The sequence below is a fragment of the Clostridium sp. genome (genome assembly GCF_050717535.1).
Lineage (GTDB): Bacteria > Bacillota > Clostridia > Clostridiales > Clostridiaceae > Clostridium_AD.
Window position 1 is genome coordinate 1 of record NZ_JBOITM010000041.1, and the last position, 57,671, is coordinate 57,671.

The 57,671-nt window shown below is 31.1% G+C and carries 49 protein-coding genes, 3 pseudogenes and 1 other annotated feature (1 of these 53 running past the window's edge); of the genes and pseudogenes, 44 read left to right on the forward strand and 8 right to left on the reverse strand.

All coding sequences use genetic code 11. The features are described from left to right. The 6 genes and pseudogenes from ACREVU_RS06875 to ACREVU_RS06900 form a co-directional block, all read left to right on the forward strand. A pseudogene (locus ACREVU_RS06875) lies at positions 1-169 on the forward strand (IS30 family transposase); the annotation flags it as partial. A 138-nt stretch (positions 170-307) separates the two neighbouring features. Further along, positions 308-526, forward strand: a binding site (T-box leader). A gap of 163 nt (positions 527-689) precedes the next feature. Next, on the forward strand, positions 690-3,791 hold the full coding sequence (gene ileS, locus ACREVU_RS06880; protein ID WP_431550878.1) for an isoleucine--tRNA ligase: 3,102 nt from the start codon (positions 690-692) through the stop codon (positions 3,789-3,791). Positions 3,792-4,045: 254 nt separating this feature from the next. Continuing rightward, positions 4,046-5,044 carry a LacI family DNA-binding transcriptional regulator gene (locus ACREVU_RS06885; RefSeq protein WP_431550879.1) on the forward strand — a complete coding sequence of 333 codons (999 nt, stop codon included), beginning with the start codon at positions 4,046-4,048 and terminating at the stop codon, positions 5,042-5,044. Positions 5,045-5,180: 136 nt separating this feature from the next. Next, positions 5,181-9,254: a PDDEXK-like endonuclease domain-containing protein gene (locus ACREVU_RS06890; protein WP_431550880.1), complete on the forward strand. Its 4,074-nt coding sequence runs from the start codon at positions 5,181-5,183 to the stop codon at positions 9,252-9,254. A gap of 76 nt (positions 9,255-9,330) precedes the next feature. Beyond that, positions 9,331-9,723: a HipA N-terminal domain-containing protein gene (locus tag ACREVU_RS06895; protein ID WP_431550881.1), complete on the forward strand. Its 393-nt coding sequence runs from the start codon at positions 9,331-9,333 to the stop codon at positions 9,721-9,723. A gap of 163 nt (positions 9,724-9,886) precedes the next feature. Next, positions 9,887-10,954, forward strand: a complete 1,068-nt coding sequence (locus tag ACREVU_RS06900) for a mannose-1-phosphate guanylyltransferase (RefSeq protein WP_431550882.1) — start codon at positions 9,887-9,889, stop codon at positions 10,952-10,954. Between the two features lie 62 nt (positions 10,955-11,016). Here the strand turns inward: ACREVU_RS06900 and ACREVU_RS06905 are convergent, their stop codons facing one another. Continuing rightward, entirely contained in the window at positions 11,017-11,991 is a 975-nt protein-coding gene (locus ACREVU_RS06905; protein WP_431550883.1) for a TIM barrel protein, read from the reverse strand. Positions 11,992-12,363: 372 nt separating this feature from the next. Between ACREVU_RS06905 and ACREVU_RS06910 the strand changes: the two genes are divergently transcribed. The 11 genes from ACREVU_RS06910 to ACREVU_RS06960 all read left to right on the forward strand — a co-directional run bounded on the left by ACREVU_RS06910 (position 12,364) and on the right by ACREVU_RS06960 (position 26,202). Beyond that, a complete protein-coding gene (locus ACREVU_RS06910) occupies positions 12,364-13,206 on the forward strand; it encodes a CPBP family intramembrane glutamic endopeptidase (protein ID WP_431550884.1) in 843 nt (280 codons plus the stop codon). Between the two features lie 386 nt (positions 13,207-13,592). Further along, a complete protein-coding gene (locus ACREVU_RS06915; RefSeq protein ID WP_431551048.1) occupies positions 13,593-14,954 on the forward strand; it encodes a hydroxymethylglutaryl-CoA lyase-like TIM-barrel protein in 1,362 nt (453 codons plus the stop codon). A gap of 34 nt (positions 14,955-14,988) precedes the next feature. Next, positions 14,989-16,923, forward strand: coding sequence for an aconitate hydratase (locus ACREVU_RS06920; RefSeq protein ID WP_431550885.1), 1,935 nt, complete (start codon positions 14,989-14,991; stop codon positions 16,921-16,923). Between the two features lie 4 nt (positions 16,924-16,927). Next, positions 16,928-17,935 carry an isocitrate/isopropylmalate dehydrogenase family protein gene (locus ACREVU_RS06925; RefSeq protein ID WP_431550886.1) on the forward strand — a complete coding sequence of 336 codons (1,008 nt, stop codon included), beginning with the start codon at positions 16,928-16,930 and terminating at the stop codon, positions 17,933-17,935. Positions 17,936-18,102: 167 nt separating this feature from the next. Further along, positions 18,103-18,783, forward strand: coding sequence for a pseudouridine synthase (locus ACREVU_RS06930; protein ID WP_431550887.1), 681 nt, complete (start codon positions 18,103-18,105; stop codon positions 18,781-18,783). A gap of 829 nt (positions 18,784-19,612) precedes the next feature. Next, on the forward strand, positions 19,613-19,741 hold the full coding sequence (locus tag ACREVU_RS06935) for a hypothetical protein (protein WP_431550888.1): 129 nt from the start codon (positions 19,613-19,615) through the stop codon (positions 19,739-19,741). A 498-nt stretch (positions 19,742-20,239) separates the two neighbouring features. Continuing rightward, positions 20,240-21,016 carry an ABC transporter permease subunit gene (locus ACREVU_RS06940; RefSeq protein WP_431550889.1) on the forward strand — a complete coding sequence of 259 codons (777 nt, stop codon included), beginning with the start codon at positions 20,240-20,242 and terminating at the stop codon, positions 21,014-21,016. Between the two features lie 25 nt (positions 21,017-21,041). Beyond that, on the forward strand, positions 21,042-22,082 hold the full coding sequence (locus tag ACREVU_RS06945; protein ID WP_431550890.1) for a taurine ABC transporter substrate-binding protein: 1,041 nt from the start codon (positions 21,042-21,044) through the stop codon (positions 22,080-22,082). Between the two features lie 32 nt (positions 22,083-22,114). Next, a complete protein-coding gene (locus tag ACREVU_RS06950) occupies positions 22,115-22,930 on the forward strand; it encodes an ABC transporter ATP-binding protein (protein ID WP_431550891.1) in 816 nt (271 codons plus the stop codon). Between the two features lie 139 nt (positions 22,931-23,069). Then, positions 23,070-24,770, forward strand: a complete 1,701-nt coding sequence (locus ACREVU_RS06955) for an FAD-dependent oxidoreductase (protein WP_431550892.1) — start codon at positions 23,070-23,072, stop codon at positions 24,768-24,770. A 175-nt stretch (positions 24,771-24,945) separates the two neighbouring features. Further along, complete coding sequence (locus tag ACREVU_RS06960) at positions 24,946-26,202, forward strand: YeeE/YedE family protein (RefSeq protein WP_431551049.1); 1,257 nt, start codon at positions 24,946-24,948, stop codon at positions 26,200-26,202. A 75-nt stretch (positions 26,203-26,277) separates the two neighbouring features. Here ACREVU_RS06960 and ACREVU_RS06965 read toward each other — a convergent pair whose 3' ends face one another. Further along, a complete protein-coding gene (locus tag ACREVU_RS06965; protein WP_431550893.1) occupies positions 26,278-26,811 on the reverse strand; it encodes a YeeE/YedE thiosulfate transporter family protein in 534 nt (177 codons plus the stop codon). Positions 26,812-26,863: 52 nt separating this feature from the next. Beyond that, entirely contained in the window at positions 26,864-27,565 is a 702-nt protein-coding gene (locus ACREVU_RS06970; RefSeq protein WP_431550894.1) for a YeeE/YedE thiosulfate transporter family protein, read from the reverse strand. A 206-nt stretch (positions 27,566-27,771) separates the two neighbouring features. Here ACREVU_RS06970 and ACREVU_RS06975 point away from each other — a divergent pair, with 206 nt between their 5' ends. Continuing rightward, positions 27,772-28,668: a LysR family transcriptional regulator gene (locus tag ACREVU_RS06975; protein ID WP_431550895.1), complete on the forward strand. Its 897-nt coding sequence runs from the start codon at positions 27,772-27,774 to the stop codon at positions 28,666-28,668. Here the strand turns inward: ACREVU_RS06975 and ACREVU_RS06980 are convergent. Next, positions 28,665-28,883, reverse strand: a complete 219-nt coding sequence (locus tag ACREVU_RS06980) for a sulfurtransferase TusA family protein (protein WP_431550896.1) — start codon at positions 28,881-28,883, stop codon at positions 28,665-28,667. The two genes, ACREVU_RS06975 and ACREVU_RS06980, sit on opposite strands and share 4 nt — an antisense overlap. Before the next feature lie 124 nt (positions 28,884-29,007). On the opposite strand from ACREVU_RS06980, the gene rffA reads away from it, so the two are divergent. The 6 genes from rffA to ACREVU_RS07010 are packed head-to-tail and all read left to right on the forward strand — an operon-like array spanning position 29,008 to position 34,676. Beyond that, the gene (rffA, locus tag ACREVU_RS06985) at positions 29,008-30,153 is read left to right on the forward strand and encodes a dTDP-4-amino-4,6-dideoxygalactose transaminase (RefSeq protein ID WP_431550897.1); all 1,146 of its coding nucleotides are present in this window, start codon (positions 29,008-29,010) and stop codon (positions 30,151-30,153) included. 2 nt (positions 30,154-30,155) lie between these two features. Next, the gene (locus ACREVU_RS06990; protein WP_431550898.1) at positions 30,156-30,893 is read left to right on the forward strand and encodes a glycosyltransferase family 2 protein; all 738 of its coding nucleotides are present in this window, start codon (positions 30,156-30,158) and stop codon (positions 30,891-30,893) included. Positions 30,894-30,906: 13 nt separating this feature from the next. Next, complete coding sequence (locus ACREVU_RS06995) at positions 30,907-32,136, forward strand: ATP-grasp domain-containing protein (protein ID WP_431550899.1); 1,230 nt, start codon at positions 30,907-30,909, stop codon at positions 32,134-32,136. A gap of 32 nt (positions 32,137-32,168) precedes the next feature. After that, on the forward strand, positions 32,169-33,155 hold the full coding sequence (locus ACREVU_RS07000) for an ABC transporter substrate-binding protein (RefSeq protein WP_431550900.1): 987 nt from the start codon (positions 32,169-32,171) through the stop codon (positions 33,153-33,155). Next, complete coding sequence (locus ACREVU_RS07005) at positions 33,145-33,930, forward strand: ABC transporter permease (protein ID WP_431550901.1); 786 nt, start codon at positions 33,145-33,147, stop codon at positions 33,928-33,930. The genes ACREVU_RS07000 and ACREVU_RS07005 overlap by 11 nt, the downstream gene beginning before the upstream one ends. Beyond that, complete coding sequence (locus ACREVU_RS07010) at positions 33,927-34,676, forward strand: ABC transporter ATP-binding protein (RefSeq protein ID WP_431550902.1); 750 nt, start codon at positions 33,927-33,929, stop codon at positions 34,674-34,676. Before ACREVU_RS07005 ends, ACREVU_RS07010 begins: the two co-directional genes overlap by 4 nt. 53 nt (positions 34,677-34,729) lie before the next feature. Here the strand turns inward: ACREVU_RS07010 and ACREVU_RS07015 are convergent, their stop codons facing one another. Together ACREVU_RS07015 and ACREVU_RS07020 are read right to left on the reverse strand one after the other, a co-directional pair. Then, positions 34,730-35,167 (reverse strand): hypothetical protein, encoded by a 438-nt coding sequence (locus ACREVU_RS07015; protein ID WP_431551053.1) that lies wholly within the window; start codon positions 35,165-35,167, stop codon positions 34,730-34,732. Positions 35,168-35,617: 450 nt separating this feature from the next. Beyond that, positions 35,618-36,220: pseudogene (locus ACREVU_RS07020) on the reverse strand (ArnT family glycosyltransferase); the annotation flags it as partial. Between the two features lie 344 nt (positions 36,221-36,564). Here ACREVU_RS07020 and ACREVU_RS07025 point away from each other — a divergent pair. Together ACREVU_RS07025 and ACREVU_RS07030 are read left to right on the forward strand one after the other, a co-directional pair. Further along, positions 36,565-37,497: a sulfurtransferase gene (locus ACREVU_RS07025; RefSeq protein WP_431550903.1), complete on the forward strand. Its 933-nt coding sequence runs from the start codon at positions 36,565-36,567 to the stop codon at positions 37,495-37,497. 167 nt (positions 37,498-37,664) lie between these two features. Continuing rightward, the gene (locus ACREVU_RS07030; RefSeq protein ID WP_431550904.1) at positions 37,665-38,627 is read left to right on the forward strand and encodes a rhodanese-like domain-containing protein; all 963 of its coding nucleotides are present in this window, start codon (positions 37,665-37,667) and stop codon (positions 38,625-38,627) included. 60 nt (positions 38,628-38,687) lie between these two features. Here the strand turns inward: ACREVU_RS07030 and ACREVU_RS07035 are convergent, their stop codons facing one another. After that, on the reverse strand, positions 38,688-39,464 hold the full coding sequence (locus ACREVU_RS07035; RefSeq protein WP_431550905.1) for a 3'-5' exonuclease: 777 nt from the start codon (positions 39,462-39,464) through the stop codon (positions 38,688-38,690). A 288-nt stretch (positions 39,465-39,752) separates the two neighbouring features. On the opposite strand from ACREVU_RS07035, the gene ACREVU_RS07040 reads away from it, so the two are divergent. From ACREVU_RS07040 to ACREVU_RS07120, 17 genes and pseudogenes are all read left to right on the forward strand, one after another. Continuing rightward, positions 39,753-40,316, forward strand: a complete 564-nt coding sequence (locus ACREVU_RS07040) for a class I SAM-dependent methyltransferase (RefSeq protein ID WP_431550906.1) — start codon at positions 39,753-39,755, stop codon at positions 40,314-40,316. A 16-nt stretch (positions 40,317-40,332) separates the two neighbouring features. Next, entirely contained in the window at positions 40,333-42,501 is a 2,169-nt protein-coding gene (locus ACREVU_RS07045) for a DNA topoisomerase III (protein ID WP_431550907.1), read from the forward strand. Between the two features lie 412 nt (positions 42,502-42,913). Beyond that, a complete protein-coding gene (locus ACREVU_RS07050; RefSeq protein ID WP_431550908.1) occupies positions 42,914-43,687 on the forward strand; it encodes a CAP domain-containing protein in 774 nt (257 codons plus the stop codon). Positions 43,688-43,915: 228 nt separating this feature from the next. Then, on the forward strand, positions 43,916-44,377 hold the full coding sequence (locus tag ACREVU_RS07055; RefSeq protein ID WP_431550909.1) for a pyridoxamine 5'-phosphate oxidase family protein: 462 nt from the start codon (positions 43,916-43,918) through the stop codon (positions 44,375-44,377). A gap of 82 nt (positions 44,378-44,459) precedes the next feature. After that, positions 44,460-45,302 (forward strand): CPBP family intramembrane glutamic endopeptidase, encoded by an 843-nt coding sequence (locus ACREVU_RS07060; RefSeq protein WP_431550910.1) that lies wholly within the window; start codon positions 44,460-44,462, stop codon positions 45,300-45,302. A gap of 287 nt (positions 45,303-45,589) precedes the next feature. After that, positions 45,590-46,621: a glycosyltransferase family 4 protein gene (locus ACREVU_RS07065; RefSeq protein WP_431550911.1), complete on the forward strand. Its 1,032-nt coding sequence runs from the start codon at positions 45,590-45,592 to the stop codon at positions 46,619-46,621. 4 nt (positions 46,622-46,625) lie between these two features. Next, on the forward strand, positions 46,626-47,615 hold the full coding sequence (locus tag ACREVU_RS07070) for a lysylphosphatidylglycerol synthase transmembrane domain-containing protein (RefSeq protein WP_431550912.1): 990 nt from the start codon (positions 46,626-46,628) through the stop codon (positions 47,613-47,615). 70 nt (positions 47,616-47,685) lie between these two features. Beyond that, entirely contained in the window at positions 47,686-48,870 is a 1,185-nt protein-coding gene (locus tag ACREVU_RS07075; RefSeq protein ID WP_431550913.1) for a glycosyltransferase family 4 protein, read from the forward strand. A 305-nt stretch (positions 48,871-49,175) separates the two neighbouring features. Further along, complete coding sequence (locus ACREVU_RS07080) at positions 49,176-49,994, forward strand: sorbitol-6-phosphate dehydrogenase subunit (protein ID WP_431550914.1); 819 nt, start codon at positions 49,176-49,178, stop codon at positions 49,992-49,994. 17 nt (positions 49,995-50,011) lie between these two features. Continuing rightward, on the forward strand, positions 50,012-50,884 hold the full coding sequence (locus ACREVU_RS07085; RefSeq protein ID WP_431550915.1) for a helix-turn-helix domain-containing protein: 873 nt from the start codon (positions 50,012-50,014) through the stop codon (positions 50,882-50,884). A 23-nt stretch (positions 50,885-50,907) separates the two neighbouring features. Further along, entirely contained in the window at positions 50,908-51,708 is an 801-nt protein-coding gene (locus ACREVU_RS07090) for a BglG family transcription antiterminator (RefSeq protein WP_431550916.1), read from the forward strand. 72 nt (positions 51,709-51,780) lie between these two features. Continuing rightward, positions 51,781-52,187 (forward strand): annotated as a pseudogene (locus ACREVU_RS07095) (transcriptional regulator GutM). A 49-nt stretch (positions 52,188-52,236) separates the two neighbouring features. After that, positions 52,237-53,283, forward strand: coding sequence for a glycerol-3-phosphate dehydrogenase (locus ACREVU_RS07100; RefSeq protein WP_431550917.1), 1,047 nt, complete (start codon positions 52,237-52,239; stop codon positions 53,281-53,283). Between the two features lie 69 nt (positions 53,284-53,352). Continuing rightward, positions 53,353-53,907, forward strand: a complete 555-nt coding sequence (gene srlA, locus ACREVU_RS07105; protein WP_431550918.1) for a PTS glucitol/sorbitol transporter subunit IIC — start codon at positions 53,353-53,355, stop codon at positions 53,905-53,907. 13 nt (positions 53,908-53,920) lie between these two features. Further along, positions 53,921-54,925: a PTS glucitol/sorbitol transporter subunit IIB gene (srlE, locus tag ACREVU_RS07110; protein WP_431550919.1), complete on the forward strand. Its 1,005-nt coding sequence runs from the start codon at positions 53,921-53,923 to the stop codon at positions 54,923-54,925. Positions 54,926-54,947: 22 nt separating this feature from the next. Then, complete coding sequence (locus ACREVU_RS07115) at positions 54,948-55,316, forward strand: PTS glucitol/sorbitol transporter subunit IIA (RefSeq protein ID WP_431550920.1); 369 nt, start codon at positions 54,948-54,950, stop codon at positions 55,314-55,316. 14 nt (positions 55,317-55,330) lie between these two features. Beyond that, positions 55,331-55,990, forward strand: a complete 660-nt coding sequence (locus ACREVU_RS07120) for a transaldolase family protein (RefSeq protein ID WP_431550921.1) — start codon at positions 55,331-55,333, stop codon at positions 55,988-55,990. A 228-nt stretch (positions 55,991-56,218) separates the two neighbouring features. Here ACREVU_RS07120 and ACREVU_RS07125 read toward each other — a convergent pair whose 3' ends face one another. After that, a complete protein-coding gene (locus ACREVU_RS07125) occupies positions 56,219-57,349 on the reverse strand; it encodes a glycosyltransferase family 4 protein (protein ID WP_431550922.1) in 1,131 nt (376 codons plus the stop codon). Positions 57,350-57,533: 184 nt separating this feature from the next. Between ACREVU_RS07125 and ACREVU_RS07130 the strand changes: the two genes are divergently transcribed. Continuing rightward, positions 57,534-57,671, forward strand: partial view of a CotS family spore coat protein gene (locus tag ACREVU_RS07130; RefSeq protein ID WP_431550923.1) — the 5' end (the start) only. The gene runs 873 nt beyond the window's last position; only the first 138 of its 1,011 coding nucleotides appear in the window; its start codon is at positions 57,534-57,536; the stop codon falls past the right edge of the window.

The following is a 57,671-nucleotide window of genomic DNA, read 5'->3' on the forward strand; positions in this document are numbered from 1 at the left end:
CGAGAATATAAATAAAATGATACGACGATTTATCCCCAAAGGTGTGGATATTTCAGCATTTTCTAAAAAACAAATTATGCAAATACAGCATTGGATCAACAATTATCCAAGAAGGATTTTTGGCGGTATTTCTGCCAATATGATGGAACAGAAAACATTTACATCTTAACATTATATTTTTTTAAAATTTTGGACATTTTATATTGCAATCTACAAAAATTTAGGTAAATATAAAAAGAAATTGACAATAAAAATTCATTATTATATAATTAAAGGAAGTTAAAATTAATTTATTAATTTATGACTAAAAAAAGCATTGATTAGGAAAAGTACTTAAGCAAGTAACTTAAAGAGAGTGGGGGATGGTGTGAACCCATAGTGAAGGTTTAAAGAAAATCACCTAGGAGCTGAGAGCTGAAAATTTAGTAAGCTTATCCGTATTTCTGCGTTAAAGGATAAAGTATGATTGTACTTTAATTTATATTTATTGTATAGGTGGCATAACGAATTTAACTTCGTCCTATTTAGGGTGGAGTTTTTTTATATTTTAAAATATTGCAGTGCTGAAGGTTATAAACAGTTGCTAAAATAATAAATAACTGCAAGGATGATGATTTAATTAACCGTTCCATAAATTCAATTAGATTTAAATATCTATTATTAAATGCAACAGGGAAAGGAGTTTTATTATGTACAAGAAAAATGATCCTTCAAAAAACTTTATGGATATAGAGAAAGATATACTGAAGCTTTGGAAGGAAAAACACATTATTCAAAAGAATTTTGATTTAAATCAGGGGAAAGAGTCCTTTACTTTTTATGATGGTCCACCAACAGCAAATGGTAAACCACATATAGGACACGTTTTAACAAGAGTTATGAAAGACATAATTCCAAGATATAAGGTAATGAAGGGATATAATGTTCCTAGAAAAGCAGGTTGGGATACTCATGGACTTCCAGTAGAGCTTGAAGTAGAAAAAAAGCTTGGCATTAATGGTAAACCGGGTATAGAAGCTTATGGAGTAGAAAAATTTGTAACAGAATGTAAGGACAGTGTATTTAGCTATGTAAATATGTGGGAAGAAATGTCGGAGAGAGTTGGTTACTGGATAGATATGGAAAATCCATATGTAACTTATCATAACGATTATATTGAATCGGTGTGGTGGGCATTAAAGCAAATGTGGGATAAAGACCTAGTGTACAAAGGTCATAAAATAATGCCTTATTGTCCAAGATGTGGGACTTCATTATCGTCTCACGAAGTAGCTCAAGGATATAAGGATGTAAAAGAAACTTCAGTTTATGTAAAATTCAAGGTAAAGGGTGAAGAAAAATCTATACTTGTTTGGACTACAACTCCTTGGACACTTCCAAGTAATGTAGCACTTGCAGTTAATAAAAAATATGATTATGTTGAAGTGGTTCAAGAGGGTGAGAATTTAATACTCTCAAAGGAACTACTAGGAAAATTAGAGGGAGACTATGAAGTAATACGCGAATTTAAAGGCGAAGCGCTACTCGGCCTTGAATATGAGCAAATGTTTAAATTCGAAACACCTAAAGAGAAAGCCTTTTATATAGTTCATGGAGACTTTGTAACTCTAACAGATGGTACAGGTATAGTTCATATTGCACCTGCTTATGGTGAGGATGATAATATGCTTGGCAAACAAAATAATTTACCACTTATTAACTTAGTTGATGTAGAGGGTAAGTTTATAGATTGTGTTACTCCATGGAAGGGCATATTTGTTAAAGATGCTGATGCTAAGATAATAGAATATCTAGAAGAAAATAATATCTTATATAAAGCAGAAAAATTCACACATTCTTATCCACACTGTTGGAGATGTGATACACCACTTTTATATTACCCAAGAGAAAGTTGGTTTGTAAGAATGTCTTCAGTTAGAGATAAACTTATAGAAAATAATAATAAGGTTAATTGGATGCCAGATAACGTAAGAACGGGAAGAATGGGTAAATTTCTTGAAGGAGTTATAGATTGGAGTATAAGTAGAACAAGGTATTGGGGAACTCCACTTCCAATTTGGGAATGCAGTTGTGGCCATCGTGAAATGATAGGAAGCATAGCAGAACTTAATGAAAAAGGAATTGATGTACCAGAAGGGATAGAACTTCATAAACCATATATAGATAATGTACATTTAAAATGCCCAAAATGTGGTAAATCTATGACGAGAGTAGAAGAAGTTCTAGATTGTTGGTTTGACTCTGGATCAATGCCATTTGCACAACATCATTATCCTTTTGAAAATAAAGAATTATTTGAGGCAAACTTTCCAGCTCAATTTATATCAGAAGCAGTGGATCAAACAAGAGGATGGTTCTATACATTACTTGCAATATCAACTACAGTATTTGATACAAATCCATTTGAGAACTGCATAGTTCTAGGCCATGTCTTAGATAAAAACGGACTTAAAATGTCTAAGCATACAGGAAATGTGCTAAGTCCATTTACAGTGCTAGATAATCAAGGAGCAGATGCTCTAAGATGGTATTTTTATACTGCTAGTGCTCCATGGCTACCATCAAGATTTTATGAAGATGCAGTTATCGAGGCACAAAGAAAGTTCATAGGAACACTTTGGAATGTGTATTCATTCTACATTTTATATGCAGATATAGACAATTTTGATCCAACTAAGTATGAGAATTTTGTGTCCACAAATATTATGGATAAATGGATGATGTCCAAATTAAATTCATTAGTTAAGAATACAGATGAACATTTAACAAACTATAGAATAACTCAAGGAGCTCTTGAACTTGAAGCTTTTGTTGATGAACTTTCTAATTGGTATGTAAGACGTAATAGATCAAGATACTGGGTACAAGATCTTACAGATGATAAAATAGGCGCTTATATGACACTATACAGAGTTATAATAACTTTTGCTAAAATAGCGGCTCCTTTTATACCATTTGTAACAGAAGAGTTATATCAAAACCTTGTGGTACCTTTTGACAAGAATGCACCAGAAAGTATTCACTTATGTTCTTGGCCTGAATATAGAGAAGACCTTGTAGATACTCTTTTAGAAGAAGAAATGGATAAGGCTTATAAGACTGTTAAACTAGGAAGAAGTGCTAGAAACGCTGCTAATATAAAAAATAGACAGCCACTAGCTAAAATGAGAGTTAGCCTTAGGTCTCTTCCAGAATATTATGGGGACATAGTAAAAGAAGAGCTAAACATTAAGGAAGTAGAGCTAGGAGCTGATCTTTCTAAATATGTTAAATTTGAAATAAAACCTAATTTACCAGTGCTTGGTAAGCCATATGGTAAATTAATACCTGGTATTAAAAAAGCTATAGGTGCTATGAACCAAATGGAGCTTGCTCAAAATATAAATAAGGGAAGCTCTGTTACCATAAATGTAAATGGAACAGAAATAGAATTAAATAGTGAAAACTTGCTTGTTACCATGCAAGGACTTGAAGGCCATGCATTTGCTGGAGAAGGTGAAATGGGAGTAGTTTTAGATACTGATATCACAGAAGAACTTAAAGAAGAAGGAAACCTGCGAGAAATCTTAAGTAAGATTCAAAACATGAGAAAAGAAAGCGGTTTTGAAGTTTCTGATAAGATTAGGCTCTACGTTTCTGGAAATGAAATGCTTCAAAATGTAATTGCAAAATTTGAGGAGCAAATCAAACGAGATACACTTTCTGTAGAAGTTGTGTACAATGATAAAAAAGAATATAATACAGTTAAAATAAATGGCGAAGATTTAGAATTGACTGTAGAAAAAGTATAATTAATAATATTTGGAAAGTATGTGATATTAGTCGCATACTTTCTTTTTTTAAAATAATGTTTGGATACTATAAAATTAATTTAATAGGGAATACCATAATTGTATGAAAAGGTTACAAATAGGTTTAAATAGGTTAAAATAGGTTGAAATTCATATTATAGCTTGAAATAAGCAGTTTTTATAAGTATAATGATATAATAGATACTTTTTTATAATAAAAAAATAATCGGATAAAAAAATAGGAGTTGAGAGATATGGCTGCTTCAATAAAAGATGTTGCAAGAGAAGCGGGAGTTTCCATTGCTACAGTATCAAGAGTTTTGAATGATATAGATGTGGTAAATGAAGACACTAAGAAAAAGGTAAAAGATGCAATAAAAAAATTATCATATAGACCCAATATAGTTGCTAGAAGCTTAAAAACACAAAAATCTAGTACAATAGGAATAATTATTCCGGATATATCAAATCAATTCTATCCTGAAATCGTAAGAGGATGTGAGGATGTAGCTAATATTTACAATTATAATATTATGCTTTGTAATGCGGATTTGGACGTAGATAAAGAAATGGAATCATTAAGAATACTTAAAGAAAAAATGATAGATGGAGTTATATACATGAGTAATTCCATAGAGAATAATGTTATAAGTTTAATAAAAGAACTTGAAATGCCAATTGTGCTTGTAGAAACTACAGATGCTGATGGTATATTCCCTAGTGTTTCCATTGATAATGTAATGGCAGCTGCAGATGCAGTAAAATATTTGATAAATAAGGGAAATAAAAATATTGCGTATGTAGGTACTACCACAGATAAAGTTAATGCATTAACTAAAAGATACACAGGATATAAAAAGGGCCTGACGGAAATGGGAATAGAGCTTGTTGAAGACCTAACATATTTTGGTGGAGTTAAGGCTAGAGATGGATATAGAGGAATTAACACTATATTAGACACCGGAAATAAGGTGGATGCTATATTCTGCGTTAGTGATGAAATTGCTATGGGTGTAATAAATGCATTAAGAGATAGAGATATTAAAGTTCCTGGTGATGTAGATGTTATGGGATTTGATGATATTTATTCAGCTTCAGTATTCTATCCTAAACTTACAACAGTAGCTCAGCCAATGTATGACATGGGATCTGTAAGTATGAGAATGCTTATAAAATCCATAAATAATTTAGTTGTTGATGAAAAGCATTTTGTATTGCCTTATAAAATAGTGGAGAGAGATTCCTGTAAATAATTATAAGTCTTGTTAAAACGGATTGAGTTTTAATAAGACTTTTTACATTATTTATACTTAGGCACATTGGAGTAAATATACATAATAATCAGGTAATATTATAAATGTGAATTAAGAAGTTGGAGGTAGCAGAGTTTTGAATATTAATGATAAAGTGGAGAAAATTTTTTCGTACTTATTAAGTATTAAAAATATGAATCAAAAGACTATAAGAAATATTAATGAGTATGAAAGTGTATATTGGCAAAAGGAAATCCAAAATATTACAGGATGTACTTTTAATATTGATGAAAATAAGGATTACTGGTTAACTATAGATGAAAGAGCAGAAGAGTTATATAGTAAGTTTCAAAGAACATATTTACAATTAGAAAAAAACAGTGAGGATTTAGAGATTATTTGGTCAAATGGACTTTTAACTTGGCAAAAGGATGACAAAGAAATAGTCCATCCTATTTTTACAACTAAGATGGAAATAAAATTTGACATAGCCAAAAAAACATTTGCTTTAAAGCCATATAACAATCAGACTAACGTAGAACTTGAGTTTTTAAATGAATACTTAGAAGTAAACTTAGATAGTTTAATAAATATTCGAAATAGTGCAAAGGACATGGCTCTCGATGTGAGAAACATAGAAATGGCTTCGAAAATTTTTGAAGAGATAGTTGTGCTTTTAAACACTCATAAAGATGGCTTTTATACTGAAGAGTTAAGTGGGGATAAGGATATATCGATTCAAACTAATATTCAATTTTACAATGCACCTTGCATAATATTCCGCACGGTGGATACAAGACTTTGGAATATGGAATTAAATGATGTGCTTTCACAAATAAGAGCGGGATTCCCTATTCCTAAAACTATAGAAGCACTTGTTTCAGAGGAAGAAGTGCTGCAAGATATAGAGACTCTCAATGAGTGGAAGGAAGTAGGGGAGGATGTATTATTTCCACTTCCAGCTAATCAGGAGCAAATGGAAATAACTAAAAGACTGGCTGAAAATTATGGCATAGTTGTACAAGGACCACCAGGCACTGGGAAAAGCCATACTATAGCAAACTTAATATGTCATCTTTTAGCTCATGGAAAAAGGGTGTTAGTGACAAGTCAAACAGATAGAGCATTAAGAGTTTTGTCTAATAAAATACCACAGGATGTTAGGTCCTTGTGCATTAGTATACTAGGGAATGACACAAAATCATTAGAAGAATTGGACGAGTCTGTCAGAAAAATAACAGAGAATTTATCATTGGACACTAAAGAATTACGTAAAGAAATAAAACTTTTAAAATATAAACAAGGTAAGTGTGGGGAAACTCAAAAGAAGTTATATGCGGAGTTAAAATGCATTGAAGACAGAGAGAATGAGAAAATAGAATATGAAGGGCAGAAGTACACCTTAATGCACATGGCTAAGTGGGTTAAAGACAATGAAGAGGAGAATTCTTGGATATTAGATAAGCTTGAGTTTAATAAACAAGAGCCGCTTAGCTCCGATGAATTCAAAAGATTAGTTATCTTGCTGCGCACAATTAAAAAAGAGCAAATTCATGAAGCAAATGATATAAATAATTACATAACAGGTATGCCTAAAGAAATCGATCTATGTGATAAAATTTTAGAATTATCTAAATTAGAAGGACAGCAACATATTTATTATGAGAATATCAAAAGTTGGAACGATGTCAGTTCTATAGATTATGGCAATAGAAGATTACTAAGGCTGGTAGATGATGCCATAGAAAAGCTTGAAGGGTTTGAGGATAGTTGGATAAATAATGTTATGAAATATTACTATTCTAATAATAATTCAAGGGGTATATGGCAACAATTAGTAGAAAAATGCAGTGAATATATAAGTGACATAAATAAAATAAAGCAGGAATTAAATAATCATAATTTAGAGCTACCAAAGGGTATTGATATAACAAAATTTAAAAACGATTTTGACGTTGTAGCAAAAACAATTAGAGAAAAAGGGAAATTAGGGCGATTGTTCAATATTATCCATGGTAATCTTAAATATATAACCCAAAGATGCAAGGTGGATTATCAGTATATAAATAACAGTGACCAAGTAATTGTAGTTGATTTACATATAAAACTACAGCTATTAGAAAGGGAACTTAAAAATCTTTGGAATAATTCCATAAAAGAATATAATGGAAATCTTATAGATTATGCAGATGCCAACTATTTAATTCCTATATCTAAGGATATTTCCAGTATCCAGTCTATTATTGATTGGGATAAAGATTTTACAAATAACATAATTAATTTTATACCGGATAAGAATTTGGTTAAAAGTCTAACCTGGTATGAAAAAGAGACATATATTCATCTTAAAAGTGGATTTGAGAGCTTAAAGCAAATAAATAAATATAACAAGTTGTGTCGAGAAATGGAAGAGATAAAGAAAAAATTTCCTGGGAAAGGTTGCTTAGAAAAGCTACACAATGCTATAAATTTAAGAAGTATTGATGGGGTACGAGCTGTTTATATGGAGATGGACACTTTAATGAAAATAGCTCCTCAGATTTTAGAATTAAAAAAGTTAAGTAGTAAATTAGAAGAATGTTGTCCGTTATTATTTAAAAACATGGTAAATAATGAAGATAAAATTATGGAAAATTTGAATTGCACAGATTGGGAAAAGGCATGGAAGTGGAAAAAATGGAATGATTTTTTATGTGAATTAGAAGAAGAAGATGTAGAGGAAATAGAAAAAAATATAGCACTGGAAAAAATGAAAGAAAAACATATTATAGGAGAACTCGTTTCTAAAAGAAGTTGGTTTAATCAAATAGAACGAACTACGGAAGTTCAAAAAAGAAGCTTATTTACTTGGATGGAAGCTATAAAAAGGATAGGAAAAGGGACGGGCACACAGGCAGTAAAGTATAGAAAAATTGCACAAAAGGAAATGGAAAATTGTAAGGATGTAATTCCTGTGTGGATAATGCCAATAAACAGAGTTATGGAAAATTTAAAACTTACAGATAATTTATTTGATGTGGTAATTGTGGATGAAAGCAGTCAAAGCGACATATCTGCTATAACGGTTTTAATGAGGGCTAAAAAGGCCATTATTGTAGGAGACGAAAAGCAAATAAGCCCTGAAGCCATTGGAAAGGATCATGCTATTGTAGAAACTTTAATAGATACATATTTGGAAGGTATTCCACATTCGGAATGGTTTGATTTAAAAACTAGTTTATACAATACAGCCTTAAGAGTATTTCCAAGTAGGTTATTATTAAAGGAACACTTTAGATGTGTGCCAGAGATAATTGGATTTAGTAATGAATTTTGCTATTCTAATGAAATAATACCATTGAGAATATTAGATGCTAAGGAAAAAGTCGGTGCACCTATAATAACCTCTAAAGTTGTAGGCGGATGCAAGGATGAGACTAAGGCGTTGAATACACTGGAGGCGGAAAGCATCGTAGAGACCATATTACAGTGTTGTAGTAGTAAGAAGTATAATGACATGACTATGGGAGTTATATCTCTTCTGGGGGATGCTCAAGCCGAATTAATACAAGGTATGTTAGTAGAGAGGCTTGGCATGGAGGAAATGTTACAAAGAAGACTCATATGTGGAGATGCTTATTCTTTCCAAGGGGATGAGAGAGATATAATGTTCCTATCTATGGTTATTGCAAATAATGCTAAATTTACAGCGCTAACTAAGGGATCTGATATAAGAAGGTTTAATGTAGCTGCTAGTCGCGCAAGAAATCAAATGTGGCTATTTTACTCAGTAGACATAGAAAGCCTTAATACTAAATGTGTTAGATATTCACTATTAAAATATTGCCTTCAGCAGAATGAACCTAAAGAAGAAATTGAATCCTGTAAATATTTAATTTTAAATGATTTTGAGGAGCAGGTAGCTAAGGGTATAAAGGGTATTGGATATAAGCTTACTCCAAAAGTTAAGGTAGGAAGATATACTATAGATTTTGTTGTAGAAACAGATTTATCCTTGAAAATTCAAGAAAACAATTATAAAAAAATAGCAGTAAAATGTATTGGCATGGAAGAGGATGAAGACTATAATTGGCAAAAGCACTATGAAATGCAGATGTGTCTTGAAAGAATGGGATGGGAGTTTTATAAAATACGTGCTAGTGAATTCTACAGAAATCCTGACGTAGTTTTGGAAAGATTGACACAAAGATTAAGCAGTTTTAAAAAATAAGTGTAACATTAATGCTATACTTATAATAATAACAATATAATGACAGTACAAATCTTTTTAATAAGAGGTGAGAGGGATGACTAGCGAAGTGAAAGATATTATTTGGATTACATGGAAAAATAGCGAAGGAGAATCCTTTAAAGTAGGTGAATTGGCTAGAAGGGATGAAAAATATTATTTTAAATATGATACTTCGGGTGTGGAAAAGGCTGAAGTATATGGATTCTCTACACTACCCAATTTTCCTAGAATAGATGTAGAGTATTTCAGAGAAGAATTATTCAGTTCATTTTCAAAGCGTCTTCCTTGGCATGATAAAAGGGATGTAAGTTCTGTGTTAAAGGAATATGGACTTGAAGAATATGATGCCTTCGAATTACTAAAAAAAACCGGGGGTAAGTGTCCAGGGGACAGTTTTGAATTTACTACTCCTTTTGATGAAGAAAGTATTGTTTTGGAAGAAAAATAAATATCATTAAATATAAAGTGTGTAAAATGAAAACTATTTTTCATTTTACACACTTTATATTTTTGCAAAAAACACTAATATCTGGACAATATTCTAAATTATCTTCACAATATAGCCTTATGGTTCATAAAATGGAATGAGTAATAAGTTGGGGTGGTATTTTTTGCTATATGTACTAATCTTGGCAGGTGGAAAAGGAACAAGGCTTTATCCTCTATCTCGTGCACAAAACCCTAAGCAGTTTTTGAATATTATTAATAATAAGAGCTTTTTAAGAAGCACTGTGGATAGAATAAAATGTTTAGTTAGTAATGAAAATATTTATGTAGTTACCAATGAAGATTATTTTGAAAAGATTTGCAAGGAAATCCCAGAAATATGTAAATCCAATATATTTGTAGAGCCTAGTAATAAAGAGACTGCTACTTGTATAGGTCTATCTGCTGCTAAACTATTAAAACAGGACAAAGAAGCAACTATGATAGTTTTACCTTCTGATCATTATATAGAGAACGAAAAAGAATTTAAGGAAACTGTGCTGCAAGCAGTTGAAATTGCAAATAAAAAAAGAGGGCTAATCACCATAGGCGTTTTGCCCACAAGACCAGAAACTGGATATGGATATATAGAAATGGGAGATAGAACCAATGGCGATATACCTACGTTCAAAGTAGAACGTTTTTTAGAAAAACCTAACACCGAAGTGGCAAAGGATTTGCTACTAAAAGGAAACTTCCTTTGGAACAGTGGTATGTTTGTATGGAGAGCAGATGTGTTCTTGCGAGAGATGGAGAAATACTTACCTAAGATGCATAAAAGATTAATGACGATATACCAAGCTATAGACACTGATGAAGAATGTGAAGTAATAAAAGAGCAGTACAATGATATAGATGGAATATCAGTGGATTTTGGCATAATGCAGAAAACTAGAAAGGCATTTGTAATAAAATGTGAGTTTGTTTGGGATGATATAGGAACTTTTGCATCGCTTTCAAGGTTCTTAAGCAATTTACGAGGTAACAATGTGCTTGGAAATACATTTATGGAGGAGAGTCAAAACTGCTCAGTATTTGGTAAAGATAGACTGATAATTGGGTTTGGCATAAAAGATCTTATAATTGTAGATGCAGGGGATGTAATACTCGTAATGGACAAAAATAAGGATCAAGAGATTAAGCATTTAGTTAATGAACTTAAAGAATATGAAGAAACGGAAAAATATATATAATTCTATCATAAAAATAATTCCATCATCTAATGTGGTGGAATTATTTTTTATGATTGTAACTATTAAGGTAATAATTGTAATGCTTTATTCTGAATTGTGATATACTCCTCTAGTTCTTCAAAAGATCTTGTAATAAACTCATATATAACATATTCTGGCTTAATGAAGTCGATAAGTTTTTTCGCATCTATATTACTAAAGGGCTTATGCATGTCTATTTTCATAATATGAAAAAGTACATCTTTTTTCATATTATTAAATGGTAATTTGCATTTATGATTTGCTTCTATTTGTTCTTTTACATATTTCCCTGATAAGGAACAGTTAAGATGTATACCCTTTATGAATTTCTTTAATTCACCAAGATTATTAATTGTATCTAAAATGTACTGTATTCCATCTTTCTCATTGGTGAGGGCAAGATTTGTATTCATTAAATGAGCAGTATCTAGCATAAATCCTTTATTAAAGTACTCAACTTTTTCTAATAGTCTTAATAACATGTCTTTATTAAGCATGGTTAAACCAGGAAACCATAGATTTTCAAATAGTAGTTTTATTTTTGTATTTAAACCTTTGAAAATTTCATTTATTAGTTCTGATGTTGCATCTATAATTTCCTCATCGCTATATGTAAAATCATAGGTGTATGCATGCTCTACTTGCACATGAGCCACATGGAAGACCACATATTCAGCTCCGATTTTATCAGCCTGCTGTATTTCATTTCTGTAATAATCTATTATACATTCTCTAGTTGTTCCACCAAAATAATTTTTTACTTCTTCCATGCTTCCAAACTGTCTTAATAATTCACTTTCGTTATTATTCCAAAAATCCAGCCATGTAGGATAGTATTTTAGATGAACACCCCTTATTATATTTTTGGGGACAATATTTTTATTCCACTTTAAAGGATTTAAAAGCTCTACACCATCCATATTATGTTTTTTTAATAAACTTGTTATTTCCAAACTGTTGCAATGAAACCGGTCCATATCACATTTGTAGGTTGAAAGATTTATAAGTTTTAGCAATTAGAAAACCACCTTTTTAAATTAAAATGATTATAACATAATCAAGTATACTCTTAATACCATCAGTTTAACTATTTTCTCGAAATTTACACAAAATACATGGAATACATGAAATAAACATAAAGTTGATACGATACTGACATGATAACCCAGGCAAAGGCTGATGCTCTAAAAACTATTAGGAGCTGATGTATAAATAGAAGAAGCATGCTAACTTTACACTAGCATGCTCCTTCTATTATTAATTACATACTTGCATATAGCCTAGGAATCACATTCTGTGTAATTTAACGACATTTTAACAAATATATAGTATACTTAAGATAGATTTTAAGTATGTTAAAAATACAACAAGTTAGAGAGTGTGATAGAATGAAATTTTTAAAGAATATAGAAAGTGAAGCTATAAGCATTAAAGAAATGAGTATAATAAAAGCATTTTTTGTAATGCTTTTATCGATTTTATTGGAATCCTTAGGACAAATACCTATAGTGATTTTCAATTTGTTTTCTGAACAATTTACCAATTTAGGCCCATATATAAGCTTTATCTTAGGTGTAGTAGTTAAATATTTTGTTATTATTATTTTATTAAATTTGTATAGTAAAAGGTCCTATGAACAAGCACGTAGAAAAAGTATAAATAAAAAGGATTTTATTTATGTGGCTTTAATCATTGTTGGTTTCAGATTAGCCTATGATAATAGCTTAATTTACTGGGTTAATTTAATACCTATGCCTGATTTTATAAATCAAGCCTTTGAGGAAATAGCTATTTCACCTATTGTTTTGATGCTTAGTGTTGCGGTTATAGCACCTATATATGAGGAAGTCATATTTAGAGGAATTCTACTAAAAGGTATGGCTAGCAAAATAAATCCTAAATTAGCACTTATAATATCAGCTCTATTTTTTGCCTTAGTTCATATGAATATTCCACAAGGCATAAACGCATTTTTGCTTGGACTGCTTATTGGCTCTGTATACTTAAATAGAGCTTCGATTTATTTATGTATATTTGCACACTTTGTAAATAATTCTATTGCAATCTCCATTTCAGACGATTTCCAATTGATAGATGGGAAATATGCCATATTAATTCATGGCATAGTTTTTATTGTGGGAATTATAATTTTAATTATTGCATATAGAAAGAATAAATATAACAAACTGGAAGATTTGCCAGATATATATAAAGAATTCATAGAAATATGATATTTAAAATATGATATTAACATAAAAATAAAGTTCATCACTGTAAAGATAATTTTCTTTATAGTAATGAACTTTGTTCATTTTACAATTGCTTTTTTATGGACTATTTACTCAAATGCCAAGGATATATTGTTATTGATGGATAAGTTCATTATAAGCTTAATTCTTATGACTAGTATTGCTTAAAATGAATAATAAACATATAAAAATTGCAGAATATCTTTACAAAACCACTTTTGGACTATATAATAAACATTAAATTGAAATTATAATATATTATAAAATCATAATTCATACAATTAAAAAATAACTAAAGATGAAAATAACCAAAATAAGGAGGCAAATAAATGCAAAAGGCGCAAATTACAAACTATAAAGACACTCATATGATGGGAATACTCAATTTACAAGTAAATCATGAGCAGCAGCCAGAATTATTCAAAAATATATTTCCATACTCAGAAATTCCAAAGATGTTTTTTGGAAGTGAACAAATTCCAATGTGTATACCTGAAGACATTTGGATTACGGATACTACATTTAGAGATGGACAGCAGGCTATGGACACCTACACTGAGGAGCAAATTATTAAAATATTTGATTATCTACACAAACTTGACAATAATTCTGGAGTAATTAGACAAACAGAATTTTTTTTATATACGGAAAAGGATAGAATTGCTGCTCAAAAATGTTTAGAGAGAGGGTATGAATTTCCAGAGGTAACTTCTTGGATTAGAGCTAATAAAGAAGACTTTAAGTTGGTTAAAGATATGAAATTAAAAGAGACAGGAATGCTTATGTCCTGTTCTGATTATCATATATTCAAAAAATTAAATAAAACAAGACAGCAGGCAATGGATTTATATATTTCACTTGTGGAAGAAGCATTAGAAAATGGTATAGCTCCGAGATGTCATCTTGAAGATATAACCAGAGCTGATTTTTTTGGATTTGTAATCCCTTTGGTACAAAAACTTATGGAACTTTCTAAGAAATCCGGCATTAAGGTGAAAATTAGGGCTTGTGATACATTAGGACTGGGGTTACCTTACTCGGGAACGGAGCTACCAAGAAGTGTACAACATATTATAAATGGATTAAGAGTTTACGGAGGGGTACCTTCTGAATATCTTGAATGGCATGGACATAACGATTTTTATAATGTAGTGCCAAATGCTACTACAGCATGGCTTCATGGATGCGCTGCTATAAACACATCTCTTTTTGGTATTGGTGAGAGAACGGGGAATTGCCCTTTGGAAGCTATGATTATAGAATACGGTCAATTAAAAGGAAATATAAAAAATATGGATTTAAGACTTATAAGTGAAATTGGTGAGTATTTTGAAGGTGAGTTTAAATATAGTATTCCACCTAGAACACCATTTGTAGGTAGTGAGTTTAATGTTACAAGGGCAGGTATACATGCGGATGGAATATTAAAAGATGAAGAAATATACAATATTTTTGATACTGAAAAAATATTAGGTAGGCCTATTGTTGTGGCAGTTAATGAACATTCGGGGCATGCAGGTATAACAGCTTGGATTAATACTTATTTTAGATTAAAAGAAACAGATAAGATAGATAAAAAAGACCCACGAATTCAGATTATAAAAGAATGGGTAGATGAGCAGTACATGGAAGGCAGAAACACTGTTATGAAAAGTGACGAGCTGGAATTAATTTCAAGGCAAGTTATGCCAGAGTTAAGTTTAAAATCGCAAGACACTAAAGCCTGTTAATATAGTTATATAACATAAAAGATGGAGGGATACAATGGCATATAATGCTGCGCAGAAGATAATTAAGGCTCATTTAGTAAAAGGCGAAATGATTACGGGTAGTGAAATCGCAATAAAGATAGATCAAACACTAACTCAGGATTCTACAGGTACAATGGCTTATCTTCAATTTGAAGCTATGGGGATTGATAAGGTTAAAACCAAAAGATCCGTGGCATATATAGATCATAATATTCTGCAAACGGGGCCTGAAAACGCAGATGATCATTTATATATACAGACTGTTGCGAAAAAACATGGCATATATTTTTCTAAACCTGGTAATGGAATTTGCCATCAAGTCCATTTGGAAAGATTTGGAGTTCCAGGAGAAACCTTACTTGGTTCGGATAGCCATACACCTACAGGTGGAGGAATAGGAATGATTGCTATAGGGGCAGGAGGGTTAGATGTAGCCGTTGCTATGGGTGGTGGAGAATATTATATTATAATGCCTAAAATTGTAAAGGTAGAGCTCATAGGAAAACTTAGACCTTGGGTTTCAGCTAAAGATATTATATTAGAATTATTAAGAAGATTAACAGTAAAGGGTGGAGTTAATAAAATATTTGAATATGGTGGAGACGGTCTGAAAACTTTAAGTGTACCAGAAAGAGCAACAATTACAAACATGGGTGCAGAGCTTGGAGCCACTACTTCAATCTTCCCTAGTGATGAGATAACCTACGAGTTTCTAAAGGCGCAGGCGAGAGAATGTGATTATGTAGAGCTTAAAGCGGATGATGGAGCAGTATATGATGATATAATCAAAATAGATTTGTGTTTGATTGAGCCTTTTGTGGCTTGTCCTCATAGTCCTGATAAGGTAGTTCTGGTATCATCACTAAAAGATATAAAAGTAGACCAAGTGCTAATAGGAAGCTGTACCAATTCATCTTATGTTGACATGATGAAAGTTTCAAAGATACTTAAGGGGAAAACTATACCTGAAGAAATGTCACTTTCTATTGCACCAGGTTCCAAACAGGTTTTGAGTATGATTTCTAAAAATGGTGGACTTTCTGATATGATTGATGCTGGAGCAAGAATTTTAGAAAGTGCTTGTGGGCCATGCATAGGAATGGGTCAAGCACCTTCAACGGGAGCAGTATCGCTGAGAACATTTAATAGAAACTTTAAAGGTAGATCTGGAACGGTGTCTGCTAATGTTTATATTGTAAGCCCTGAAGTAGCGGTGGCATCGGCACTTACAGGATATATAACTGATCCGAGAGAACTGGGAGAAGCTATTAAAGTGGATATGCCTGAAAAATTTACAATTAACGATAATTTAATAATAAATCCAGCAGAGGATGGTAAAGATATAGAAGTAAAAAGAGGACCGAATATAAAGCCATTTCCTAAAGCAGAGAAGTTAAAAGAAAATGTGCTTGGAAAAGTTTTAACTAAGTTAGAAGATAATATTACAACGGACGATATAATGCCATCTAATGCTAAATTGCTTCCTTTTAGGTCTAATATTCCGTATTTAGCAGAATTTTGTTTAACTCCCTGTGATGAGAAATTACCAGCTAAGGCTAAGGAATACGGTGGTGGAATTATAATTGCAGGAGCAAATTATGGGCAAGGGTCTAGCAGAGAACATGCGGCACTGGCACCTCTTTATTTAGGAATTAAAGCTGTTATAGCAAAATCTTTCGCGAGAATTCATAAGGCTAATTTAATTAATAATGCTATAATTCCATTAGTATTTGAGAATAATAATGACTATGATGATATAGATGTTATGGATGAATTAAAAATTGAAAATGTTGGGAAACAGATTAAAAGTGGACTTGTTATTGTAAAAAATATAACAAGTGGATCTGAGTATAAAACTTTACCCCAAGTAACAGAAAGAGAGCAAGACATGCTTATACATGGTGGATTAATTAATCTTATGAAGAACAATAAAAAGGATGGTGAGTAGGAGTATGGTGCATAATATTACACTTATACCTGGTGATGGAATTGGCCCAGAAGTAACTTCTGCTACTGTTAAAGTAATAGAAAATAGTGGAGCTTGCATTAATTGGGAAATAGTACGCATGGGTGCAGAGGTTATAGAAGAATTTAATACTCCTATACCTTCCTACGTTTTAGAAAGTATTAAAAAAAACAAAGTTGCACTTAAGGGACCTGTAACTACACCAGTGGGAATGGGTTTTAAAAGTGTTAATGTTACATTGAGACAGGAATTAAATCTTTATGCTAACATAAGGCCTATAAAAACATTTCAAGGAGTGCCCTCAAGATATGAAGATGTGGACTTAATAATAGTAAGAGAAAATAGTGAAGATTTGTACGCAGGAATAGAGCATATGGTTACAGAGGATATTGCGGAGAGTATAAAGATAATAAGCAAGAAAGCTAGTGATAGAATAGTTGAATATGCTTTTAAAATAGCAAAAGAGCAAAATAGAAAACAAGTTATAGCTGTTCACAAAGCAAATATTATGAAGCTATCTGATGGTTTATTCTTAAGATGTGCAAGAAAGATAGCAGAAAAACACAGTGAAATAGACTTTGGAGATGTTATAGTTGATGCTATGAGCATGAAACTTGTAATGAATCCAGAAAAATATGATGTGCTTGTAATGCCAAACTTGTATGGAGATATTTTATCAGATATGGCAGCAGGACTAATTGGAGGGCTTGGACTAGTTCCTGGTGCAAATATTGGAGAAGAAGGGGCAGTTTTCGAGCCGGCTCATGGATCTGCTCCAGATATAGCAGGTACCAATATAGCAAATCCTACTGCCTGCATTTTATCTGGTGTTATGATGCTAAGATACCTAGGTGAAATGGAAGCTGCGGATAAAATAGAGAAAGCAGTGGAGGCTGTTTTAAAAGAAGGTAAATACTTAACTTGTGATTTAGGTGGGAATACGGGAACAAGGGAGTTTGCTGAGGTTGTTATTAATGAAATGAAAAATAGATAATCAAAAGTTGTTAATTAGAGAACTGCAGGAGATTAACAGTCACCAAAAAATAATTTATGGGCAGCATGTTTATAAGTTATTTTTTTTATATCTAAGTTTAAAGTGGTTATGTATTTGGTATAATGAAGGTATTATATTGAAACAAGGGAAAGGATAAAGATATAGAAATGAGAATAAATAAACTTCTTAGTAATCATGGCATTTGTTCCAGAACTGATGCCAATAGACTTATTGCTGAGAATAGAATAATTGTAAATGGACTCCTCTGCACACCTGGGCAGTGGGTGGAAGAGGTGGATATTATTCTTGTTGACAATGAGCCTATTCCAGTTAAAGATAAAATATATATTGCACTAAATAAGCCTGTTGGAATTACCTGCACTGCAGAAAAGACAGTGAAAAGCAATATAATAGATTTTATAAATTATCCGGAATATATTTTCCCGGTTGGTAGACTGGACAAAGCCTCACAAGGACTAATATTGTTGACAAACGATGGAGACCTTGCAAATAAAATTTTAGAATCAGAAAACCTGCATGAGAAAGAATATATAGTAACTGTAAATAAAGATTTTGATGACCTTTTTATTAAAGGAATGTCTGAAGGCGTGGAAATTTGTAGTGTTATCACAAGATATTGCAAGGTTAGTAGAGTAAGTGACAATACGTTTACTATTATTATCACCCAGGGACTTAATAAGCAGATCCGAAGAATGTGCAGCACTTTTGGATACAAAGTTATAAGACTTGAGAGAATTCGAATTATTAATGTGAAGATTCAGGGTATAGATATTGGCAAGTGGCGAAACCTCACAGAGAAAGAACTAATAGAACTGAGAAATGGATAAAAGTATTTTAAAATATTTTTTAGAATTAAGTGCTTTTACAGTGAAAAATGTGGTATAATAAAAATAATGCAGTAAAAATAGACATGCGTATTTTAGACAAAAATTAATTATTAATAAAAATTAGGGAAATATTAAAGTTATACGCAATTTTAAATCCCTTATAGGAATCTGAAAGAAATAACATGTCAATGATGTAATTGACTAGTTATTTTTTTGAAGATTCCTAAATAGAAGAAAGAGGTGTCCTATTATAAATAAGGAAAATAAAACAGAAGCAACTAAAGTAGAGATTAAATCAAACAAACACCAAACACTAGAAGAAGTTACAATTTTAAAATTAGTTAAAAAAGATGGTACAACAGTTGATGGTAAAATAGATACGCAGGATTTACAAAAAGTATTAGAAAAAGGCCTTTGGTTTGCAGAGTGGAATAAAGCTCTTAATAATTACTTAGCACAAAATTTAAGTAGTTATTACATAGAAGAAAAGAAATATAGAAGAAAGCAAAGCCTTCAATCTTTTATCTTAGATGTTCATCCTAAAGCACCAGTTAGACATATTAATGGTGATTCTCTAGATAATAGAAAAGCTAACTTAGAAGTATATAATCAAAATGCAGTTAATGATTATGAAGAATTAGACGGAGAAACTGTTGCTATAATATTAAGAGACAGATATGGCATTGAAAAATCAAGGACTTTCATTGATAAAGAAGATTTAAATAGAGTAGTTAATAATGGCTATACTTGGGTTTTATTTAAAAAAGAAACAGAACCTTATGCTATAGCAAATACTCCTGAAGGGAAAATTTATTTGAATAGATTTATAATGAGTACAACTGAAGATATGGTTACTCATCCTATAAATCTTAATACATTAGATAATAGAAAAGCTAATTTAGAAAATAAAACAGCTGAGCTAGAATTTGTTAAACCAGTAGAAGAAATAGAAGAATAATAAGTAGTTTTATTTATTAATTCTAAGAAAAACACTAAGAAATTAATCAATTAATGATTAGTTTCTTAGTGTTTTTTTTTATTATATAGGAAACAGCTTGCAGAAAATAATGTGGATAACATTTCAATAGTTGACAATTGACAGAGGACAGTTAAGGTTGATTTTTTTATACTCTTTTTTTATTTTTGTATAAACTAATTTATAAACCGTGTAATTACAAAAGCATACTCCTCTGAGTTATAAAATAAGAGTTATAAAATAATAAAAGATTATGTAGCAATAGAAATAACTATTTAAAATACCATATAACAATATGTAATGCTGCATAACGTTTGCCTATTATAAAAACATCTATTATGTATTAAAATCATGATATAATTGATATAAAATTAACAAGAAAAAATTAATAAATATTATGGTTAAAAGTAATTATAATTTCCGCTTAGGACTCATAATACTTTTTATTATGTTAGAGCTTAAGAGAAAGGCGGTATAATAGTGGGGAAAAAAAATACATTTGAAAAAATATTGACTACTGGAACAGTACTTGTTATTTTAGCTCTGTGGTTTATAGTAACAATGCTAGGGTGGGTTGATCCTAAACTGATACCGTCTCCACAATTGGTGTGGACTGCTTTGGTTGATATTTTGAAAAATGGTTACAAAAATTATACATTGATGCAACATTTAGGCGCAAGTATGGAAAGGCTTATTATTGCTTTCTTCGCAGCTACTGTCATTGCAGTTCCACTAGGACTTGCAAGCGGTTATAATTCTAAGATTAGAGCAATTTTAGAACCTATTATAGAATTTTATCGTCCACTTCCACCACTTGCTTATTACACACTTTTAGTTTTATGGCTGGGAATAGAAAATGGTTCTAAGATTGTACTTTTATTATTGGCTTGTTTTGCACCAATTTATATTTCTTGTGTATCAGCAGTTATGAAAATAAAGGAAGACTATATAAACAGCGCATACACTGTGGGGGCTAGTAAATTTCAAATATTTATTTATGTGATATTTCCGGCATGTTTACCTGATATATTTATAGGTCTTAGAACAGCTTTAGGTGTTGGTTATACTACTCTGGTATCGGCTGAAATGGTTGCGGCGAGCTCTGGCATAGGTTGGATGGTATTAGATGCAAGTCGGTATATGAGAAGTGATATTATTTTTTTAGGAATTATTATTATGGGTATAACAGGTATATTGTTAGATAAAAGCATACAATTAATTGAACATAAGGTTGTTCCATGGAAAGGTAAAGAATAACAAAATATAATTAGGAGTGATAAATATGAAATTAAAAAAAATATTGGTAACTGTTATAATGACAACTGTAATATCAACATTATTTGTAGGATGTGGAACATCAAAAGATACGGCTTCAAAGAGTGCGACTTCATTGGATGCACCCAAGGTTGTAAATATAGGTACTCAACAGATGCCTAATGATGAAAAAATTGCTATAGAAAAAGGGTTTTTTGAAGAAGAACTAGGAGTGAAAGTTAATATTATTGAATTCAATGCAGGAGATATAAGAAATGCTCTTGTTTCAAAAGACATTGATTTTGCCTTGCTTGGCTCTTCTTCAGCAACACTTGGGATTGCAAGCGGTATTGATATAGAAATGATTTGGATACATGAGATTCTTGGTGATTCAGAAAGATTGGTAGCTAAAAATGGCTCGAATATTAATTCTATAAAAGATATTGTAGGTAAGAAAGTTGCTACACCATTTGCTACAACAACGCATTACAGCTTATTGAAGGCTTTAGAGTTAAATGGTATATCTGAAAAAGATATAACACTGCTTGATATGCAAATGCCTGATGTATATGCTGCTTGGCAAAGAGGCGATATTGACGCAGCTTATGCATGGGAGCCAACACTATCTAACCTTTTAAAGGATGGTAAAACTATAATTTCAAGCAAGGATATGGCGCAAAAGGGTGTTGTTACTTCTAATGTAGAGGTTGTTAGAGGAGATTTTGCTAAAAAGTATCCTAATATTGTAACTAAATATATAAAGGCTGTAAATAAATCTGTTAAACTCTACAATGAAAATCGAGTTGACGCAGTTAAAACAATTTCGGATGCTTTGCAAATTACGCAGGAAGAAGCATCAAAACAGATGAAGGGTTCTATTTGGCTTACTGCGCAGCAGCAATTAGATCCTGCTTATTTTGGAACGAGCAATAAAAAAGGTGATTTAGTGAATTCATTAAAAGATACAGCAGATTTTTTATACAAACAAAAGAGCATTATTTCTGAACCTAAATTGTCTACTTTTGAAAAAGCTGTAAATCCAGCATATATAGAAAATGCTTTAAAATGATTTGCAGAGTTAAATAGAAATGGGGGATTTTCATGGATGAAATATCAAAGCATAAAGCAGCTTACGTTGTAACATTAAAAGATATAAAATTAAAGTATTCTGGTGAAAAAGGTGAGGTTGTTGCTCTTGAAGATATAAATTTAGATATTGTGGAAGGAGAATTTATATGTGTACTTGGTCCATCAGGCTGTGGTAAAAGTACATTATTAAAAATCATTGCTGGCTTTCTTAAGCCATCATATGGAGAAGCCAAAATGGATAATGAACTTATTGATGGTCCAGATTGGCATAAAGGGGTTGTTTTTCAAAGCCCTATTTTATATCCCTGGTTAAACGTTCAGGATAATGTTGCTTTTGGTCTTAAAATGAGAAAATTGCCCAAAAGTGAGATTATGGAATTAACCACTAAATATATAGAACTTGTAGGCCTTAAGGGTGCTCAAAAGCATAAATCCTATGAACTTTCTGGTGGTATGAAACAAAGAGTTTCACTTGCAAGGGTTTTGGTAAATAAGCCCAGAATGATTTTAATGGATGAACCATTTGGAGCATTAGATGCACTAACAAGAAGGAACATGCAAACTCTAATAAGAAATATTTGGACTAAAACTGAAAATACAGTTTTTCTTATTACCCATGATGTTGATGAGGCATTGGCACTTGCTACAAGGATTATTGTAATGTCGAGTAGCCCTGGCAAAATCCTTAAGGAATATAATATAGATTTCACTAATCATAGTTTAAATGAAAATCATGAAAACGTAATATATACATCTAAATATATTGAGATAAGGGAAGAAATCTTAAACCTTATAAGTAGTCAAAATGAAGAGTTGAAGTTTTTATAATTTCCATGTATCACAATTTGTTATGCTACATAATATATTGCTATTACAGAAACCCAAAAGATTGTATTATAATTAACACATAGTTTGGTATTAACTTAATAAAAATATAGTAATAATAATATTCTATGGAGGGTTTTATATGAGTAAAAAATATTTAATAGTAGGTGGAGTTGCAGGGGGTGCATCAACAGCAGCGAGACTCAGAAGACTTAGCGAAGAGGATCAAATAATAATGTTCGAAAGAGATTCAGATGTATCTTTCTCAAACTGTTGTCTACCATATCACTTAAGTGGGATAGTAGAAGAAGCGGATAGTCTAGTGCTTATGCATCCAGATAAATTTTTAGCTCAATACAATATAGAAGCTAGAATACATAGTGAAGTTATAGATATAGACAGAGAGAAAAAGCAGGTAAGAGTCAAAAACACATTAACGGCAGCAGAGTATACAGAAAACTATGACAAGCTAATTTTATCTCCTGGTGCAAAGCCTATACTTCCTCCTATTAAAGGGATTGAAGATGTAAAAGTATTTACAGTAAGGAATGTTGTGGATATAGATAAGCTTAATAAATATGTGAAAAAAATGGGTATGACAAATATATCAGTAATAGGTGGCGGTTTCATAGGAGTTGAAGTTGCTGAAAATCTAAAAGAAGCAGGAAATAATGTAACATTAGTTGAAGCGATGGCACATATTATGAAACCGTTTGACTACGATATGGCTCAAATACTTCATAAAGAAATGCGTGATAAGGGTGTAAACCTAATTGTAGGAGATAAAGTAAGTTCTTTTGAAAAGGATACTGTTGTTTTAGAATCGGGTAAAAAGATAGAAACTGAGGCAGTGGTTATGGCTATTGGTGTACTTCCAGAAACTTCACTTGCAGTTAAGGCTGGTATTGAACTTGGACAAACAGGAGCTATTAAAGTAGATCAAAACTACATGACAAATGATAAGGATATATATGCAGTTGGGGATGCCATTGAAGTGTACCATGCCTTAGCTGGAAAAACTATTAAGTTATCACTAGCAGGTCCTGCTCAAAAAGAGGCAAGACAAGTTGCTGACCATATACATGGTAAAGTTGTAAGAAATACAGGATATATCGGATCATCAGTAGTTAAATGTTTTGATTATAATGCGGCATCAGTGGGCTTAAATGAAGAAATGATAGAAGCACTTAAATTAGACATTAATTATGAAATAGCTAAAGTAATTCCAGGAGATAAAGTTGGTATAATGCCAAACTGTGAGCCACTACACTTTAAGCTTCTTTTCGAAATTCCAACAGGAAAAGTATTAGGAGCTCAAGCAATTGGAAGAGGTAATGTGGATAAGAGAATGGATGTTATTGCTACAGCAATTAAATTTGGTGCAACTGTGGATGATTTAAGAGATTTAGAATTATGTTATGCACCACCATTTGGAACTGCTAAAGACGTAGTTAACTTTGCGGGTTATGTTGCTACTAACTTATTACATGGTGATTTTAGGCAAGTATTTGAAAAAGATGTAAGAGGTTTAGTTGAAAGTAAAGCCTGCATAATAGATGTAAGAGAAAAAGATGAGTATGAATTAAGCCACGTAATTGGAGCTGTGAATATACCTCTTAGTGAAATAAGACAAAGAACAAATGAAATACCAAAAGATGAACCAGTGTATCTACATTGCAGAAGTGCACAAAGAAGCTACAATGCAGTAATGGCACTTCAAAATTTAGGATACACAAACATTTATAATATTGCTGGTGGATTTATGGGAATATCCTTCTATGAATCATTTGATGATGAAACAACTGGAAGAGAAAAAATAGTTACTGACTACAACTTCCTATAATATATATTTTTATGTGAATCTGGCTGTTTGAAGCTCCTAAGGAGATGATTTTATACAGCTTGGTTCACATAAAAATCAAATCAGAATAAATATAGAAAGGAAATGAGATATGAAGAATTCAGGGGGAGCTACAGGTTTAAATACCAATGCTAAAGTAGTAAATGGAAAAACAATTATAAATAAAACACAGTTCATTGTTGGATTTGCAATTATAATAGCTATGATTATATTTACTATATCGATATCAGCAAATAATCCTAAGTTAGGACTATTTTTAATTACTGGACTTGCAATCGGATATGTAATGCAAAGATCAAGATTCGGATTTGCAGGCGGTATAAAAAGAATATATGTAACAGGAGATTCATCTTTAACAAAAGCATTAATGTTTATGCTTGCTATATCAATAATAATAACAGCAGCAATACATTACGGAGCTTTTGAGGGTGGAGCTGAAGTTGCATTTAGAGCGGTAGGAGGGGCCAGGATAATTCCAGGAACTCAATTTGTTAAACCAATTAACGTTTTAACTGTGCTTGGTGGTATACTATTTGGTATTGGTATGATGCTAGGTGGTGGATGTGCTTCTGGAACACTTACAGATGCTGGTGAAGGTGAAGGAAGAGCACTAGTAACACTATTCTTTTTCATAACAGGAGCCCTATGGGGAGAATATGCTATGGGCTTTCTTAAAAATACTGTACTTTTCACTTGGGGTGAAAAAATTTATTTGCCAGACTCTTTTGGTTATATGGGTGCTATCATAATTTCGTTATTAGCATGTTTAGCAGTCTATGTTTTTGCTAAATGGTATGAAAATAAGAGAAAAAGAGCAAATACTTTTATTTTGCCAGAATATGCGCAGTGGGAAAAAGCATTGCCAGAAATCGCGGAATACAAGTTTTTTAGTAAAGAAACTTATCATAAATTTTTTGTGAAAAGATGGTCTTTCTATACAGGAGGAGTATTATTAGCGGCTATGTTTGAAGCAATAATACTTACAACAGGTAGTAGTTGGGGAGTAACTACAGCTTTTGTAAATTGGGGAGCTTGGATATATCAATCCATAGGTCTAATAGATGTTTCAAAGTGGAAATCTTTCGCTTCGCAAATGGATACCATTAATGGAGGGTTCATGAATGACCCGGATTCCATGAGAAATTTAGGAATAATATTAGGGGCTTTAATATCTCCATTACTTGCAGGACATTTCTCATTTAAGAAGAAATTTAAATTAAAAGATGCTGCTTTCTACGCAATTGGTGGATTATTAATGGGATATGGTGCAAGAATTGCAATGGGATGTAACATTGGAGCATTCTATTCAGCAGTAGCTAATTTTTCATTATCTGGATGGGTGTTTATGCTAGCTTTAATTTTAGGTGGGATAATAGGAGTTAATTTAATTAAGAAATTTAATATTACAATTTAGCTTCGAGTAAATTTTGTATAAAAAAAAGAAAATGCTATGGAGCTTTAATGCCCATAGCATTTTTCACATCTTTTTTTACATAAAGAATTTTACAAGTATTTTGCTCCCAGCTATTGCACCTATAAATAAAAATATGCCAAATATCCAACCGGAAAGTGATAGAGACGAAATACCGCTGTAAAAAGCTCCTATATTGCAACCTAGACCTATTCTTGCACCATATCCCATAAGTAAACCACCTAAAGATGCGGCAACTAATTGTTTTTTAGATTTAATTTTCTTTATCTTAAATTGTGATGCAAGTAAAGTTGAGAGTAAAGCACCAAATATAATTCCTAAATTTCTAATTGAACCAGGATCATTAAAAAATCCAGCATTTAGAGTTTCCTTAGAAGCACTACTACTAAAATAGTACCATTTATCAACACTTCCACCAACTGCGCCATATAACCAAGCACCCCAATTTACAAAAGCGGTAGTTAGGCCCCAAGGTTCACCAGTGGTAGCTAGAGTAACTATTTGGAATAAGGATAAAAGCACTGCACCTACAACATACGTCCAAGCATTTTTGAACCATTTTTTATAGAATTCATTATTTTTTATATCCAAAGTTATACCCCCAAGTGCTTATTTCTATTCTTTTATAGTATTAAATAATAAATTAATATTCTTCATTTTGCTTTTTTGTTTCCCATTTTTTAGCAAGTATATATAATATGGCAATTACTAAAAGTTGAACAAATATTGCTCCAAACCAACCTAGTATATCTGGAAGGAATATAGCTTTTCCTTTTGAAATAAGATTATCGTTCCACCAACCAAAATCATGTGCACCCCATAGTGAACCAATAATGAAAAAGAATAAGGCAAGCATTTGCATTGTGAAACCTTCTCCAACTCTCATTAGTGTACCAGAAGCGCATCCGCCTGCAATTACCATACCTATACCAAATATGAATGCACCTACTGCAGTTGCTATACTTATAGGAACTACATAACTTTGACCTGAAATTGGAAGTCCACACGCAAAATCACCATACTTAATTGCTGTAAAGCCAATTGAAGTTATAGCTAGTGCAATAAGAACAGCTCTTGTTAGCATTGTGTCACCAGTTAAATAGGGGTCTCTCATGGAGGAAGTAAAACAAAATCTGGATTTTTGTAGTATAAAGCCAAAGCTAATGCCAGTTAACCAATATAAACTCAATTTATCTGATACTGTAGATAGAAAAATACCAAAAAATACTAAAACAATGAATAATCCTATACCGAAAGGGATTTGGCTTTTGCTTAGTTTTCTTTTGAAAGTTGTAGATGAAGAACTGCTTCTTATGGAAGAATCACTTGTATTTATATCACCCATTGAATCACCCTCCTTATTTAGATATAAATTTAACAATATAACAACTTTAAATTAAGTACTATTTGGAATAGTATGTATTTAAGTAATTATAGCATATAAGAATAAGTTATGGCACAATATATTGTTAAGGTAGAAATTATGCTATAATTAACTAAAATAAAATTTTGGGGAAATAAAATAAACAATAGATATCAAGGGGTGGTATTATGCATATAGAATGTTTTCAATATTTTAATGAAGTAGCAGCATTTAAAAGCATTTCAAAGGTAGCAAATAGTTCTCATATTTCACAATCAGCATTAAGCCAACAAATACAAAAGTTAGAGGATAGCTTAGGATATAAACTTTTAGAAAGAAGTAATCGAGGGGTTGAGCTTACAGAGGAAGGTAAGATTGTTCAAAAATATGGTGGAAATATGATAAGAACCTATAATAAGATGGTAGAAGATTTAAAGGATTTATATAAGTCCAATGGTACTATAAGAATAGATTCATGTTATACAATAGCAACTTATGCTTTGCCTTGTTCAATGTACAGTATTAAAGAAAAATTCCCACATCATAATTATAAACTATCCACTAATTTCTCTAATGATGTAGAACAAAATATTTTAAATAATATTTGTGATTTGGGGTTCATTTATGGTAAACCAAAGGACAGTTCTCTGGAATATTTTAAAGTGGGTATAGATAGGTTGATGCTAGTTTCATGTCCAAAGCTTAATAATCCTGCAGAAATTCAAAGTGAAGAATTAACAAAACATTCTATTATTATGTTAGCAGACAAATTGGAAATAGAAGAAAAGTTGGATAAATATCTAAAAACTATAGGTCATAGTTTTAAAGATTTAAATGTAGTGTTCAATCTTGATTCCATAGAATCTGTTAAATCATTAGTTCTTAATGGTAATTCAATGTCGTTTTTGCCTTATGTATCTATTAAAAAGGAGCTATATACAAAACAGCTTGTGGAAACTGTGGTTAACGGACTAGACATGAGATATGAAGTATACCTTGTAAATAAAAAAAGTGCTTATGATGATAATAGTGTAAAAGAATTCATAGAATATTTTAAAAAAGTAGGAAAAAATAGTTTTTGCTAAAGTTTTGTTATGATAATTTCCCATACTCCATTCATTACCTCATCACTTTCAAAGGAATGATTTTTATTGGAGTAATGGTTTTTTATGGATTCAGCAACACAACTATGGTCGGTTATAACTTTTATTGATATACCTGGTTTCGTTTTTTTTAGTTCCTTTTTTATTTTAAGAATTGGAATTGGGCACATATCACCTAAACAATCGATTGTATTCATATAATCAACCTCACTTTGCTAAAATAATTACTTGTATCTATATAATAACCTAGTAGCTACACAAATATCAATATAAACTAGTATAATAACTTTTTAAAATTTATAAACTAAGTGGTGATAAATTATGAAGATACCTTTTAACAAGATATATTACGAAGGAAGAGAATTAACATACATTAAAGATGCTATGGAAAGAGAATCTATAAGTGGAGATGGATATTATACGGAGCTTGTTACAAAATTTTTAAAGAAACACTTTTCTATAAACAATCTTTTAATGACCACATCAGCAACACATGCCTTAGAGATGGCAGCAATATTAATAGGCATAAAACCTGGGGATGAAGTTATAATGCCATCATTTACTTTTCCATCAACTGCTAATGCAATAATGTTACATGGTGGAATCCCTGTATTTGCTGAAATACAGGAGAGTACTTTAAATATAGATCCTATAGATATAAAAAATAAAATTACAAATAAAACTAAAGCCATATTACCGGTTCACTATGGCGGTGTAAGCTGTGATATGGACAAAATTATGAACATAGCAACAGAAAATAATTTATTTGTTATTGAAGATGCAGCACAAGCCGTAAACTCAAAATATAAAAATAAGTTTCTTGGAACGGTAGGACATATTGGCTGTTATAGCTTTCATGGAACTAAAAGTTATGTTAGTGGGGAAGGTGGAGCTATAGCAATAAATTGTAACAATACCGATTTAGTAAAGCGGGCAGAGATTATAAGACAAAAGGGAACTAACAGAAATGAATTTTTGCGTGGAGAGGTGGATAAATATAGTTGGGTTGATATAGGATCAAGCTATACACCAGCAGATGTTTTAATGGCTATGTTGTATGCGCAAATTCAAAATTTGGATGAAATTAAAGAAAAAAGAAAAGTAATTAGTAATTATTATAATAAAAGTATTGCTAAGTATATTAAAAGAGGAATAATTGAAAAAAGTACGTTTATACCAAGTGAATGTGAATCTAATTATCATTTGTTTTATTTGATATTTGCAAACGAAAAAATTAGAGATGGAGTTATTTGTAAGCTAAGAGAAAGTGAAATTTATGCATTAACACATTTTATGCCACTCCACTGCTCTAAAAAAGGAATTGAGCTCGGATATAATATGGGAGATTTACCGATAACTGAAAAAGTAAGTAAATGTTTGCTTAGATTACCTATGTACACGGAAATGAGCAACGATGAAATGCATTATGTTATAGTTAAATTAATACAAATTCTAGAGGAGATATAAATATGCAGGAAAGCATATCCGTAGTAGTACCTGTTTATAATAGTGAGCATTCATTAGAGCACTTTTATAATGTTCTTTCAAAGGAACTAAAGAAAATTTGTGGTGATTATGAAATAATTATGATTGATGATGGAAGCATTGATAATAGTTACGAGAAAATGGAAAAGCTACATAGTATAGATTCTAGAGTTAAGATAATTCAGTTAGATGGAAATTTTGGCCAACAAAATGCATTGATGTGTGGGTTTCATTATTCAAGTGGAGAATATGTTGTTACAATGGATGATGATTTGCAACATCCACCTGAAGAAATTTATAAATTAAAGGAAAAAATAGATGAGGGATATGATGTAGTTTATGGTATTCCTATAATAAAAAAACATTCTATTTATAGAAAATTGGGTTCTAAAATGACTGATTATATGTTTAATAATATATGTTCAAAACCTAGAAACATCAAAGTGAGTAGCTTTAGAATAATAAGAAAAAACATTATAAATGAGATATTAAAGGATAACACATCCTTTGTGTATATTTCAGCAATAACTTTTAAAAATACCAGAAGCATTTCTAATGTAGAGGTTAAACATAATATACGAAAATATGGAAAATCCAACTATGATTTTTGTAAACTTTTAAAATTATATATTAAATTATATTTGTATTATTCAAACCATAAAATTTTTAAAGTTATTACATCCTCTAAGGAACAATTCAAAATAAAATATAAAAAATTATAAAGGAGAAATATAAATGAAATTACTAATACTGGGTGGAGGTAATTGCCAATTAAATGCTATTTTAAGGGCAAAACAAAAGGGACATACTGTTATAGTTTCAGATTATTATGAGGATGCTCCTGGAAAAAAACATTGTGATTATTGTGAACTCGCTAGTACATTTAACATAGATGATAATGTAACCATTTCTAAAAAATACAACATAGATGGGATTTTAACACTGGGAACTGATCAACCGGTTTACACTGTAGCAAGTGTTGCAAAAGAGGCGAAACTTCCTAGTTTTCTTGATTTAGATACAGCAAAAGCAGTTACTAATAAGAAGATTATGAAAAATATATTTAAACGTAACTCGGTGCCTACAGCTAAGTTTGCGTTTCTAAAAAGTGATTTTAGAGATTGTGAATTAGAACATATAACTTTTCCAGTGGTAATTAAACCTTTAGATAGTCAGGGACAAAGAGGAGTATATAAATTAAATTCAATTAAGCAGATTAGAGAATGTTTTGATGATGTGCTTAGTTATTCCAGAGAAGAGGAAGCACTAGTTGAAGAATATTATGAAAATGATGAAATCACAGTTAGTGGTTGGGTAGAAAACGATAATACTCATGTGCTTACAATAACTGACAGGGTTACCTATGATAATTATCCAAGTATTGGGGTGTGCACTGCTCATGATTTTCCATCAAAGCATTTTGAAAGTTATGCAAAAGAGATTATAGAAATAACAAAAAATATAGTGAAGTGCTTTAAAATACATAATGGACCTATATATTTTCAAATGCTTATTGGGAAAGAGGGAATAAAAGTTAATGAGATTGCCTGTAGAATAGGTGGCGCTTATGAAGATGAATTTATACCTCGTTTAACGGGAATAGATATATTAGATATGGTTATTGATTATTCACTTGGGGAAAATATTGATTATACCAGGCTTAGAGAATATGATGTATTAAATAACAATAAAAAACTTTCAGTTCAATTACTATTTGCAAAACCAGGTATCATAAAGGCTATAGGAGATTTGTGTAAAGTTAAAGATTTGCCTGGAATAATTAATGCTAAACTTAATTTTAAAACAGGTGATGAGATAAAAGAAATTACGGATGCTACCCAGAGAGTGGGATATATGATAATTGAAGGTAATAGTTACAAAGATTTAAAGGACAATATAGACAGAGCATTTGATAACATAGCAATATATGATGAAAATAATAGTAATATGATTATTGTGTTTTAAATTATTATAATGACAGGGAGAATGTACGTATTATGAAAAAAAAATTTCTTATAAGAAACATATTTATAATAGGTTTAATTATAGGTATATTATCTTTAATGGGATGCTCAGCTATAAATGAAAAAAAAGATGCTAAAAATAATATTAGTATTGCAGAACAATTTGGGTTAGCATATGCGCCTATACAAATAATGAAAGAAAATAAAATATTAGAAAAAAATTACCCGGGGGTTAAAATTGACTGGAAGCAGCTAGGAAATACTGCAGCCATTCGTGAAGCAATGTTATCAAACCAAGTAGATGTGGGATTTATGGCTATTCCACCTTTTTTAATAGGCCTCGATAAGGGGATGGAGTGGAAGATAGCTTCTGGATTATCTGAAAGTCCAGTAGTTCTAGTAACAAATAAAGAAAACATAAAATCAATAAAAGATTTTTCCAGCAGTGATAGGATAGCACTTCCCCAACCTGGAAGTGTGCAACATATGCTACTTTCTATGCAATGTGAAAAAGATTTTGGAGATGCTAAAAAGCTAGACAATTTACTTGTGACATTAGCTCATCCGGATGCAATGAATGCGCTACTTTCAGCTAAAGATATTACAGCACATTTTAGTACACCACCTTATTTGTTTAAAGAGTTAGAACAAAACAATATTCATCAAATATTAAATGGAAAGGATGCTATAGGTGTAGATTTTACATTTGTTGTGGGGGTAACAACAAATAAATTTCATGACACAAAGCCAGAACTATATATAGCCTTAATAAGTTCCATAAAAGAGTCTATTCAATTTATTCAAAATAATCCTGATAAGTCTTCTGAGATATTGGCTGCAATATATAAGCTTTCTAAAGTGGAAGTTCTTAAATATATAACTAATAAAGATATGATATATACGGACGAGGTTAAAGGTGTAGATGAGTTTGCAAAATTTATGAAAGTGAATAATTATATTTCAAATGAGTTTAGTGATAGAAATAGCATGATGTGGAAAGAAGTTAATTATGAAAAGTAGACTAACAAACAGTAAAATATTTTACAAATTATTTTGGAGTATTATCTTAATTATTATATGGCAAATCATATATGCATCGAGGAGATTTTCTCCACTGATTTTTCCTTCTGTTTTCGCAATAGTAAACTCCCTATGTAAATCTATAGCTAGTGGCGAAATTATATATGGAACCATATATTCATTAGAGTTAATATTAAAGGGACTTAGCATAGGGCTGGTTTTGGCTGTTATTTTATCATCGCTTGCAATACTATTTAAACCATTTAGTGGGCTTGTAGAAACATTAGTAAGTATTGCTCACCCACTTCCAGGAATTGCATTATTGCCTTTAATTATATTATGGTTTGGAGCAGGAGAGATATCTATTATTTTTATTATTGTTCACTCGGTAGTATGGCCCTTAGTCTTAAATTTACTAACTGGATTTAAATCAATTCCAAGTATATATAAGCAAGTTGGAAATAACTATGGTCTTAACTCTTTTGAAATTATAAGACACATAATGCTTCCTGCATCCTTACCATATTTTTTAACTGGGATGAGGATATCCTGGGCAAGAGCCTGGAGAGCACTTATAAGTGCAGAAATGATTTTTGGGGCAGCTGGAGGGAAAGGAGGCCTGGGCTGGTTTATTTTTAAGAATAGGGTATTTATGGATACGACCGGCATATTTGCAGGGTTGATTGTTATAGTGTTAATTGGAATGATAGTTGAAGATTTAATTTTTGATAAATTAGAAAAAGTAACTATAAAAAAATGGGGAATGACTATATGATTCTTGAGATAAAAAATATTGCAAAGCACTTCGTTCAAAATGGGAATAAATTAGAGGTACATAGTGGCTTGAGCTTTAGTGTAAATGAAGGTGAGTTTCTATGTGTACTTGGGCCCTCTGGTTGTGGTAAATCTACACTGCTAAAAGAAATAGCAGGTTTTGAAAAAGTAGATTCGGGCTCTATTACTATGGATGGAAATGAAATCTCAGGACCTGGAATAAACAGAATTATGGTATTTCAAGATTCTGATCAACTATTCCCATGGAAAACAGTCTTACAGAATGTTATTTTTCCACTGAAGGTAAATAAAATTGGTGATTCTAATAGAGAAAGAGAAAACATCGCAAGAAAATACATAGAAATGGTTAAGTTAAATGATTTTTGTGATTACTATCCTCATCAACTCTCGGGGGGGATGAAGCAAAGAGTAGCTCTTATTCGTGCACTTGTTATAAACCCTAAAATATTACTAATGGATGAGCCTTTTGGTAGCGTAGATGCGGTGACTAGGGATGAACTTCAACAAATGCTTTTGTCCTTGAGAGAAAATATTAATGTAACTATCATTTTTGTAACTCATGATATACATGAAGCTATTTTACTTTCGAATCGTATTATAGTAATGGGCACGGGTCCTCATAATATCAAAAGAATAATTGAAAATAATATATCTTTTCCAAGGAAAGATAATCATAAAGAAATTTTTTATATGCATGAAGAATTAAACGAATTAATAAAAAGTTAAAGTAATAACATTTATGGTGGAATAAAGTCCATTATATGTTATTACTTTAATTTTTAATATTGTACCTTGTATATTTTTATAGTCCAATCTTTTTCATTTATGTATCTAGCTATTCTAGTGCCATAAGTTTTATCGACAAATTCATTAATTAAAGTACAATTATTTTCTAAGAAGTTTTTCATATCTTTATAATAGTAAAGATTACCATAAAAAGCATCCCATTTGGGGCTTTCGTTATTAATAGTGTCCATTTCTTCTGGGTAAATAATAAACTTAATTTTATATTTGTAAATATAGTCTTTAAAGGCCATATTATTTTCTTTTAAAAATGCTAGATTTCTATAGTCATGAAGTTTACCATTATTGAAATAGTATTCAGAATTTAAATTAGCTAAAACCACATCATCCTTTTGGACTGATTTTGATATGTTATTTAGATAATTATTGTAATCTTCACTACTAAAAGGATATATATTAATTATTGTATTCATTGTAATGAGTAAACATAATCCAGCGGTAACAATATATTTATAAGGTGTTAATAAATTTCCTAGTAAATAAGTAATTAAAATATAAAATAGAGGGAACTGAAAAATAATGCTAGTTTGATTGTATCTACCAATCAATATAATACCTAAATTTAAAGATATGATTGCTAAAAGTATACTAACTATTTGTTGGACTTTTATTTTATCCTTTGTAAAAAATAATTTTAATAATGTTAATAAGAAAGAAGATATGAAAATAAAAAATTGAAATTTAATATTAGGGGTATAGTAGGTACCACTTATTCCATAATAAAGTTTGTAATAAAAATACTTAAATTCACTTAGCTTTTGAAAAAGTGAATAGTGTACATTGAGTTGTTTTCCATAGTTAAAATAATCACTAAAAAAATTAGGGTCAAAAGATAAACTTAATAGTACAAATATACAACAAAAGACTAAGAGTGTAAGGCAATACACAAGAAGATTAGTGAGTTTTAATTTTTTAGTAAATAGTACATTGTAAAGATAAATAGATACAAAGGGTAGAGCTATTATGAAGCTGTTGGGATGCACACCTATACCTATACCAATAATACAACCTAGGATTAAATCCTGTTTAAAACTATGATTATTAATATTTTTAATAGTGAAATATAATCCATAAATTAGAAGAAATAAAATAACAATTTCTTGTCTTGCAAAATGAGACGCATATATAAATTGAATATCTATTGCTAAAAATATTGAAGCAATAATTGACCTGGTGGAAGAGCAAAAAATTTCATTGCATAGTTTGTAAAAAAAATACAAAGTTAGAGAACTAAAAATCAAGGAAATTAATCTAACACTAAATATATTATAACCTAGTATTTTAATAAAGATAATTTGAAGACTATGGAAGATAATTTTAATTGCGTGAGGATTTCGTGGATATAAGTCAAAAAATGTTTCTGTTGAAGAAAAATCTTTAGTTTCAAGAATATTTCTTGATAAGCCACTAAGCCAAGATTCATCAGAATGAATAGTGGGGAAATGGGTTAGAAAACTTAAATTCACAAAATAATAAACAAATAATAATATAAATAACTTCCTATTTTGGCTAAGAGTTTTTTTTAGAAATTTCAATATTTTTTCACCTCAAAGTAAGAAAAGATTTTAACAGCGATATGGATACAAATTGTGTTAATAAATTATAACATATGTTGAAGTAGGAATATAAATGAAATGCATATCTAAAAATGAAATGCAATATTAAAAACTGTTATATCCGAATCTAAAACATATAAAGTATAATGAATGTATTATGTATAATATTTAACAAACTTATTAAAATTTTATTTGGTTTAGATTTATTTATATACTAGAATTTATTTATATACAAAAAGAATGGGGGAAATGAAATGAAATATATGTCAAGACTATTTGCGGTAGCAATGATTTTATCATTAGCAATCTTAACAGTGGGATGTGGAACTAGTAATTCTGGAAACGAGATTATTGGTGCAAAACAGGCTTTAGAATTAGTTAAGAAAGATAACGTACTTTTAGTGGGTGTTCAAAACCCTGAAACAAATTTATATGCTGATAAACATGTGAAGGGTGCTGTAAAGATAGATCTTAGTGAGGTTGTTACTAACGATCCAGTTGTTAATATGTTAGCATCAAAAGAGCAAATAGAAAAATTAATGAGTGAAAGAGGAATTTCAAATAACACAACAGTAGTAATCTATGATACTAACAATAATATGGATTCTGCAAGAGTGTGGTGGACTTTAAAGGTTTATGGGCATGAAAACGTTAAAGTAGTTAGTGGCGGTATGGCGGCGCTTAAAAATGCCGGTGCAGAAATTACATCTGAAGTGCCAGAGATTAAGCCTTCAAAGTATGTAGCTAAAGTTAAAAATAATGACATGATTGCTACAATAGATGAGGTGAAAGCTCAAGTTACAAGCCCAAACAAAAACACTATATTGCTTGATACTAGATCGCAAGATGAATATGCGGCAGGAACAATTCCAGGATCAGTGCTTTTAAATTATATTAATAATGATTATAGTGATGGAACTTATAAACCAGTTCAGGTAATAAAAATACAATATATAGAAAGTAAGATAAAATCTAATAATAATGTGATAATGTATTGTAAAACATCAGTTAGAGGAGCTCAAACATATTTGGCATTATATAATGCTGGATATAGAAATCTTAAACTATATGATGGTGCTTGGGTAGAATGGTCATCAAAGGGTGCATTGCCTATTCAAAAACAAGATGCAGGTGAAAAACCATCAGCACCTAAAGCTGCGCCAGCAGGGGCACAAGATGCATCATAAAACTAATGAATAATTGTAAAATTCTAAAAAAAGTTATATGCATATAACTTTTCTTAATGCAGTATAATTAATTCAATATTCCAAGCATGTATTTTATTGATATAATAAAATTGTTAATAAAATAACATGTCTAATAAAAAAATATCAATTAAATAGGGGGAGTAAATATGAAAAAAAATAAAATTTTATCAAGTTTATTAGTTTTATCAGTTGTATTATCATTAGTGGGTTGTGCAACTAAACCTGATACCACAAAGGTTACAACTACAGAGCCTACTAAAACAGAAACTTCTACTAATGCTGTAGTGAAAAATGTGGTAGCTGATGCAGCTAATGGTTACTTTGCAAATATGCCTGAGGATAATTATAAAATTTCTGAAAAAACTTTTGTTGCAGATGTAAAAGCAGGTAAGGATATGTATATTTTAGATATAAGGCAAGCTGTTGATTATGCTAAAGGGCATATTAAAGGAGCTATAAATGATCCATGGGGAACGGCAATAAGTGATAATCTAGATAAATTACCAAAAGGAAAAACAATAATGCTATACTGCTATACAGGGCAAACAGCAGGACAAACAGTTGCACTATTAAATATGGCAGGATTTGATGTAAAGTCAGTAAACTTAGGATACAATTTAGGAATATCTAAAGTTGCTGGAGTAAAAGACATTACAGAAACTAAAGTAAATGAATTTCCTAAAGTAGATTCATTAGAAATAAAACCTGAAATTAAAACTGCTATAGAAAATTATTATAAGGGCTTAGCTGCTGTTGAAAATACACAGTTTAAACATTATAAAATTAGTGAAGATGATGCTAAAAAATTATTAGATGCAAAAGATAGTAGTGTAGTATTCCTTTCTGTAAGAAAGGCTGAAGACTTTGCAAAAGGCCATATTGCAGGAGCAACAAATATTGCTTGGGGAAAAGGAATGCAAGAAAAGTTTACTGCATTACCAAAAGACAAGAAGATTATAGTTTACTGTTATACTGGACAAACAGCAGGGCAAACAGTTGCTGGACTAAAAATGCTAGGATATGATGCAGTATCACTAAATGGTGGTATGGGCACAGCAGCAAATGCTCCAAATGGATGGGCTAATAAAGGATTTCCTGTAGTAAAATAATATTAATATTTACCTCTAATATATTTTATATGTTAGAGGCTTTTTCTATATATAAGTAGGTTATTTATCTGGGATTTCAGAGGATTTAATTTGAAATTGGTTTGTTTTACCCATAATATAAGCTAATTTAATTATAGATTCTTCTTCCTTTGTCATTTGTCTTTCAAACATCTTTTCAAATTGTTTCATTAAATTATAAAAATCAATTTTGTAATTTTCATTACTGGATCTGTTTAAACTTGTGTTTTTATAAGGATTATATATTTTAATTTTTATTTCACTGTTATAAATCTTTTTGAAAACTTCAGCAGTATAATATGCATCATTAAAAGCATTATGTAATTGATTTTCAATGGGTATATCTAGTAGTTTAGCTGCATTACTTAGCCCGATATTAATTCCTTTTTTGCAATGAAGAGCCTTAGAAGCATAGGATTGAATATTTATGTAGTCCGTGGGAATGGAGGTTTCATCTAATTCATGATATTCTATATTACGAAATAATTCTTTTATATCTGCCGCACCCCAAACACAAAGCACACAGTGGTCATGACTTATAAACTGTATAAACTCACTATACATTTCTTTGAAGGATTTGCCTTCATTCAATTCATCCATTGTTAGTCCGGTAAGTTTTTTTACAAAAGGATTAAGAGTAGTATATATTTCCGGTTTTATTAATATATCAAGAGTTGAAATCTGCTGGAAATTCTCATCTAACTTTATTGCACCTATCTGAATTATTTCGAAAGGACATTTAGGGTTTATTACATTTTCAGTCTCTACTCCGAAATTGTAACCTTGATTAAATTCTAAATCAAATACTATATAATTCATTAATTTACCTCTAAATTCATTTTGAATTTTTTGAATGTACTCTAAATATTATATCATTTATGCGAATAAAAAGCACTTTAACGATATTATAACGTCATGGAGTGGGATTTTATTGTGCTTGAGAATAGAACTTAATTGAACATAGGGTATAAACTACTTTATGTGTATGAAATAGTTTATAATATGTAGTGTAGATATTATATGTTGGTTATAATAAGTGATATTTAAATATATACAAGGAAATGTTGTAGTAACTTATAATTTAAGAAGAACTTTGGAGGAATAATTATGTTAGATGTAAATATAAAAGGTATTGATTTGAAATTTAATACATCAAACGAGGTGTTTTCACCTCAGAATGTTGATAAAGGTACTTCAGCAATGTTATCAACTGTTGAATTTAAGACTAATGATAAAGTATTAGATTTAGGTTGTGGTTATGGTATAGTTGGAATATTAGCTGCAAAAATAGTAGGTGCGTCAAATGTAGTTATGACTGATGTAGATGTTTCAGCAGTAAAACTTGCAAGTGAAAACATTACATTAAATGATATTGAAGGAATTGGGCTATACCAAAGTGATGGATTTAAAAATATCCATGACAAAGAATTTAATTTAATTCTATCTAATCCTCCATACCATGTGGATTTTTCTGTTCCAAAGGAATTTATTGAAAAAGGATTTAATAGATTAGTGGTTGGTGGAAAAATGTTTATGGTTACTAAAAGAAAAGATTGGTATAAAAATAAGTTAATTTCAATTTTTGGTGGTGTGAAAATAAGCGAAATAGATGGTTATTATGTTTTCATGGCAGAAAAGAAAACTACTACATATTCTAATAAGAAAAAATAGAGAGGAAGTTTTACATATGGGAAAAACATTAGTTTTGGCAGAAAAACCTTCTGTTGGAAAAGAACTAGCAAAAAGCTTACATTGTACTCAAGGTGGGAATGGATATTTAATGGGACAAAAGTATATTGTAACTTGGGCACTAGGACATCTTGTTACATTAGCTGGACCAGAGGATTATGACCAAAAATATAAAAGTTGGAGAATGGAAGATCTGCCTATGCTACCAAAGGATTTAAAATTGGTAGTTATTAAGGAAACTTCAAAGCAATATAAGGTTGTGCACGAACTTCTTAAAAGAGCTGATGTAGATGAACTCGTTATAGCCACTGATGCGGGGCGAGAAGGAGAACTTGTTGCACGTTGGATTATCCAAAAGGCGGGGTTTAAAAAGCCTATAAAGAGGCTATGGATTTCCTCCCAAACTGAAAAAGCAATAAAAGATGGGTTTGCGAATCTTAAACCTGGAAGAGATTATGAAAACCTATTTTGGGCAGCACAATCAAGAGCAGAAGCAGATTGGCTAATAGGACTCAACGTAACTAGGGCACTAACTTGTAAATATAATGCTCAATTATCAGCGGGAAGGGTACAAACACCGACCTTAGCACTTATTGTTGATAGAGAAAATGAAATAAAGAAGTTTGTTGGAGTGGACTTCTGGACTGTAAATGGTAAGGTAAATAACTTTACAGTGCATTGGTCAAGTAAGAATGGAGAATCGCGCACCTTTGACAAGAAAAAGGCAGAAGAGGTAGTAATCAAGGTAAATAATCAGATGGGTACCGTAGTAGAAGTAAACAAAACCTCTAAAAAAGAACTTCCACCACTTGCATATGATTTAACAGAGCTTCAAAGGGATGCAAATAGAAAATTTGGGTATTCAGCAAAGCAAACCCTTAATTTAATGCAGAGATTATATGAAAACCATAAAATATTATCATATCCAAGGACAGACTCAAGACATATTACTACAGATATCGTACCAACGTTAATTGATAGATTAAAGAGTATAGCTATAGGACCATATGAAAAAGCCGCTAGAAATATAATAAAAAATAGAATTCATACTACAAATAGACTTGTGGACAATAGTAAGGTATCAGATCATCATGCCATAATTCCTACAGAGCAGCATGTGGATTTATCTAGCTTAAACAGAGAAGAAAAAACTATTTATGACTTAGTTGTAAAAAGATTTTTAGAAGTCTTAAGTCCAGCTTTCGAGTATGAACAAACTACTGTAAAAATAGATGTAAAAGGTGAAAGTTTTTCTGCAAAAGGAAAAATAGTTAAATCAAAAGGCTGGAGAGAAATAAGCAGTTCTGGCGATGGAGAAGATAAAGATCAATCTCTTCCACCTATAAATAAAGGTGAAGCTGTTAAACTTACTTTGGTCAGGTCTGTAAATGAAAAGACGAAGCCACCAGCAAGATATAATGAAGCAACGCTGCTTACCGCTATGGAGCATCCAGGCAAAGATATACAAGATGAGAGTTTAAGGGAAGCCTTGGATAATACCTCAGGGCTTGGAACTTCCGCCACTCGTGCAGATATAATTGAAAAACTATTTAGCATCTTTTATATGGAGAGACGCGGTAAAGATATTTTCCCAACTTCAAAAGGAATACAATTAATAGGCTTAGTTCCAGTGGAATTAAAATCGCCAGAGCTTACTGCTAAGTGGGAGAAACAGCTTCAACTTATAAGTAAGGGAAAAGCAAATTCTATGAATTTCGTAAAGGATATGAGAGAATATGCGGTGAAACTTGTGAAAAATGTTGCAGCTTCAAGCGAAATATACAAGCACGATAATGTTACAAGGGTTAAATGCCCAGAGTGTAGTAAGTATCTTCTTGAGGTTAACGGTAAAAGGGGTAAAATGCTTATATGTCCAGATAGAGAATGTGGATATCGTAAGGGTGTATCACAAGTTTCAAATGCTCGTTGCCCTACTTGTCATAAGAAAATGGAGATTAGAGGCGATGGAGACAATAAAATTTTCGCTTGTAGTTGTGGTTATAGAGAAAAACTTTCAGCATTCACTAAGCGCCGAGATAAAGAAAAAGGTGCTTTAGATAAAAAAGATGTTAGTAGATTTTTAAATCAGCAGAATAAGAAAGAGGAACCTGTAAATTCTGGTAATTCGGCTATGGCTGAGGCTTTTGCTAAGTTAAATTTGAAATAGTAAAAAAATAACATGATGTCTAAGTGAGTGGTTGCTTATACATCATGTTATTTTTTTGTAAATCCATACCTATGGGAGCACAGTTTTACACCTTTAGATAATTTAGGAGAAGGTAATATTTTCAATTGCCAACAAATATTAATTTATTATAAACACAGTGTGAGAGAAATATTTTTGCGTCTTAATTGTAAAAGCTAGTTATAATCACAATAATACACTGGAATTTATATTTGTTGAAGTTTTATTAAATTAGAGACACTGACGCATTAACTAAAAATTCATTAAATTACGACAAAATATTCCAAAATAACCACTAATAAAATATGCAAAACCTTCATTTAGATGATAGTATATGAATACAAAGAAAAAAACTTGCTTTGTACACTAAAATTATGAAGGTGAGGTACATAACATGAAGAAAACTCTAAGACCATTAATATTAACACTAGGTATTTTAGTATCAACAGGAATAAGTTCAACGGTATTTGCCGCAGATTGTAATGCATCAAACTATAAAGTGGTGAATACTTTAGATTGTAATACCATTAATTGTACAGCTGTTTCCGGAGAAAGTTTGAAGGATATTTGCGCTAAGTATGGTATTGAAATGCCAAAGGATTTAACTGCTACAGAGTGTTTAGCTGCTAAACCTCAGGTAAAAACACCTACAAAAGCACCAGCACCAGCACCAGTACCAGCACCAGCACCAACACCAGCATCAGTAAAAGCGACTCCTGCAAAGGTAACCCCTGCTAAGACAGAGCCTGCAAAAACAACAACTGCATCAAATTTAACTGAAAATAACAAATTAGAAAGTGAAGTAGTAATATTAGTTAATCAAGAAAGATCAAAATTAGGACTAGCTCCTTTAAAGGCTAATTCTGCACTTTCAAATGTAGCTAGAACTAAGTCAGAGGATATGAGAGATAATAACTATTTTTCTCATACATCACCAACTTATGGTTCACCTTTTGACATGATGAAAAAATTTGGTATAACATATACAGCAGCTGGCGAAAATATTGCAATGGGACAACCTACCGCAGCTTCAGTAATGAATGGTTGGATGAACTCGCCAGGACACAAAGCTAATATTTTAAGTGCAAATTTCACTGAAATAGGAGTAGGAGTAGCAAAAGATGCAAGTGGAACTATTTACTGGACGGAGCAGTTTATAGGAAAATAAATAATTTAATATAGATCTATGTCTTTTATATTGAATTTTACAATATAAGGGCATAGATCTTTTTTTATAAGCATTTTTAATGGATAATAATAGCAGTTGTACAACAAAGTTTAAAAGGAAAATTAATGCAAATTATATACAATTAAAATTGCCATTAAGTTCATAGATTATTCTATGAAGGGTATGTTACACTTAAAAATATGATATTAGAAAGGATATGAGGATATTATGAAAGCAATGAGAAGAATTGAGAGAAAAATGAATGACATTGAAGTTATGGACCTTTTAAAGACGGGTGAATACGGCATACTCTCTACTTGTGGAGAAAATAATCAACCTTATGGAATACCACTGTGTTATGTGATTATAGATAAAAATATATATTTTCATTGTGCAGGGGTAGGAACTAAACTAGATAATATTAGTGTAAATGATAAGGTGAGTTTTACAGTAGTTGGAAAAGCTAAAGTTTTACAAGATCAATTTAGTATGTCGTATGAAAGTGTAATAGCTTTTGGCCGTGCAACTATGCTTGTGGAAGAAGAAAAATATGAGCCATTAATGGAATTTATAAGGAAATATAGTCCCGAATTTATAGAAGAGGGACAGTTATATATAGATAAAGCAAAGGAAAAAACCACACTAGTTAAAATAGAGATATATAGTTTGAGTGGAAAGCATAGATTATAGAGAATATCAATTTATTGGGATAAATAGTAAGGGGTGGAGCACAGTTATTAAAAGAATATAATAAATTAGAAAGTGTGATAGAATGAAATTTTTAAGAAACATAGAAAATGGATCCATAAATATTAAGAAAATGGGAATCATTAAAGGGTTTCTTGTAATAAGTCTATCAATTTTGTTGGAGGGATTAGGACAAGTACCTCAAGAATTTTTAAATCTATTCTCTGGAAGACTTGAAAAAGCTGTGCCCTATGTAATTTTTATTGCAGGTGTATTTGTTAAATACTATGTTATTATCATTTTACTCAAGTGGCTTAGTAATTCGAGAAATGAGCAAAAACTTAAGTATCACCTGAACTCAATGAGCTTTGTTTTTGCAGCCATCATGATTATAGCATTCCGTCTGATGTTTGATAATAGTTTAACTTTGTGGGTTAGTAAGATATCAATGCCAGATATTATAAATGGAGCCCTCGAAGAGTTATCTGTTTCACCATTTATCGTAATACTCAGTGCTGCTGTGGTGGCGCCTATATATGAAGAAATAATTTTCAGAGGAATATTATTAAAAGGAATGGCTAAAAAAATAAATCCAACTATAGCGCTTGTAGTATCATCATTATTGTTTGCAGTAGTGCATTTTAATATTCCACAAGGTATAAATGCATTCTTACTAGGCCTAGTTATTGGATTTATATATTTAACAACGCAGTCAATATACCTAAGTATATTTGCACATTTCATAAATAACTTATTGGCTCTTTCAGTTTCGTCGCAGTTTGCGTTGATAGGTGAACGGTATGCTATGGAAATTCATGGAATGTTTTTTATTTTAGGAATTATACTTTTAGTGGTAGCTTGTATGGGCTATGAACAAAATAAGATTAAAAATGTACCAGACATATATACGCAATTCATAGAAATATAGATTGATTTAAATAAGTAACTAAGTTGAGCAGTCTCCACCTTAGGATAATTCATATTAATTTAAAATGCCTCTAATATATTTTAGAGGCATTTTAAATTCCTCAAGGATTAATTAAATCGTAAACTAAGGGTACTATAATAATATTAATAAAAAGTGTTATTATAAGTTTATTTTTATAGCTAGTTGGTAAAATTTAAGAAAATTTTAAGGTAACATTAATCAATATTTAATAATACTATAGTACAATAAACTTAGAGACAAGGTTAAATTAGATGGGAGTGACAATTATGCCTACTATAAACATGCTATCCTCTGCAGACAAAGTAAAAGGTCAAGGGGTTGGATCAGCATACTTAGAGCAAGTAAATTTAGTCCAAAACGGATTAGATAAAGAATATAAAGTTGTAATAAATAAAAGAGAAAGAACCGAAATAATGCATTATCATACTATTGATTTTAAACATTATTTAAGCATACCTTTTGCAAAAAGAAAAGGTGTAACAGTGGGTTATGTGCATTTTTTACCTGAAACTATTGAAGGGAGTATTAAATTACCAAATTTAATTAAAAAAATTTTTTATAAATATATTATAAGCTTTTATAATAGCATGGATTTTTTAGTTACAGTAAATCCTAATTTTATTACTAGGCTTGAAGCTTACAATATTGATAGGAAAAAAATAACATATATTCCTAATTTCGTTTCTGAAGAAAAATTCTACAAGCTTTCAACCGAGGATAAGTACATAGCAAAGGAAAAACTGAAAATTCTAAAGGATGCTTTCGTTGTGCTTGGAGTAGGACAAATACAAACTAGAAAAGGTGTAATTGATTTTATTGATATAGCAAAAAAAATGCCTGAAGTGCAATTTGTTTGGGCAGGTGGGTTTTCTTTCGGAAATATTACGGATGGGTATAAGGAATTAAAAAATAGAATGGAGCATGCACCTAAAAATATTTTATTTACAGGAATAGTTGAAAGAGATTTGATGAATGATATATATAATGTGTCTGATGTTCTTTTCATGCCATCCTATAATGAGCTTTTCCCTATGTCAATACTGGAGGCAATGAATACGCACACTCCAATACTGTTGAGGGATTTGGAATTATATGAAGATATACTATTTGACTATTACTTAAAAGAACATGATAATGAAGGCTTTATAAGGGCTATAGAAAAGTTGAAAAATGATTCAGCCTATTATGAATCTGCTAAAGAAAAGGCTATAAGAGGGCACAATTTTTATTCGAGAGAGAATGTGCTTGCTATGTGGAAAGACTTTTATAAAAAGGTATGTCGAATAAAAGGTAGGTAAGCTAATGAAGAATTACAAGTTTAATATTATTTTAGGTATAGCTTCTGGAGTTATATTTGTTTTGCTTATTATTTTCACAAATGGGTGGATGGACTTAATTCATCAAATGAAAAATTTGCAAATTCAGTGGATAATAATTGCGGGTCTTGCTATGCTGTTATATTGGGCTTTTGAAGCTAAAACCTTGCAAACTATTGTATTATTAATCAAAAAAGATTTTAAATTTAGACAAGCATTTAAAGTTACTATGATTGGGCAATACTTTAATTCAATAACTCCTTTTGCATCTGGGGGTCAGCCAATGCAGTTATATGCGCTTACAAAACAGAATTTAGGAGCTGGCAGTTCTGGCTCGATACTGATGATTAAATTTATCATCTATCAATCTGTATTAACTATATATTCCTTAATACTTATACTTTGGAAAGCAAGTTTTTTCAAAACTAGAATGAGTAATTTATTTTATTTAATAGGAATTGGGTTTGCAGTTAATGCTAGTGTAATTATATTCCTAATTATATTTTCAAAATATCGTAAATTAACGCATAAATTAATAATAACATTTTCTAAGATATTAAATAAACTTAAATTGGTAAAGGATATATCAAAATTAGAAATGCATATTAATGATAATTTAGAAAAGTTCCATGATAATATGGAGATAGTAAAACATAGTGGTGTATTAATGTTTAAAGCTGTTGTTTATACAACATGCCAGCTAACAATAATTTTTAGCATACCTTATTTTATCTATCTTAGTTTTGGTATGAGTGGTGCCAGTATAGAAAGTATGATAGCAGGAACTGCCTTTGTAATGATGCTAACAGCTTTTATACCATTACCAGGAGCTGTGGGAGGAGCAGAAGGTGCTTTCTTTATGTTTTTCAGCTTGTTTTTTGCAGCTAATAATATAATGGCTGCTATATTGTTATGGAGATTAATTACATTTTACTCTTGTATAGTTTTTGGGTTTTATGCGTTTATGAAAGAGTAAGTAAAACTTAGTGATGAATATTAAAATGAAAATTGTACATTAAAATAATAACCTTTAAAGGGGGATGATTATGAATATTGGAATTTTTACTGATGCTTTTTATCCACAAGTAAGTGGAGTAGTTACGTCTACTTTGATATTGAAAAATGAGTTAATTAGACTTGGACATAATGTAACTATTATTACAGTTGCTCACCCAGATGTAGATGAAGAGGAAGGTATCATGAGATTGCCTAGCATACCATTTTTCCTTCTACCTTCTCAAAGAGTTGGGATGATATATTCACGCAAAATTATGAATAAGATAAAAAAATTAGATTTAGATATTATACATACACAAACAGAGTTTAGTATAGGTATTTTTGGAAGAATAGTAGCTAAAAAGTTAGATATTCCTGTAGTTCATACATATCATACTATGTATGAAGACTATATCCACTATGTATCTCGTGGTATAATGCTTAAGCCTGCTTCGCAATTTGCTAAAAAGGTAAGTAAGCTATATTGTAGAGATTGCAGTGCTATAATAGTACCAACAACGAAGGTAAAAGATGCATTGCGTGAATATGGATTAGAAAGACATATTGATGTAATACCTACGGGAGTTGACATTGAACCTTTTAAAAGAAGCAATTACGATGAAGATCTTATTAAAGATGAAAAGAAATCTTTTGGAATAGATGAAACTGAGCCAGTTGTACTATTCATTGGGCGACTTGCAAAAGAAAAAAGTGTAGATATAATTATAAATAGTATGAAGGAACTAATTGTAAAAATACCAAATTGTAAGCTTCTGGTTGTTGGTGATGGGCCAGAGCGTGAAAATCTAGAAGCTTTAGCTGTGCAATTAGATATAGAAAAATCTGTGATATTTACTGGTGAAAAGCCTTGGGCAGAAATTGGTAGGTATTATCAAATGGGAGATGTGTTTGTAGGAGCATCACTAACTGAAACACAGGGATTAACCTTTACAGAGGCTATGGCGGCGCAGATTCCTGTAGTAGCAAAGTACGATAAAAATTTAGATGATTTAATTCAGGATAAAACTAACGGAAGGATTTTTTATAATGATGAGGATTTAGCTGAAATATTGTATGAAGTTTTAACAGATAAAGAAGAATGTACCACCATGGTGAAAAATGCTTATGATGGAATAGAACCATTATCTTCAAAGTGCTTTGGGGAAAATGTTGAAAAAATTTATATGGAAGTTGAAAGACAAAATTACATGCTTCAGAATCAAAAGGTAACTTAATTAGTTTATAACTCAAACTTTGCAGGAGTAAAACACTGCGAATTTTTCCGTAATATTCCATGATAATATTGTACATGATTTTGACCCACCACCTTTCCAATAATATCATAACATTGTAGATATAGCCCTTGATATAAACAAGGGCTATATTTTTATGCTTCAACTTTGCTTGTTATTTATCAAGGCTGTTCATATTAAATATGAATTAGTACAACCTATTGTAAGATTTATGAATTTATTATTGTATTAATTTTACTCACTTTATAGAATATAATAAAAATAAAGATATAGAGGGAGGTTTTTGTATGAATAACAATTCGATTAAATCCGAAAACTGGTTAAATATAGAGGGCAAGACAATAATAGTAACTGGAGGAAACTCTGGTATTGGATTACATATTGTAAATGAACTTAAAGAAAATGGTGCAAATGTTGTTGTTGCCGATATGAATGTGGAAACTGGGAAAAAAGATGGTATATACAATATAAAAACAAATGTTACATCAATTGATAGCATAAATGCTATGATTTTTGAAACGGTGAAGGAATATGGTAAAATTGACGTATTAGTTAACAATGCTGGAATTAATTTACCAAGACTGCTTGTTGATGTTTATAGTGATGAAAAAAAATATGAGATTAACGAAGATTCATTTAATAAGATGACGGCAGTTAACCAAAAGGGAATTATATTTGTAACACAGGGTGTTGTTAGAGAGATGCTAGCTAAAAAGGTTCAAGGAGTTATAATAAATGTTTCTTCTGAATCAGGTATGGAGGGTTCAGTAGGACAAAGTTTATATTCTGCAACAAAGGGTGCTGTAAATTCCTATACTAGATCTTGGGCCAAGGAACTTGGAAAATTCGGTATCAAAGTAGTTGCTATAGCCCCTGGAATTAATGAGAAAACTGGGCTGACAACACCTGCATATAACGAGGCGCTAGCTTATACAAGAAATATAAATGTAGATCAGCTAGATACAGGATATGAAAAGAGCATTCCACTTGGACGAGTTGGAAAATTAAATGATATAGCAAATCTAGTAACTTTTCTTGCTTCTGAAAAATCTAGCTATATTACTGGAACAGTAATCAATATTTCAGGTGGAAAGTCAAGAGGTTAAACAGGGAGGAGTTTAGTGTGATAGATAAAAAAAATAAAGTCTTGGACTGCAATGACATAATTAATAAATTTGACCAAGATAAAAACTATAGATATCTAAGTAACCCTACAACTCCTGCTGATTTCAATGATTTGAATTGTAGGATTGCGTATTTATTGGATCAACTAATAAATACGGAAAATTACCTTAATATCATGGATCTCTCAGAAGAAATGAATGTTAGCAGAGGTACTGTAAATAATGACCTAAGAAAAACAAAAAAACTCTTAAGAAAATATAATGCTGAAATTTTGGGAGTTACAAACAAGGGTATTAAGTTGAAATGCAGTGAATTTAGTAAACGATTGGTACTTATCTATGAGGTGTTTGATTACTTTCAATGTAATATCCTCATAGACAATAAAACCATCAATCTTTTGGAAGCACTAGCTGATTATTACAAGCTTGATAACCAAATGGAACTGCTTTTTTATAAGTCAACAATTGTAACTATTGATAGATTAAAAAAAGGAATGGCGCTCAAAAATCCAATTCCTATGTATAAAAATTTTGAAATTTACAGTAAAGAACTTAAGGGTTTTATTATGGAAATTGAAAATATTTATAAAATTGAGCTAAATTATGAAGATGTTGATTTTATATCATTTCCTATTAACACACGAAATTCTGCACATACTGGTAATATAGAAAATACTGTAAATCAAGAAATGTTACTGCAGATTGTTAAACAAATGCTTGATAGCATAAGGGAACGATACATGATTGATGTTAATGTGAAGGCTTTTTATAGTAAGGTAAGGTATCATCTGTTATTTTTAATTAACCGATTAATATTTAGAATTCCTGTAAACGATATTTTTCCGACCAAATCAAAATTAGATTTCCACTAGCTTTCGAATTGGCAAAAATATCAATGAGTGTCCTTGAAAAACAATATTGTCTCATGGGCACGGAGATTGACATAAGTTATCTTGCTATATATTTCGCCTTAATTTTAGATGAAAGGAAAGTTGATTCTAAAAGTAATAATAGTGATGGAAATATTGCTGTTGTGACTAATGGTGGGAGAGGTACTTTTGAACTTATAAGAAAACAGTTACAAGAGATAATAGGATTAAATTCTCACATTGATTTATTGACTGTTTCAGAACTTAAAACTAAGAATGTATCTAATTATGGATTGATTTTTAGCACAGAAGACATTATAAGCGATGTGCACTTGCCTATTATAAAAATAGGCGGAATTATTGATCAAGATTCTCTTACCCAAAAGCTCAACGAGCTTAAAAAGAAGAATATTGAACCAATTGCCAACATAATGAAACTAGAGAATCTTAAAGTATTATACTTAGATGGTAAAATAAGCTATATAGATAATGTGAAAATAATTACAGAGTACCTAATTTGTGAAGAGAATGTTTCTAGTGATATATATAGTATATTTAAGAAAAAAGACAATTTGAGTTCTATGATTTATGAAAATGGAGTTGCATTTCCTCATTTAATAGATAAAAAAATAAATAACCTTAACCTAACCATAGGGATTATAAAATCTAACCTAGAAAAATTAAAAATTATCTTATTTTTGTTAATACCTGAAAATATGAATAATCAGCAAGAAACTGCATTGTTAAAAATCTATGACGAAATATTCACCATAATAAGTGATAAAAGGCTTGTTATAAAACTTCAAAATATAGAGAGCATCTCTTGAGTTGCAATTATTTCATGAAAGGAAGTTGATAAGATGACGTTTAAATTTATGCTTATACTCGGTGTAGCCGTAATGGTATCCTTTGCCTTGCAATATTTTTTAGGATTTAAGCAAATCAAACGTTTTAATGATGAATATATAAAAATAAGAAAGGAAGGCAGAGTAGCTATAGGGCGCGTGCTGGTAAAATTCAATCTGGTACTATAATACTTTTTGCACTAGATAAAGATGATAGAATAAGATATGGGAGAAAAATACAAGGCACTACGAACTTGGCTAAATTTAAGGACTTTAATGCATTTAATGGTAAAGAAATTGGTGAAATCACATTGAAAGATGAGGAAATGAAGAAAGAGATAAAAATCACACGTAAGGCAGTAATGGATGCTGTTAATAGCTACAATATCATCAAAGGTGGTCAAATTATTCCTGAAAAGAAATCACCATTCGGAAAAGTATATGAAAAATTGGTTCATTGATATTTTAATTTACAATTAATTTTATAAATATTTTAATAGGAGGTGTATTATGAAAATTATAACAGTTATTGGAGCCGGTCAGATGGCCTCTGCTTTATCTTTTCCTGCAATTGAAAATGGTAATAAGGTGAGGTTAGTTGGTACACCACTAGATAGAGGTGTTATTGATTCTGTAAAGACTAAAGGGTTTCATCCTACATTAAAACGTCAATTGCCGAGTACTGGAATTGAGTGTTATCAAATCGAAGAAGTAAATAGTGCATTAGAGGGAGCTGATGTTGTTATATGTGGTGTTAGTAGCTTTGGTGTTGATTGGTTTGCAGAAAATATATTGCCTATAATACCTGAAAATATTCCTGTTCTTTCAATAACAAAAGGAATGATTGATTTAGAGGATGGAAGTATGATTACTTATCCACAATACTTTGAAAGCAAGCTACCAGCTAATAAAAAACTTTCTATTAATGCTATAGGCGGTCCGTGTACTAGTTATGAACTTGCTGATAAAGATCATTCTGTAGTTGCATTTTGTGGACATGACATAGAAACCCTCAGGATGCTTAAGAGTTTGTTTGAATCTCCATATTACCATATAAGTCTTTCTACAGATGTTGTAGGTGTTGAATGTGCTGTAGCGCTAAAGAATGCTTATGCATTGGGTGTATCGCTGGCTATTGGACTAGCTATTGGACCTGACGGCTTAGGACAAGAGCATTATAATTCGCAGGCAGGACTTTTCGGACAAAGTGTAAAAGAAATGAAACATCTTCTTGAAATAGTTGGTGGTGGTGACGAAAATATTATATTATCTGCTGGTGATCTTTATGTAACTGTTTTCGGTGGACGTACTCGTAAAGTTGGAACTCTGCTTGGACAAGGCCTTTCAATTGAAGAATCTATTAAACGGTTAGAGGGAGTAACACTGGAATCAATAGTCATTGCAACACGTACTGCACGGGGTGTGCGTGCTCTTGCAAAAAGAGGGGTTGTTAAACTTAGTGATTTCCCACTGCTAATACATGTTGATAATATCATAAATGCGGGTGCTACTGCAGTTGATATTCCATGGTCATCTTTCGAATCAGAAAAAATATAATGGTGAAATATTAATCACCTTATAGATAATACTTATATTAAAATATAATAAAAAAAAGGGGTGCATAAAATGGATTTAACTATTAAGATTGCAGAAGGATTTATAGGATTGTTTAAAGTAGGATCAAAAACCTTCCTAAGCTGGATGACAGGCATTGTACCATTAGTATTGTTGTTACTCGTATTTATGAATACTGTAATTAATTTGATTGGTCAAGAGAAGGTTAATAGGTTTGCACAATGGGCTTCTAAATACTCTTTAATGAGAAATATGGTACTACCTTTTGTTGCATCATTTACATTATGTAATCCAGCAGCATTTACTTTAGGAAAATTTTTACCTGAATTTTATAAACCTAGTTATTATGCAGCTGTTGCACAATATTGTCACACAAGTAGCGGTATATTTCCACATATTAACCCAGGTGAGTTATTTCTTTATCTTGGAGTTGCAGCTGGTATAACAACTCTTGGTTTAAGTGTTACTCCACTAGCAATAAGATATCTTCTTGTTGGATTTGTAATGAATGCTGTAGGTGCATACGTCACTGATTTTACAACAGCATATGTTTGTAAGAAATCTGGCATTAAATTAAGTAAAGTAGCTAAAGTATCTAAATCATAAGGGGGGTAAAATAATGAGTAAATATAATAGTATAAGAATTGAAAAAGGTAAAGGCGGATGGGGTGGACCTTTTGTAGTGACACCTACTGATCAAAAAAATAAAATTGTGTATATTGTTGGTGGAGGAGAAAAACCGGCAATTGTAGATAAAATAGTTGAGTTAACAGGAATGGAATCAGTAAATGGATTCAAAACTTCGGTTCCTGATAACGAGATAGCTTTAATAGTTATTGATTGTGGTGGCACATTAAGATGTGGAGTTTATCCACAAAAGGGCATTCATACTGTAAATATTATTCCAACAGGAAAATCAGGTCCTTTGGCGAAATATATTACTGAAGAACTTTATGTATCTAATGTTGGAATAGACCAAATTACATTAACAAATGAAACAGGAAAAGCATCCAATTCTTTTGATAGCAAGAACGAAGTACCTAAGAAGTCAGAATACTCAACTGACAAGAAGCTAACTGCACAAAATGCTGAGAAGGGAAGCATTATTGCTAAGTTCGGTATGGGCGCTGGTAAAGCAATTGCCATAATGTTACAAGCTTCAAGGGAAGCTGTTCAAACAATGATTAATACAATTATACCGTTCATGGCATTTGTTTCAATGTTAATTGGTATCATCCAAGGGAGTGGAATTGGAAATGTTTTTGCAAAGGTTATGTCACCACTCGCTGGTAATGTATGGGGATTAATGCTTATTGGATTCATATGCTCATTGCCTATCCTTTCACCATTGCTAGGACCTGGTGCTGTTATTGCACAGGTAATAGGAACTCTAATTGGTGTTGAGATAGGAAAAGGAAATATAAATCCGAACTTAGCATTACCTGCATTATTTGCTATTAACACACAAAATGCTTGTGACTTCATTCCTGTTGGATTAGGTCTAGAGGAAGCTGATCCTGAGACCGTGGAAGTAGGAGTACCATCAGTATTATACTCAAGATTCTTAAATGGAGTACCACGTGTATTTGTAGCTTGGGTAGCAAGTTTCGGTTTGTATCGATAGATTAAACAAAAGGGAGAATTAAATGATGATTTATACTACACAAGTTAAAGAAATTGGTCTTAATGCAAAAGAATTTTTAAATGAAGAAATTATAGTGTTGTTCGGATTTAATGCTCCGCCTGACCTAAAACCATATTGTTTTCTCATTGATCAAAATAATCTAGAAGAATCTATTGAAGTTAACGATAAGTTACTTATAAATGATGATAGTTATAAAATTATTGCGGTTGGTGATCAGGTCAACAAAAACTTGAAGGATTTAGGTCATATTACAATAAATTTCAAGGGCGATATAAGTAATTTGATGGCAGGTTCCTTATATGTTGAAAAGAAAGAAATAAGTAAAATTGAGGTAGGGACAAAAATTATTATTGAAAAAAACAACAATTAGAAAGGAATGATACTATGTTTTTAGATACAGCAAATATTAACGATATAAATAAGTATATGAAGACCGGTGTATTAAAAGGTGTAACAACAAATCCCACAATTCTTCTTAAAGAAAATATAAATAGGTTTAAACAGATAGAAAATATTCTTGGAACTAATACAGAACTCCTATTTGTTCAACTCGTTGGTGACACATTAGAAGAACTTTGCGACGATTATGAAAACCTCAAGAACATCGATGGCTGTAAAAGAATTGCATATAAGGTACCTATAAATCTTGTAGGGCTAAAAGTTGTAAATAGAATTAAAGCTGATAATCCAGAAACTATTGTATTAGGTACAGCTATTTACTCAGCGGATCAAGGAATACTAGCTGCTTTAGCTGGTTGTGATTATGTAGCACCTTATGTAAATAGAATGTCAAACAACAATATCAATCCCTTTAATGAAATTTCAAAAATGAAATCATTCTATGAGGATAGAGAGCTTGATTGTAAAATTTTGGCGGCAAGTTTCAAGAATACTAACCAAATACTAGATGCATTAGAAGCTGGTGCAGATACTTGTACCATTCCAGCTGATCTCTTCAAACAGATGGCTAACAAGAATTTAGCCTTAAATGCTATTGAAGTATTTAATAAAGATGGACGAAAGCTAGACGAGATGACAATATAATTATTCAATATCATTAATGATGGGCTAGAACATGGGAGGATTAACAAATATAACCAGATTGTTGATATAAAAATTTCTTAACCCTTTTAAACCATGTAGATAAACAGCAGTATGAAATATCTCTGGAGTGAATTGTAATGCAAAGCTTAAAACCGGAATTTCTAAATAAAATTTCCGGTTTTAAACTTGTTTGCAAGGTGCATAGAGGAAATTTCATGCTTTTTTTAATTATGAAAGACATTCTCTATTGTACACACTCTCATAAACTTTAAGAGTATTGAGTGCAGTATTTTGCCAAGAATATTCACTAGCTCTTTTTAATCCTTTAGAACTTAATTCTGATCTTAATTTTTCGTTACTAAGTAAGTTGCCTATGGCCGACGATATTTCTGAGATATCATAGGGATTTATTAGAATTCCACCATCTCCGACTACTTCTGGAATAGAGGTAAGGTTAGAAGCTATTACAGGCGTGCCACAATTCATTGCCTCTAGTGGAGGGAGTCCAAAGCCTTCATAAAAAGATGGGTATATAAAGGTGTCACAAGAGTTATAGAAAATAGGTAAATGTTCTTCTGGCACAAAACCAGTAAAAATAACATGAGAGTCTAGTCCGAGTTCATGTGTAAGTTTTAATAATTTTTGGCTGGAGTCTTTATACCCACCTACTATAACTAAATTATATTTTTTTTCTAAATCCTTATATACTCTAGAAAAAGCAGTTAAAACAGAACTCACATTCTTTCTTTCACTAAAACCACCTAGATAAAGTATAAATGGGTCTGTTAAATTATACATATCTTTTAGAAAATCTTTGCAAAGGGTTTTGTCTAAAGGAGCATATTTTTTATCTGCGGCCAGTGGTGTTACAAAAATCTTGCTTTCATCTATAGGAAAAAATTTAAGAATATCACGTTTTGAAAATTCGGATACAGTTATTATTCCATCACAGCCTCCTATAATTAAGGGCATTTCTTTTAAAAATTTCAGTAAATATCCTTTTCCTACTGTTTCGGGCATTACGTATGGAATTAAATCATGTATAGTGATTATTTTCTTGCAAGAAATTTCTTCAGAGAAACCTATACCATTTTGTGGCATATGATATATGTCTATTTTTTCTTTTAATATATTGGCTGGAAAATAATAATCCTCAAAAAAACGTTGATGTTTTTTGGAGGTCATTACTATTTTGCAGTTTTCTCTTTTTATAGTTTCATAATTATCACCTGACCAAAAGACATGGTAGTTATTTATAATATCTATGTTAATTAAGTTTTTAAGTACATTTTCTGTATAGGTACCTATCCCAGTGCCACTATAAAAATTGATACCCCTAGCATCAATTGCAATCCTCATAGGATTCACTCCTCAAAATTATTAGAAAAAAATTGTACATAAAATTTGAAATCCCATTGAAAAGATTATATATATTAATATACTGTTTTGTATTGAAAAGTGTGCTATTTAAGCAAACATAATTGTGCACAAATTATTCGGTGGCCTCATATACTACAATAGAACAATATTTCGGAGGCATGCATTGGAAATCCAGGAATTAAAGGATTTAGTACAAAAAAATTATTCCATTTGTATTAACACATTAGAAAAAATAAAAAATGTATACAGAATAGAAACGCAAAATGAGATGTATTGCTTGAAAATCATTAATTATGACTTT

Excerpts from the sequence above, each read along its gene's own strand:
- ileS (WP_431550878.1), top strand. The coding sequence starts at position 690 with ATGTACAAGAAAAATGATCCTTCAAAAAACTTTATGGATATAGAGAAA.
- ACREVU_RS06885 (WP_431550879.1), top strand. The coding sequence starts at position 4,046 with ATGGCTGCTTCAATAAAAGATGTTGCAAGAGAAGCGGGAGTTTCCATT.
- ACREVU_RS06895 (WP_431550881.1), top strand. The coding sequence starts at position 9,331 with ATGACTAGCGAAGTGAAAGATATTATTTGGATTACATGGAAAAATAGC.
- ACREVU_RS06910 (WP_431550884.1), top strand. The coding sequence starts at position 12,364 with ATGAAATTTTTAAAGAATATAGAAAGTGAAGCTATAAGCATTAAAGAA.
- ACREVU_RS06915 (WP_431551048.1), top strand. The coding sequence starts at position 13,593 with ATGATGGGAATACTCAATTTACAAGTAAATCATGAGCAGCAGCCAGAA.
- ACREVU_RS06920 (WP_431550885.1), top strand. The coding sequence starts at position 14,989 with ATGGCATATAATGCTGCGCAGAAGATAATTAAGGCTCATTTAGTAAAA.
- ACREVU_RS06925 (WP_431550886.1), top strand. The coding sequence starts at position 16,928 with ATGGTGCATAATATTACACTTATACCTGGTGATGGAATTGGCCCAGAA.
- ACREVU_RS06930 (WP_431550887.1), top strand. The coding sequence starts at position 18,103 with ATGAGAATAAATAAACTTCTTAGTAATCATGGCATTTGTTCCAGAACT.
- ACREVU_RS06935 (WP_431550888.1), top strand. The coding sequence starts at position 19,613 with ATGAGTACAACTGAAGATATGGTTACTCATCCTATAAATCTTAATACA.
- ACREVU_RS06945 (WP_431550890.1), top strand. The coding sequence starts at position 21,042 with ATGAAATTAAAAAAAATATTGGTAACTGTTATAATGACAACTGTAATA.
- ACREVU_RS06950 (WP_431550891.1), top strand. The coding sequence starts at position 22,115 with ATGGATGAAATATCAAAGCATAAAGCAGCTTACGTTGTAACATTAAAA.
- ACREVU_RS06955 (WP_431550892.1), top strand. The coding sequence starts at position 23,070 with ATGAGTAAAAAATATTTAATAGTAGGTGGAGTTGCAGGGGGTGCATCA.
- ACREVU_RS06970 (WP_431550894.1), bottom strand. The coding sequence starts at position 27,565 with ATGGGTGATATAAATACAAGTGATTCTTCCATAAGAAGCAGTTCTTCA.
- ACREVU_RS06975 (WP_431550895.1), top strand. The coding sequence starts at position 27,772 with ATGCATATAGAATGTTTTCAATATTTTAATGAAGTAGCAGCATTTAAA.
- ACREVU_RS06980 (WP_431550896.1), bottom strand. The coding sequence starts at position 28,883 with ATGAATACAATCGATTGTTTAGGTGATATGTGCCCAATTCCAATTCTT.
- rffA (WP_431550897.1), top strand. The coding sequence starts at position 29,008 with ATGAAGATACCTTTTAACAAGATATATTACGAAGGAAGAGAATTAACA.
- ACREVU_RS06990 (WP_431550898.1), top strand. The coding sequence starts at position 30,156 with ATGCAGGAAAGCATATCCGTAGTAGTACCTGTTTATAATAGTGAGCAT.
- ACREVU_RS06995 (WP_431550899.1), top strand. The coding sequence starts at position 30,907 with ATGAAATTACTAATACTGGGTGGAGGTAATTGCCAATTAAATGCTATT.
- ACREVU_RS07000 (WP_431550900.1), top strand. The coding sequence starts at position 32,169 with ATGAAAAAAAAATTTCTTATAAGAAACATATTTATAATAGGTTTAATT.
- ACREVU_RS07005 (WP_431550901.1), top strand. The coding sequence starts at position 33,145 with ATGAAAAGTAGACTAACAAACAGTAAAATATTTTACAAATTATTTTGG.
- ACREVU_RS07010 (WP_431550902.1), top strand. The coding sequence starts at position 33,927 with ATGATTCTTGAGATAAAAAATATTGCAAAGCACTTCGTTCAAAATGGG.
- ACREVU_RS07015 (WP_431551053.1), bottom strand. The coding sequence starts at position 35,167 with ATGAATACAATAATTAATATATATCCTTTTAGTAGTGAAGATTACAAT.
- ACREVU_RS07025 (WP_431550903.1), top strand. The coding sequence starts at position 36,565 with ATGAAATATATGTCAAGACTATTTGCGGTAGCAATGATTTTATCATTA.
- ACREVU_RS07030 (WP_431550904.1), top strand. The coding sequence starts at position 37,665 with ATGAAAAAAAATAAAATTTTATCAAGTTTATTAGTTTTATCAGTTGTA.
- ACREVU_RS07035 (WP_431550905.1), bottom strand. The coding sequence starts at position 39,464 with ATGAATTATATAGTATTTGATTTAGAATTTAATCAAGGTTACAATTTC.
- ACREVU_RS07040 (WP_431550906.1), top strand. The coding sequence starts at position 39,753 with ATGTTAGATGTAAATATAAAAGGTATTGATTTGAAATTTAATACATCA.
- ACREVU_RS07045 (WP_431550907.1), top strand. The coding sequence starts at position 40,333 with ATGGGAAAAACATTAGTTTTGGCAGAAAAACCTTCTGTTGGAAAAGAA.
- ACREVU_RS07050 (WP_431550908.1), top strand. The coding sequence starts at position 42,914 with ATGAAGAAAACTCTAAGACCATTAATATTAACACTAGGTATTTTAGTA.
- ACREVU_RS07055 (WP_431550909.1), top strand. The coding sequence starts at position 43,916 with ATGAAAGCAATGAGAAGAATTGAGAGAAAAATGAATGACATTGAAGTT.
- ACREVU_RS07060 (WP_431550910.1), top strand. The coding sequence starts at position 44,460 with ATGAAATTTTTAAGAAACATAGAAAATGGATCCATAAATATTAAGAAA.
- ACREVU_RS07065 (WP_431550911.1), top strand. The coding sequence starts at position 45,590 with ATGCCTACTATAAACATGCTATCCTCTGCAGACAAAGTAAAAGGTCAA.
- ACREVU_RS07070 (WP_431550912.1), top strand. The coding sequence starts at position 46,626 with ATGAAGAATTACAAGTTTAATATTATTTTAGGTATAGCTTCTGGAGTT.
- ACREVU_RS07075 (WP_431550913.1), top strand. The coding sequence starts at position 47,686 with ATGAATATTGGAATTTTTACTGATGCTTTTTATCCACAAGTAAGTGGA.
- ACREVU_RS07080 (WP_431550914.1), top strand. The coding sequence starts at position 49,176 with ATGAATAACAATTCGATTAAATCCGAAAACTGGTTAAATATAGAGGGC.
- ACREVU_RS07090 (WP_431550916.1), top strand. The coding sequence starts at position 50,908 with ATGAGTGTCCTTGAAAAACAATATTGTCTCATGGGCACGGAGATTGAC.
- ACREVU_RS07100 (WP_431550917.1), top strand. The coding sequence starts at position 52,237 with ATGAAAATTATAACAGTTATTGGAGCCGGTCAGATGGCCTCTGCTTTA.
- srlA (WP_431550918.1), top strand. The coding sequence starts at position 53,353 with ATGGATTTAACTATTAAGATTGCAGAAGGATTTATAGGATTGTTTAAA.
- srlE (WP_431550919.1), top strand. The coding sequence starts at position 53,921 with ATGAGTAAATATAATAGTATAAGAATTGAAAAAGGTAAAGGCGGATGG.
- ACREVU_RS07115 (WP_431550920.1), top strand. The coding sequence starts at position 54,948 with ATGATGATTTATACTACACAAGTTAAAGAAATTGGTCTTAATGCAAAA.
- ACREVU_RS07120 (WP_431550921.1), top strand. The coding sequence starts at position 55,331 with ATGTTTTTAGATACAGCAAATATTAACGATATAAATAAGTATATGAAG.
- ACREVU_RS07125 (WP_431550922.1), bottom strand. The coding sequence starts at position 57,349 with ATGAGGATTGCAATTGATGCTAGGGGTATCAATTTTTATAGTGGCACT.